Source organism: Mesorhizobium sp. WSM4976, assembly GCF_029625685.1.
Taxonomy (GTDB): domain Bacteria; phylum Pseudomonadota; class Alphaproteobacteria; order Rhizobiales; family Rhizobiaceae; genus Mesorhizobium.
This window is the reverse complement of the sequence record NZ_JARTVT010000013.1, coordinates 111583-166346: the sequence shown is the minus strand read 5'-3', so window position 1 is coordinate 166346 and position 54764 is coordinate 111583. Positions and strand designations below refer to the sequence as shown.

At 63.8% G+C, this 54764-nt stretch carries 58 protein-coding genes (1 of these 58 running past the window's edge); 22 read left to right on the top strand and 36 right to left on the bottom strand.

The window, feature by feature from the left end:
• From P9272_RS17855 to P9272_RS17790, 14 genes are all read right to left on the bottom strand, one after another.
• Positions 1–126 carry the start of an ABC transporter permease gene (locus P9272_RS17855; RefSeq protein WP_278161529.1) on the bottom strand. The gene continues 681 nt to the left of window position 1, outside the view, so 126 of the gene's 807 nt are visible here — the first part of the coding sequence; it begins with the start codon at positions 124–126; its stop codon lies off the left edge, out of view.
• Positions 123–848: an ATP-binding cassette domain-containing protein gene (locus P9272_RS17850; RefSeq protein WP_278161528.1), complete on the bottom strand. Its 726-nt coding sequence runs from the start codon at positions 846–848 to the stop codon at positions 123–125. The genes P9272_RS17855 and P9272_RS17850 overlap by 4 nt, the downstream gene beginning before the upstream one ends.
• Complete coding sequence (locus P9272_RS17845) at positions 845–1804, bottom strand: PQQ-dependent catabolism-associated beta-propeller protein (protein WP_278161527.1); 960 nt, start codon at positions 1802–1804, stop codon at positions 845–847. Before P9272_RS17845 ends, P9272_RS17850 begins: the two co-directional genes overlap by 4 nt.
• Positions 1792–2898, bottom strand: a complete 1107-nt coding sequence (locus P9272_RS17840; RefSeq protein WP_278161526.1) for an ABC transporter substrate-binding protein — start codon at positions 2896–2898, stop codon at positions 1792–1794. Before P9272_RS17840 ends, P9272_RS17845 begins: the two co-directional genes overlap by 13 nt.
• Before the next feature lie 347 nt (positions 2899–3245).
• The gene (locus P9272_RS17835; RefSeq protein WP_278161525.1) at positions 3246–4109 is read right to left on the bottom strand and encodes a DUF3618 domain-containing protein; all 864 of its coding nucleotides are present in this window, start codon (positions 4107–4109) and stop codon (positions 3246–3248) included.
• Positions 4106–4498: a phage holin family protein gene (locus tag P9272_RS17830; RefSeq protein ID WP_128261078.1), complete on the bottom strand. Its 393-nt coding sequence runs from the start codon at positions 4496–4498 to the stop codon at positions 4106–4108. Before P9272_RS17830 ends, P9272_RS17835 begins: the two co-directional genes overlap by 4 nt.
• The gene (locus P9272_RS17825) at positions 4495–5109 is read right to left on the bottom strand and encodes a hypothetical protein (RefSeq protein ID WP_278161524.1); all 615 of its coding nucleotides are present in this window, start codon (positions 5107–5109) and stop codon (positions 4495–4497) included. Before P9272_RS17825 ends, P9272_RS17830 begins: the two co-directional genes overlap by 4 nt.
• Before the next feature lie 161 nt (positions 5110–5270).
• Positions 5271–5600, bottom strand: a complete 330-nt coding sequence (locus P9272_RS17820) for a hypothetical protein (protein WP_128261076.1) — start codon at positions 5598–5600, stop codon at positions 5271–5273.
• A 2-nt stretch (positions 5601–5602) separates the two neighbouring features.
• Entirely contained in the window at positions 5603–5962 is a 360-nt protein-coding gene (locus P9272_RS17815) for a hypothetical protein (RefSeq protein WP_278161523.1), read from the bottom strand.
• Positions 5962–7182, bottom strand: coding sequence for a divalent metal cation transporter (locus P9272_RS17810; RefSeq protein WP_278161522.1), 1221 nt, complete (start codon positions 7180–7182; stop codon positions 5962–5964). The genes P9272_RS17815 and P9272_RS17810 overlap by 1 nt, the downstream gene beginning before the upstream one ends.
• Positions 7179–7613: a hypothetical protein gene (locus P9272_RS17805; RefSeq protein ID WP_278161521.1), complete on the bottom strand. Its 435-nt coding sequence runs from the start codon at positions 7611–7613 to the stop codon at positions 7179–7181. Before P9272_RS17805 ends, P9272_RS17810 begins: the two co-directional genes overlap by 4 nt.
• Before the next feature lie 299 nt (positions 7614–7912).
• Positions 7913–8893 carry an alpha/beta hydrolase gene (locus tag P9272_RS17800; RefSeq protein WP_278161520.1) on the bottom strand — a complete coding sequence of 327 codons (981 nt, stop codon included), beginning with the start codon at positions 8891–8893 and terminating at the stop codon, positions 7913–7915.
• Positions 8894–8950: 57 nt separating this feature from the next.
• Positions 8951–9196, bottom strand: a complete 246-nt coding sequence (locus P9272_RS17795) for a hypothetical protein (protein ID WP_278161519.1) — start codon at positions 9194–9196, stop codon at positions 8951–8953.
• A 429-nt stretch (positions 9197–9625) separates the two neighbouring features.
• On the bottom strand, positions 9626–9952 hold the full coding sequence (locus tag P9272_RS17790; RefSeq protein ID WP_278161518.1) for a hypothetical protein: 327 nt from the start codon (positions 9950–9952) through the stop codon (positions 9626–9628).
• A 234-nt stretch (positions 9953–10186) separates the two neighbouring features.
• Between P9272_RS17790 and P9272_RS17785 the strand changes: the two genes are divergently transcribed.
• The 7 genes from P9272_RS17785 to pqqE all read left to right on the top strand — a co-directional run bounded on the left by P9272_RS17785 (position 10187) and on the right by pqqE (position 14621).
• Positions 10187–10516 (top strand): low affinity iron permease family protein, encoded by a 330-nt coding sequence (locus P9272_RS17785; RefSeq protein ID WP_278161517.1) that lies wholly within the window; start codon positions 10187–10189, stop codon positions 10514–10516.
• Positions 10517–10731: 215 nt separating this feature from the next.
• The gene (locus P9272_RS17780; protein WP_128261068.1) at positions 10732–11250 is read left to right on the top strand and encodes a ferritin-like domain-containing protein; all 519 of its coding nucleotides are present in this window, start codon (positions 10732–10734) and stop codon (positions 11248–11250) included.
• A 64-nt stretch (positions 11251–11314) separates the two neighbouring features.
• Complete coding sequence (locus tag P9272_RS17775; RefSeq protein WP_108702850.1) at positions 11315–11410, top strand: pyrroloquinoline quinone precursor peptide PqqA; 96 nt, start codon at positions 11315–11317, stop codon at positions 11408–11410.
• 124 nt (positions 11411–11534) lie between these two features.
• Entirely contained in the window at positions 11535–12473 is a 939-nt protein-coding gene (gene pqqB, locus P9272_RS17770) for a pyrroloquinoline quinone biosynthesis protein PqqB (RefSeq protein ID WP_278161516.1), read from the top strand.
• Positions 12470–13228 (top strand): pyrroloquinoline-quinone synthase PqqC, encoded by a 759-nt coding sequence (gene pqqC / locus P9272_RS17765; RefSeq protein WP_278161515.1) that lies wholly within the window; start codon positions 12470–12472, stop codon positions 13226–13228. Before pqqB ends, pqqC begins: the two co-directional genes overlap by 4 nt.
• Positions 13225–13524 (top strand): pyrroloquinoline quinone biosynthesis peptide chaperone PqqD, encoded by a 300-nt coding sequence (gene pqqD, locus P9272_RS17760; protein ID WP_278161514.1) that lies wholly within the window; start codon positions 13225–13227, stop codon positions 13522–13524. The genes pqqC and pqqD overlap by 4 nt, the downstream gene beginning before the upstream one ends.
• Positions 13521–14621: a pyrroloquinoline quinone biosynthesis protein PqqE gene (pqqE, locus tag P9272_RS17755; RefSeq protein WP_278161513.1), complete on the top strand. Its 1101-nt coding sequence runs from the start codon at positions 13521–13523 to the stop codon at positions 14619–14621. The genes pqqD and pqqE overlap by 4 nt, the downstream gene beginning before the upstream one ends.
• Positions 14622–14933: 312 nt before the next feature.
• Here the strand turns inward: pqqE and P9272_RS17750 are convergent, their stop codons facing one another.
• From P9272_RS17750 to P9272_RS17710, 9 genes are all read right to left on the bottom strand, one after another.
• Positions 14934–15584, bottom strand: coding sequence for a sugar phosphate isomerase/epimerase (locus P9272_RS17750; protein ID WP_278161512.1), 651 nt, complete (start codon positions 15582–15584; stop codon positions 14934–14936).
• Positions 15585–15737: 153 nt separating this feature from the next.
• Positions 15738–16346, bottom strand: a complete 609-nt coding sequence (dhaL, locus tag P9272_RS17745) for a dihydroxyacetone kinase subunit DhaL (protein WP_278161511.1) — start codon at positions 16344–16346, stop codon at positions 15738–15740.
• A gap of 5 nt (positions 16347–16351) precedes the next feature.
• The gene (locus P9272_RS17740; protein WP_278161510.1) at positions 16352–17359 is read right to left on the bottom strand and encodes a dihydroxyacetone kinase subunit DhaK; all 1008 of its coding nucleotides are present in this window, start codon (positions 17357–17359) and stop codon (positions 16352–16354) included.
• A gap of 174 nt (positions 17360–17533) precedes the next feature.
• On the bottom strand, positions 17534–17989 hold the full coding sequence (locus P9272_RS17735; RefSeq protein WP_128261061.1) for an RpiB/LacA/LacB family sugar-phosphate isomerase: 456 nt from the start codon (positions 17987–17989) through the stop codon (positions 17534–17536).
• A gap of 10 nt (positions 17990–17999) precedes the next feature.
• The gene (locus P9272_RS17730; RefSeq protein ID WP_278161509.1) at positions 18000–18767 is read right to left on the bottom strand and encodes a triose-phosphate isomerase; all 768 of its coding nucleotides are present in this window, start codon (positions 18765–18767) and stop codon (positions 18000–18002) included.
• Between the two features lie 7 nt (positions 18768–18774).
• Positions 18775–19737 carry a sugar-binding transcriptional regulator gene (locus tag P9272_RS17725; protein ID WP_278161508.1) on the bottom strand — a complete coding sequence of 321 codons (963 nt, stop codon included), beginning with the start codon at positions 19735–19737 and terminating at the stop codon, positions 18775–18777.
• A gap of 40 nt (positions 19738–19777) precedes the next feature.
• Complete coding sequence (locus tag P9272_RS17720; RefSeq protein ID WP_278161507.1) at positions 19778–20710, bottom strand: TIM barrel protein; 933 nt, start codon at positions 20708–20710, stop codon at positions 19778–19780.
• On the bottom strand, positions 20710–22227 hold the full coding sequence (locus P9272_RS17715; RefSeq protein WP_278161506.1) for a glycerol-3-phosphate dehydrogenase: 1518 nt from the start codon (positions 22225–22227) through the stop codon (positions 20710–20712). Before P9272_RS17715 ends, P9272_RS17720 begins: the two co-directional genes overlap by 1 nt.
• Positions 22217–23821 (bottom strand): FGGY-family carbohydrate kinase, encoded by a 1605-nt coding sequence (locus tag P9272_RS17710; protein ID WP_278161505.1) that lies wholly within the window; start codon positions 23819–23821, stop codon positions 22217–22219. The genes P9272_RS17715 and P9272_RS17710 overlap by 11 nt, the downstream gene beginning before the upstream one ends.
• Before the next feature lie 796 nt (positions 23822–24617).
• On the opposite strand from P9272_RS17710, the gene P9272_RS17705 reads away from it, so the two are divergent.
• The 9 genes from P9272_RS17705 to P9272_RS17665 all read left to right on the top strand — a co-directional run bounded on the left by P9272_RS17705 (position 24618) and on the right by P9272_RS17665 (position 34241).
• Complete coding sequence (locus P9272_RS17705) at positions 24618–25274, top strand: DUF2291 domain-containing protein (protein ID WP_128260758.1); 657 nt, start codon at positions 24618–24620, stop codon at positions 25272–25274.
• The gene (locus tag P9272_RS17700) at positions 25271–26809 is read left to right on the top strand and encodes a sugar ABC transporter ATP-binding protein (protein ID WP_278161504.1); all 1539 of its coding nucleotides are present in this window, start codon (positions 25271–25273) and stop codon (positions 26807–26809) included. The genes P9272_RS17705 and P9272_RS17700 overlap by 4 nt, the downstream gene beginning before the upstream one ends.
• Positions 26810–26829: 20 nt before the next feature.
• Positions 26830–27882 (top strand): ABC transporter permease, encoded by a 1053-nt coding sequence (locus P9272_RS17695; RefSeq protein ID WP_278161503.1) that lies wholly within the window; start codon positions 26830–26832, stop codon positions 27880–27882.
• A 101-nt stretch (positions 27883–27983) separates the two neighbouring features.
• Positions 27984–28931, top strand: a complete 948-nt coding sequence (locus P9272_RS17690; protein WP_128260761.1) for a D-ribose ABC transporter substrate-binding protein — start codon at positions 27984–27986, stop codon at positions 28929–28931.
• A 142-nt stretch (positions 28932–29073) separates the two neighbouring features.
• Positions 29074–29940, top strand: coding sequence for a DeoR/GlpR family DNA-binding transcription regulator (locus tag P9272_RS17685; RefSeq protein ID WP_278161502.1), 867 nt, complete (start codon positions 29074–29076; stop codon positions 29938–29940).
• A gap of 83 nt (positions 29941–30023) precedes the next feature.
• Positions 30024–31550: an FGGY-family carbohydrate kinase gene (locus tag P9272_RS17680; protein WP_278161501.1), complete on the top strand. Its 1527-nt coding sequence runs from the start codon at positions 30024–30026 to the stop codon at positions 31548–31550.
• Positions 31547–32314, top strand: a complete 768-nt coding sequence (locus P9272_RS17675; protein ID WP_128260764.1) for a DeoR/GlpR family DNA-binding transcription regulator — start codon at positions 31547–31549, stop codon at positions 32312–32314. Before P9272_RS17680 ends, P9272_RS17675 begins: the two co-directional genes overlap by 4 nt.
• Positions 32311–33975 carry a glycerol-3-phosphate dehydrogenase/oxidase gene (locus P9272_RS17670; RefSeq protein WP_278161500.1) on the top strand — a complete coding sequence of 555 codons (1665 nt, stop codon included), beginning with the start codon at positions 32311–32313 and terminating at the stop codon, positions 33973–33975. Before P9272_RS17675 ends, P9272_RS17670 begins: the two co-directional genes overlap by 4 nt.
• A gap of 11 nt (positions 33976–33986) precedes the next feature.
• On the top strand, positions 33987–34241 hold the full coding sequence (locus P9272_RS17665; protein WP_278161499.1) for a recombinase family protein: 255 nt from the start codon (positions 33987–33989) through the stop codon (positions 34239–34241).
• 478 nt (positions 34242–34719) lie between these two features.
• Here P9272_RS17665 and guaA read toward each other — a convergent pair whose 3' ends face one another.
• The 5 genes from guaA to P9272_RS17640 form a co-directional block, all read right to left on the bottom strand.
• Positions 34720–36297: a glutamine-hydrolyzing GMP synthase gene (gene guaA, locus P9272_RS17660; RefSeq protein ID WP_278161498.1), complete on the bottom strand. Its 1578-nt coding sequence runs from the start codon at positions 36295–36297 to the stop codon at positions 34720–34722.
• Positions 36298–36367: 70 nt separating this feature from the next.
• Positions 36368–37009 carry a 5'-methylthioadenosine/S-adenosylhomocysteine nucleosidase gene (locus tag P9272_RS17655; RefSeq protein WP_278161497.1) on the bottom strand — a complete coding sequence of 214 codons (642 nt, stop codon included), beginning with the start codon at positions 37007–37009 and terminating at the stop codon, positions 36368–36370.
• A 144-nt stretch (positions 37010–37153) separates the two neighbouring features.
• Complete coding sequence (locus P9272_RS17650) at positions 37154–37615, bottom strand: PaaI family thioesterase (RefSeq protein ID WP_128256722.1); 462 nt, start codon at positions 37613–37615, stop codon at positions 37154–37156.
• Between the two features lie 86 nt (positions 37616–37701).
• Entirely contained in the window at positions 37702–38154 is a 453-nt protein-coding gene (locus tag P9272_RS17645; RefSeq protein WP_278161496.1) for a TspO/MBR family protein, read from the bottom strand.
• Between the two features lie 55 nt (positions 38155–38209).
• On the bottom strand, positions 38210–39499 hold the full coding sequence (locus tag P9272_RS17640) for an RsmB/NOP family class I SAM-dependent RNA methyltransferase (RefSeq protein ID WP_278161495.1): 1290 nt from the start codon (positions 39497–39499) through the stop codon (positions 38210–38212).
• A gap of 332 nt (positions 39500–39831) precedes the next feature.
• Here P9272_RS17640 and P9272_RS17635 point away from each other — a divergent pair, with 332 nt between their 5' ends.
• Positions 39832–40509 (top strand): MIP family channel protein, encoded by a 678-nt coding sequence (locus P9272_RS17635; protein WP_278161494.1) that lies wholly within the window; start codon positions 39832–39834, stop codon positions 40507–40509.
• Positions 40510–40635: 126 nt separating this feature from the next.
• Here the strand turns inward: P9272_RS17635 and katG are convergent, their stop codons facing one another.
• On the bottom strand, positions 40636–42843 hold the full coding sequence (gene katG / locus P9272_RS17630; protein ID WP_278161493.1) for a catalase/peroxidase HPI: 2208 nt from the start codon (positions 42841–42843) through the stop codon (positions 40636–40638).
• 173 nt (positions 42844–43016) lie between these two features.
• On the opposite strand from katG, the gene P9272_RS17625 reads away from it, so the two are divergent.
• Positions 43017–43925, top strand: coding sequence for a hydrogen peroxide-inducible genes activator (locus P9272_RS17625; RefSeq protein WP_278161492.1), 909 nt, complete (start codon positions 43017–43019; stop codon positions 43923–43925).
• Between the two features lie 143 nt (positions 43926–44068).
• Here the strand turns inward: P9272_RS17625 and P9272_RS17620 are convergent, their stop codons facing one another.
• Positions 44069–45403 (bottom strand): ferric reductase-like transmembrane domain-containing protein, encoded by a 1335-nt coding sequence (locus P9272_RS17620; RefSeq protein ID WP_278161491.1) that lies wholly within the window; start codon positions 45401–45403, stop codon positions 44069–44071.
• A gap of 54 nt (positions 45404–45457) precedes the next feature.
• Here P9272_RS17620 and P9272_RS17615 point away from each other — a divergent pair, with 54 nt between their 5' ends.
• Complete coding sequence (locus tag P9272_RS17615; protein ID WP_278161490.1) at positions 45458–45679, top strand: hypothetical protein; 222 nt, start codon at positions 45458–45460, stop codon at positions 45677–45679.
• Positions 45680–45774: 95 nt separating this feature from the next.
• Here P9272_RS17615 and P9272_RS17610 read toward each other — a convergent pair whose 3' ends face one another.
• The 5 genes from P9272_RS17610 to hisS all read right to left on the bottom strand — a co-directional run bounded on the left by P9272_RS17610 (position 45775) and on the right by hisS (position 51744).
• Entirely contained in the window at positions 45775–46398 is a 624-nt protein-coding gene (locus P9272_RS17610; RefSeq protein ID WP_278161489.1) for a poly-gamma-glutamate hydrolase family protein, read from the bottom strand.
• 10 nt (positions 46399–46408) lie between these two features.
• Positions 46409–48175 (bottom strand): AMP-binding protein, encoded by a 1767-nt coding sequence (locus P9272_RS17605; protein WP_278161488.1) that lies wholly within the window; start codon positions 48173–48175, stop codon positions 46409–46411.
• Between the two features lie 71 nt (positions 48176–48246).
• Positions 48247–48945 (bottom strand): ATP phosphoribosyltransferase, encoded by a 699-nt coding sequence (gene hisG / locus P9272_RS17600; protein ID WP_128256731.1) that lies wholly within the window; start codon positions 48943–48945, stop codon positions 48247–48249.
• Positions 48942–50060, bottom strand: coding sequence for an ATP phosphoribosyltransferase regulatory subunit (locus tag P9272_RS17595; RefSeq protein ID WP_278161487.1), 1119 nt, complete (start codon positions 50058–50060; stop codon positions 48942–48944). The genes hisG and P9272_RS17595 overlap by 4 nt, the downstream gene beginning before the upstream one ends.
• Before the next feature lie 178 nt (positions 50061–50238).
• On the bottom strand, positions 50239–51744 hold the full coding sequence (gene hisS, locus P9272_RS17590; RefSeq protein WP_278161486.1) for a histidine--tRNA ligase: 1506 nt from the start codon (positions 51742–51744) through the stop codon (positions 50239–50241).
• 466 nt (positions 51745–52210) lie between these two features.
• On the opposite strand from hisS, the gene P9272_RS17585 reads away from it, so the two are divergent.
• Together P9272_RS17585 and P9272_RS17580 are read left to right on the top strand one after the other, a co-directional pair.
• Complete coding sequence (locus P9272_RS17585; RefSeq protein WP_278161485.1) at positions 52211–52447, top strand: hypothetical protein; 237 nt, start codon at positions 52211–52213, stop codon at positions 52445–52447.
• A gap of 26 nt (positions 52448–52473) precedes the next feature.
• Entirely contained in the window at positions 52474–52857 is a 384-nt protein-coding gene (locus P9272_RS17580; RefSeq protein WP_278161484.1) for a hypothetical protein, read from the top strand.
• Between the two features lie 43 nt (positions 52858–52900).
• Here P9272_RS17580 and P9272_RS17575 read toward each other — a convergent pair whose 3' ends face one another.
• Entirely contained in the window at positions 52901–53536 is a 636-nt protein-coding gene (locus P9272_RS17575) for a DNA-3-methyladenine glycosylase I (protein ID WP_278161483.1), read from the bottom strand.
• A gap of 212 nt (positions 53537–53748) precedes the next feature.
• Between P9272_RS17575 and P9272_RS17570 the strand changes: the two genes are divergently transcribed.
• Positions 53749–54489, top strand: a complete 741-nt coding sequence (locus tag P9272_RS17570) for a L,D-transpeptidase (RefSeq protein ID WP_278161482.1) — start codon at positions 53749–53751, stop codon at positions 54487–54489.
• The last annotated feature ends 275 nt before the right edge of the window (positions 54490–54764 follow it).

The window sequence follows — 54764 nt, the reverse complement described above, 5'->3', positions numbered from 1 at the left end:
GAAAATCGCCAGCCAGACAAGCGGCCTCACCATTGCGGAGAAAAGGCGCGCGCGCTGCCGCAGCGAGCGCAGCATTTCCCGCCGCAAGATGCCGTCGAGCGCCCTCAATGCGTGATGCACCTTCATGGCGAACCCGTCAGCAAGGCGAATGCCTCAGCGATGCTTCCTACGCCGAGCTCGTGCGCGATGTGATCCGCCAGGCCTGCCCAGCATATCCTACCGCGATCCAGCACCACGACATCATCGTCGGCCGCTACTTCTTCGAGGAAATGGGTCGCCCATAGGACGGCGATGCCACGCTCCCTGCAAAGGTCCCTTACATGCTGCTCGAGCGCACGCCGTCCCGGCACGTCGAGCCCGGTTGTCGGCTCGTCGAGCAGCAGCAGCCGCGGGCCGTGCATCAGCGCCCGCGCAATCTCCACGCGCCGGCGCTGGCCGCCCGATAGCGCTCGGGTCCGATCGTCGACCCGGTTCAGCACTTCGAGGCGGCTCAATTCCTCCCTTGAGCGCGCCTTGCTCAGTTCCGTGGGAAGTCCGTGCAGCGCGGCGTGGTAGCGCAGGTTCTCGCCCGCCGTCAGATCGAGATCGAGCGTCGGCTGCTGGAAGACGACGCCCATTTGCGCGAGCGCGGCGGACGGGTTCGACTGCATCGCCACATCGAAGACATGCACCGCACCGGTCCATGCGTGATAAAGGCCGGTGATCAGCGAGAACAACGTTGTCTTACCGGCGCCGTTGCGGCCAAGCAGGATGCACATTCTCCCTTCAGCCACAGTGAACGAGACATTCTGGAGAACCTGCCGGGTTCCGAAACTGTGGCTAAGATTCTCGATCGCCAGGGCGTTCATGGGCCGATCACGACGCCCCATGGACCGCGCCCCACCGGCAGCGACTTCACGACCTCCTGGTTTTCCAGGTCGATGAAGGAGATGTCGCCGGAGTTGCCGTTGGCGCTGATCAGTTGCTTCTGGTCGTCAGAGAGCGCGACATGCCAGGGGCGCTGGCCGACGAGATAGAGTCGCCTGACCGTGAATGTCTTGGTGTCGATCTCGGCAATCCTGTTGGCCGGGCCGAGCGCGACATAGGCAGTCGCGCCGTCGCGTGACATCTCGATGCCGACCGCCTGTACGCCCTCACGCCGGATCCCCGGCACCTCGAAATCGATCTTGCCCGTCTGAGCGCGTGTCGCGGTGTCGAAGACCGTGACGGTGCCTCGGATTTCGGACGACACCCATAATTGCTTGCCGTTCACCGAGAACGCCGCGGCGCGCGGGCGCGTGTCAACGAGCAGATTGTCGATAAGCTCAAGCGTGCCGGCGTCGATGAGATGGACCATGCTCGTCGTCTCCGACGTGCAGGCAACGGTGCGGCCATCGGCGCTGACCGCCATGCCCTCCGGCTCGACGCCGACATCGACTGTGCCAACGATTTTGGCGCCAGCTATATCCACCACAGAGACAAGGTTATCGTTCTCATTGGCGACAAAGAGCCGCTTCCCGTCGGGGTGCACGACAAAGAATTCCGGATCGGCGCCCGAAGGCAGTTGACCGACGACCTGTCGCTTGGCGAGATCGACCACGTCGATGCGGTTGTCGTCACCTTCGGCAACGAACAGCGTCTTCTTGTCGACCGAGAGCGCCATTCCGCGCGGGCGCCGGCCGACCTCGATCGCCGACTGCAGAGTCATGGTTGCCCGGTCGACGACGGCGACGGTGTTGTCCTGCTCGTTGGAGACGTAAATCGTCTCGGCCACCGCGGGAGGGACAAATATCAACACCAGCACGAGCGCGATCAGAGTTTGCATGTGCTCTCCTCCAGGTCGATGCCTAGAGTGTCGAGCGGCGTGCGCTGATGCAGAAAACCCGGTTGCGGCGAACTGGAAACGAGCAGCCGGGGGCCCGCGATCAGAATGGGCTGGCGCATCTGCCCGTCCCAGGGGCGGAAACTTAGCCCTTGACCCTTGAAGCCGGCGAGCAGGAAATCATCGCTGCGCAAGTACTTTGCTATCGCGGCCGGATCGAGGCTGTGCAGCCGTGTTGCCGCCTCGCCGACGCTCTTGACCGCCAGCCAGGCGGCGTAGTCACTGGGCAGCATCCAGCGTCCGGCCTGCTTGCGAAAGCGGTCCTGGAGTTGCGTGGCACCCCATTCTTCGTCGACCGCGCTCCAGCCGGTCGCGACCAGCCCTTGCGTCCCAGTTACCGTCCTCGGCAAGGCGGTACGTCCCGAGAGATAGGCGCCGAATTCGTCGGCTTCATCGGCAACGACCAGAACATCGTAGTCGCCGACCTGCGTTGCGGCAGGGATCTCGGTCTGGAGCGTGACATGTCCGGTGTCTGCGCGGCCGTTGGCGGGCCGGAAGGTCCAAGGCTTATCGACGGTGATCCGCGCCCCGAAACGCGTCGCTGCCCGCCGAAAGGCCGACGCCATAGCCTGGTCGCCGGGATGCGGACCAGTCAGCAGGAACCAATGCTGCCAGCCTTTCCAGACCAGGTATTGCGCCAGGGCGTCGGCCAGCATGGCGCGGCTGGGAATCGTGTGCAGAACGTTTCTTCGGCAGCCCTCCTGACGCAGGCTGTCATCAGGGTCGCGGCTGTTGAACAGCGTCATGCGCTCCGCACCAGGCGCTGCGCTCGCCTGCAGCAATTGCGCAGCGTCTAGATCGGCAACGACGAAGCTGATGCCGGCGGTTGCGAACTGCCTCACCGCTTCAGCCGGGGTCTCGCCGGGTGCCAGGATGACTTGTTGCAGCCGGAAATTCTGACCGAGGAAGCGCCCGGTTGTGTCATCGTCGGCTATGCCGAGCCGGGCGCCTTGCAGGCCGTCGTCGATGACGACCTCATCCAATGGCCCGAGAGGTGGGGGCGGCTTGCGCTGTTCTCCGAGATAGCCGATGACCATTGTCTGTTGCCCGGCAAGCCCATGGACGGCGCCGGCGAGGAGCATGACAAACGCTAGCGCCAGCCTGATCCGGCTCGGGCCGGGCAGGACATGTTGGATTCTTGAAGTCGGCACGGGCGCTCCACGGATCGAGCGACCCTAATGTTTTTGAACGAGAAATGTTCCCGGTTGACTGACCTAAGGTCCGGCAATCGGGGCAGGCTCCAGCCGTTGAATGGCAGAGGAGAACCGACCGGACCTCTAGCTGGGGCATTCTCGATTGTCCTGCCCGCAGGTTACCTCCCAAGTAAGCTATTACGCCACCGAAGCTTGGGAGCGCGCATCGTCCTTGCACGTTTGGAAACCGGCTACCTTTTCCGTGAGGATGTATCGGAATTGGAAAGCCTCTGCCGCACGGACGCGTCGGTCTGGTTGGCCACGGCGCTGACGACTCCGCTCACCTTGTCCGCCAGCGTCCCCTCGCTTGACGCCTGCCGCCCGGCTTCGTCGCTCGCCGTCTGGTAGGCCTCGGCCGCGACTTGCTTTGCGGCGTCGAGGCCTTCTTTCAAAGTCTCTTGGGCACTTTCACGAAGTTTCTCGCGATAGCCACCCAATCGCTCATCCTCGACGTCCGTGTGGGGCAGCATGGCGCCGATAGCAGCTCCGATGGCGAGGCCGACGGCGGCCGCGGCGAGAGGCTGGTCCTGAAGCAGATTGTGCGCGGACCGGCCGGCGCTCGTCGCCATGTCGGCCGTAGCTGCCGCCGAGCTTGCGAGCGTGTCCGCCGCGCTGCTCGCCATGCCCGACACTGTGCCGGCTGCTTCGCTTGCCATTCCCGAAACAGTTGCGGCCGCTCCGCTGGCGGCTTCGGCAACAGAGTCGGCCGCATCCGAGGCCGTCGAACTCATTCCCGCGCCGAAAGCTCCATGATCAAGCCCGGGACCGCGCCGCGTCGCACCATCGGCACCAGCCGACGCGGGCGAAGCGCCGCTGCCCAACATCAGCCAGGCCAGACCCGCGCCGATCACGGTCAGGGGCAACGGATTGTCCCGCATCTGGACCTTCAGGTTGTAGAGCATGTCGGAGCCCGTGCCATTCCTGAAAAGCCCAGTGAACTCATCGAAGAGCTGGCCGGGGGTCATCTTATCGCGAATGGAGTCGGCGGTCGCCACCACCCTTGCGCGCGTGGCTTCCGCCTCGCGTTCGAGCTCGGCTGCGGATTTCTCGGTCATCTCGCTTGTTCCTTGATCGCGTTCACGTCACGCTTGAGCTGTTCTTGTGTACGGTCCGGCGCCAGTTCGGAGGGCGCCATGCTTGCCATGCCCGTCCGCAACAGGATGACGCCCAACACGGCAACCACCACGCCGACAAGCAAGGCGGACCACCCGGCGCCAAGACCAAGCCGGGCCAAGGCGATGACGAGCGCCTGCAACAAAACCAAAAGCGCCGCGAGCAGGCATATCGCGCCGCCCAGCACCTCTACAGCGCCTGCTCCGGCCTTGGTTGCGTTCTCCGAGATTTCCGCCCTTAGGAGCCTGGCCTCCGTTTGCACGAGCCTGCTCACCTGTTGCGCCAGATCGGCGACCAATGTGCCGAGACTTGGATTATTCTGAGTATTCATTTCTTCAGCTCCGCTGCCTTCCCCGGTATGCCGCCGTCGGAACCCCAGTTGGCTGGAGATTGATCCCGGCCGGCGCCCGTTCCCGTGCCAGTTTGGCTGGGATATTGAGACGTGGCCGCGTCCTGCGTCGGGCGGCGTGTGCCGGGCGGCGAAGCCTTCATGAAGCGGCCAAGCGCCAGTCCCGCCAGAACCGAGCCGGCAAGAAGCGCTTCAGGATTCTGGCGGCCAAAGGACTGAACATCTTCGAGCACCTGTCCGAACGGCTTCTCCTTCAACGAGGAGGACAGCCGTTCCAGCCCGCTCGCGGCTTCCTGCATGAATTTCGAGGCCGCGCTCTGGTCGCTGCCGGCAAGGTGATCGCTCGCGGCGCGCAGCGCGCCGCCGAAAGCGGACAGGCTCGACCCAATGTCGCGCTGCGTCTGCTCGGCTTTTTTCGCGACGGCCTGCTGGGCTTCGCCTGCGTACGCTCCGGCTCTGTGGACAACCTCATCGCGCGCATCGTGGAGCGCTTCGCCGGCGCTTTGCGTTTCTTCCTGGATCCTGTTGGAAACTTCGTCCTTTGCCCTGGCAAAGTCGGCGGGCTCGCGGCCCCGATCGTTCTCGCGCTGCATGGTGCCTCCTAGTGAAAACCGAGAAAGGAAAGCACCGCGAGGACAACGACGATCAGACCTATGAGATAGATGACACTGTTCATGGCGCAGCCTCCTCCATGCAAGTCCAACTTCGCGCCGACTGCAATGTTCCACCGCATGAGCAGCTTTTTAGCGAATTGTCATTTGTCCTCGGGCTGCGCCTTGAAAGCCGCAAGTTCCTCGTCGGGGCAGAGGAGGCTGGGGCGCGCCGGATTGGAAATATCGAGCTTGTCCCAGGGAATGCGATAAAGGCCTTCACGCCGCCGCAACGCGAAGAAGTCGAGCAGCGCAGCTCCGATGGTCGAAGCGGACAACCGCTCGAACGCGGCGAATATCCCGACATGGAATTCGGTGACGACAAGATCGCTGCCGTCCCGCTCGGCGATGATCTCCTCGATATAGCCGATGCTCCTGCCCTGCTCGGAGAAGACGCGCCTGCCGGCAAGGTGATCGAGGTGCACAGTCGCCATCCTCAGGCTCCGGGGATTCGGCCGATAACATGTTCGCTCAGCCAGTCCTGCCAGGCGAAGATCCTGGTGCGGCGGACGTTGATGTCGAATTCTATGTCGACCCCGATGTCGCGCACTTTGTTCCAGGCGATCCGGTGGGGCCGTGCCTGCTGTTTGCCGCTCAGCCTTGCCGCGAGCTTCGCGGTCCATCTTGCGGGCGCCGAGCCAAGCCGTCGCGCCAGCGCGATCGAGCCGAGTTCAATGGCAATGACCCTGGGCGGCTTGCCCGGCCTCAGCTCGGCGACAAGGCTATCCACCTTGCCGATCTTGACCTGCTCGCGATCGACGACCTGCTTGTCCAGTATATCGCGCAGCAACTGCATCATGTGCCTCCGAATATCTGAAGCGGAATAGTCACCACTGCCAACACGAAGCCGACCGCGATGACGAAGATCACAGCCGCGTTGGAAACCAAGCCGTTGCGGTTCTCGCCGACATAGCGGTCGTCATTCAGCAGGAAAAGGAAGGGCACGACCGTCAGCGGCAGGCTCGCCGCGGTCAGCGCCATCGAGAAGATGGTGAGCTTCAACGGGTCGAGACCGAGCGCTATCGGAACGGCGGCAAGGAAAAGCGTCAGGGTGTAAACCAGGCTGAAACCGGGATCGTCGCGCGGCTTGAGATCCTCGCCCCAGTTCCAGCCGAACCCTTGTGCGACGAGATAGGCCTGCTGCAAGGCCACTTCGAGCGTGGCGCCGAAGCAGGCGATGGCCAGCGAAGCAACGAAAAGGATAAAGCCCCAGAAGCCGAATATCGGGATCAGCATCAATGGCAGCTGGTTGTAGTCGTCCACTTCGGTAACGCCATGAGCGCCAAGCACGAGCGCGGCCACTATCAGAACGCCCACGGAAATGGTCCCACCGAAACTCATGCCGAGACCGGCGATCGCCCGATTGGTGCCGAGATAGCTCTTGTCCCACTGATCCTCGTTCGCGCCCGAGGAATAGAACATGAAAAGGAAAGGCGAGATCGAGGCGCCGAGAATGCTGACGGCCATGAACCAGTATTTTGCAGTGTCGTGGTGCGGCAGACTGGGCACGGCGCCGACAGCCACCTCTTTCCATTCAGGCCGAAGCATTACGGCCGCGACGACGAAGCAGAGGGTGATGAGGCCAAGCGTCGATACCCCTTTCTCGATGAGGCCGAACGTGCCTTTCCACAACAGCAGCCACGCCAGAAAGGCGACCGGCAAGGCCCACCACTGGAAGCTGATCCCCGTGGCAAGCTCCGCGGCAATGGCAACACCGCCGATCTCGGCGGAAAGCACCAGGAAGTTGACCAGCAGGGTCGCAAGCAGCGGCCAGATGAACGCGTTGAAGCCGAACCGTTCACGGATGCCGTCAGTGATGGTGTGATGACTGACCGCAGCGAAGCGGCCAGCCATCTCGACCAGGAAGATAATGCAGATGGTGCCGAGCACGACCGCCCAGATGAGTTGGAAACCGAACAGCGCGCCGGCCTGTGCCGCCGTCGCCATCGACCCGACCTCCAGGAAGCCGCCGACGCTGGTGACGACGCCGAGCGAGATCTCCAGCAGCTTCTTCATCGGTCAGGCGAGAAATATTGTCGATAGGCGGCGGCGAGATCGTCCTGCGCGGCGCGAAGCTCCTTTTGCGCCTCGCCGGCCTGTGCATGCTGTTCGGCGTCGACCGCGCCCTCGGCTCGCTTTGCCGCGTTCGACAATCGGCTGACAGCCGCTGCCAGCGTATCTCGCTTTGTGGGTTCCCCCGTAGCTGCGGATCCAACTTGCCGGCTGGCGTCGGCGAGTGTGTCGGCAAAGGATTGCAGGGCAGAGGATGCATAGCGGGATGGCGCGGCGCCGGAGAGCCAGGCATCGCTCACCAGAAGCGCCGCCTGGGCCGTCGAGGCTGCAAGCTTCGACTGCTCGTCCACGGTTTCAGACGAGGAGCAGGAGGCGAGCGCCAGCGCCAGCAGGGGCAGGAAGGCCCGGCTCGGCGGGGCAACGGTGGGCAACATCTTCCCCTCTTTGCAATCGCTTGAAATCACGAGGGATAAAGCCGCAGGCACGGGAAAGTTCCTCCGTGTTCGGGATTTGCGGCATCGCGGCTGGCCCGTTTCCATGCCCTGCCCAGCTTTGCAAATCTTGCCGCTGGCATAGACATGCAACGCCGCCGATCTCCTCCTGCAGGGCTCGCGAAGATAGGGCTCGGCTGAACGGAAACTGCAATTTCTTGTCGATAGAATACATGGCTGGTTCTCCGTTGGGAGCCAGCCGAACCTCGGCCATAACATTGTTCCGTGGACCAAGGACTCAATCAGACCGAGCCGCTTGGCTCCGCCCTGTTACCAACGCCGGCAAGCGCCGCGACCTTGTCGATCATGGCTAGGACCGCCTCAGGCCTGCTTTGATGCACCATATGTCCGGCGTCCGGCACGATATCGACCAGCGCTTGGCTTATCTCGGATTGCAGGCGCAGTGCCTCGGCCTTGGCATCGAACAGCTGATCGCCGGCGCCGGCAACTATCCCGACAGGGACATGGATGTCGGCATATCGGCGATTTGGGAACAGTGCCGACGCCAGCATCAGGAAGGATTCAGCGGAGATGGAGCGCAACTGCGAGGGGCGGCTCGCCAACTCTCTTGTCGCTGTCGCGAAGGGCATTGCGACCGTTGCCGGATGAAAAATCTTCTTCATCGCCCATCGCCAGTTCAACCTGACCAGCGACGGCAGCACGGCGTGGCGCAGCACCGTCCCGAGCAGCGGAACCGCCGGCAGCGCGGAGATGGCAAGAGCCAGCCTCGGCGACGGGTAATGATAGCCGGCAACGACAACGACACCGGCAACCGACCGGGGATGCCGGCGCGCCATTTCGAGCGCCACGGTTGCTCCCCAGGAATGGCCGACAACCATGTAGCGCTCGATGCCGAGTTTCATGGCCGCGGCATCGATGAGGTCGGCCTGGGCAGCTGCGGTCCAAGGTCTCCCTGCCGGGCGCGGGCTCATGCCGAAGCCGGGCCTGTCGAAGGCAAGTACACGATATCTGGCGGCGGCCTTGTCGAAGATGCCGCTTGTCGTGAAGTCTTCCGCCGAGGCGCCATTGCCGTGCAAGAGCAGAACCGCTTGCCCGGTGCCCGCCTCCAGGAAATGCAGCTTCATTCCCCGGAGATGGATGAAACGCCCGAGCGGACGTGCGGCCAACGCCCGTCGCGCAAGCAGACCATTGTATAGGGAAAAGGCAATTGTTGCCGTCGCAAGCAACAGAAGCAGGTTCTTCTTCCTGGACTTTGTCGTCATGGCTGGGCGGGGTGGCGAAAGCAGGCGGCTTTGGCAGGGGTGGCGCCCTGTTCGCTATCAGGCCGACCCTTTCTGAGGCAGCTCGGTCTCTTCCTCGACTTCGTCACGCAGGCTCTGCTCGGCCCCCACTTTATTAGCGCCAGCCGACGGCTTTTGCCGGGCGAGCTCGCGATCGACAACCTTGCGTGAGCCTTCAACCGGATCTTCTTGCGGGGAATCCCTGTCCGTCCCTTTTTGCTGGCCGGTCCGGTCACTGCTAGGAGTCGATTGCGCAGAATCGTCGTTTTGGCGGGACTTCGTCATTGAGCACCTACTCCGCTTTGGTCGGATATCTGCTGGCTTCCGGGCAGGTTGGAAGCAGGGCCAAACCCCTGTGACCGCCCTTTGTTCCGTGCGGGGCGGGACCGGCCTTGCCACCGCTCCGCAAGCGGGTGGGACCAACGGCTGCGTGCAACAAATGTGGTTGAGGCTGGATCGATGCACTTCTACGACTGCGGCAAGCGTCCGGTTGCCTGCTGCGTCCGCCTCGCGACGGAGGAACCATGACCTGCAACTCTCCACTCAGCCTTTTGGAATTCGAAGCGCTCACCCAGGCAGCTTCGAAACTGTCAAACGACACGGCGGAACGCTGGAGAGTTTGGTGGTCTCTTTGTTCGAAGCGTTGCGCGAAGGAGAGACCTGTCCCAAGGCGGTTCTGGACGCAGTGCTCGCGACGCTGACCAAGGAGAACCGCTAGCCAGCCGGCTTCCCCTCGCCCTCGACAATATCCTGTTCGGGATCGACAGCTTCCAAGGCCTCAACCACAGGCGCCAATGAATTCTCTTCATCGGGACCGGATTTCGGTCCATTGTTATCCTCGCCGATTTTGTCGAGAGCGCGTTGGATGGCGTCTTCAATGTTGCCGACCTCCTGCTCTCGCACCTCGCGACCGTAGCCCGCGGCATCGGCATCCTGCTCGAATTGCTGCGCCAGCATCGGAACGCTGATCTCGGTTTCGGCCGGCAAGTTGCCGACATTCTCCTCCAGCCAGCTGCGCAGGAATTCCTTCGTTGCGTTCATGGAGCACCTCCTCGACGCGAGATAACCGGTCGATGGCGCCGAAGTTCCCGTAAGTCCGAATCGGCAGGGAAAGAGCGGATCGCTTCACGGTGGGGAGCTCGAACACTCTGGCGAGACACTCGATGGCTTCCACGGCGAGAGCGCTTGACACGAAGGGGGTCGATCCCGCCTCGAGCTAAGTTGCAGCCCAACATATACAGCGGGAACCCGGATTGCTCTGAGCCGTTCGCAGGCATGGCAACATTGCAGCTTCGAGAAGCGCTGACCAAGGTCGGCACACTGACGTCCCGACCGGCGGCCTTTCTGATCTTGGGCGGTTACACTGTCTCTTGGTTTCTGTTCGAGCGGGAAACACTTGACTGGCACGGCGCCGCGACGCTGATCACCTGGGCAATGACGCTACTGATACAACGGGCCGAACATCGCGACACCCAAGCCCTGCAGGCGAAACTCGATGAGCTGATCAAGGCGAACGACAAGGCTCGCAATGAGATCGTCGAGATGGACGACAAAGAACCGGAGGAAATCGAGCGAATACGCGATGCGGGGCAAGAGGGAAGTTGACGTCTCGCGTAGGACCTGGGCCGGACTGCCTTCGGAGCTGAAGTCGTTGTGAGCAGGGCGCCAGCGATGATGACACTCTTGGAACGACGAGCCTGTTTGCGTCGACCACTCCGACCGGCTGTTCCAACATCGCGATCTTGTCGGAACTTAGGGTCGCCGGGCGGATTAGGAAGAGTGCCGCAGGCGCATCACAACAACCGCACGGAGGATCTAAAATGCCGAAGAAAGCCTCGTCCGCGACCTCGAACGGCTTGGAAAGCCTGTTCCTGGATGGACTGAAAGACATCTACTACGCGGAAAAGAAGATCCTGAAGGCTTTGCCGAAGCTGGCGAAAGCAGCACAGTCCGACAAGATAAGCGCCGCTTTCGAAAAGCATCTCAAGGAAACTGAGGACCAGGTGGACCGCCTGGAGCAAGTCTTCGACATGCTCGGAAAGCCGGCCAGGGGCAAGACCTGCCCTGCCATTGACGGCATCATCGAGGAGGGCTCGGAAATCCTCGAGGAATACAAGGACGAGCCGGCGCTTGACGCAGGGCTGGTGGGTGCTGCCCAAGCGGTCGAGCACTATGAGATCGCGCGCTACGGCACGCTGATCGCATGGGCTGAACAGCTCGGTCTCAAGGACGCTCTTCCGCTGCTCCGACAGACGTTGAAGGAAGAGTCGGCAACGGACGAGGCGCTCAACGCTCTTGGTGAGAGCGACGCCAACCAACGTGCTTTGCAGGCGGCCTAGCAACGTCCAACACTTTGCATTGGCGGCGCCGTCGGCCCGTATGGGCTGCAGAAAGGAGAACTCGATGAAGAAGACCTGGAAAAAACCGACCATGTGTCAGGTGGCTGCGGGCTTCGAAATTTCGCGATATCTGCCTGCTGAAATTCGGCCGAAAAAATAGCCCGTGAATGTATGCCCCGAGCAGGCGGGCATGCAATTCTTTGCGATATCGGAAGACACGGAAGCAACCGACCGCTGCCGCAAAAGCGGGTGCCGGTCAATTGCTCGACTGGGCATGCATTGACATGCGCGTGAAGATCATCGGATCGGCGGCCGGAGGCGGCTTTCCGCAATGGAACTGCAATTACCGCCAGAGCCGCGCGGCTCGGCTAGGGACGCCCGGCGTACATCCGCGAACCCAATCGTCCATCGCCGCGACGGCTGACGGGACAGGCTGGGCTCTCTTCAACGCATCGCCCGACATCCGCCAGCAGATTGCGCAAGCTCCCGAGTTGCAGCCCGGGACCGACGCACCGCTACGCTCGAGCCCAATTCGCGCGGTGGTTCTGACCAATGCCGACGTGGACCATATCGCGGGCCTGCTAAGCTTGCGTGAGCGACAGCCTTTCGCGATCTATGCGACGGCGCAGGTGCTGGCAACGCTGGAGGCAAATTCGATCTTCAATGTCCTCGATCCGGCGATCGTGCCGCGGCGTCTGCTGGCGCCGACGGAAGAGATAGCCATCTGCGGCGCGGACGGCCATCCGACCGGCGTGGTCGTCGAAAGCTTTCCGGTGCCTGGCAAGGTCGCGCTCTATCTCGAGCAAAGAGGGGATCAAGACGCCGATTTCAGCTCCGACACGGGCGACACGATCGGCGTCCGCATCAGCGGGACCGACAGTCGCGGCGCCGTTGTCTACGTTCCGGGCTGCGCGAATATCGACGGCGCGCTGCGCGCCCGCCTGGCCGATGCCGCCTGCCTTCTGTTCGACGGCACAGTCTACACTGACGACGAGATGATCACGGCCGGCGTCGGCCAGAAAACCGGCGCGCGCATGGGCCACATCGCAATGTCCGGGGAAGCAGGTTCGATTGCCGGCCTGGCCGATGTGAAGATCGCTCGCCGTATCTTCATCCATATCAACAACACCAATCCCGTTCTGGACGAGAATTCCCCCGAACACGCGGCTGTGAAGGCGGCTGGCTGGGAAGTCGCGATCGACGGCATGGAGATGGAATTTTGAGCGATTTCCACCACCGGGCCCGAGGCGGACTGTCGAAGAGCGAGTTCGAGGCCGTGCTGCGGCAGGTCGGTGACGAGCGCTACCACAGCCGCCATCCTTTCCATCACAGAATGATCGGGGGCGGCCTGTCAAAGGCCGAGATGCAGGCCTGGGCGCTGAACCGCTATTGCTACCAGGCTGTCATTCCGCGCAAGGACGCCATGATCCTCGCACATGCCGAGGATCCAGCGTTCCGAGCCGTCTGGCGCAAGCGCATCGAGGACCATGACGGCGAGGACGGCTGGAGCGGCGGCATCGCGCGCTGGCTGCATCTGGCGACCTCACTCGGGCTCGATGCCGAAACCGTCAAAAGCGAAAGGCTGGCGCTGCCGGCGACCCGCTTCGCCGTTGGCGCCTACCTTTCGTTTTGCACCAACCGGACCTTGCTGGAGGCGGTCGCATCGTCGCTGACCGAGATGTTCTCGCCGACCATCATCGGCGAGCGGGTACCGGCGATGCTGGCCAGATATGATTACATCACCGAGGACACGCTGGCCTATTTCAGCCGGCGGCCCGAACAGGCATCGCGCGACGCCGACTTCGCCCTTGCCTATGTGCTCGCCCACGCCGACACGCCCGAATGCCAGCAGCAGGCGATCGATGCGCTGGTGTTCAAATGCGATATTCTCTGGGCCATGCTCGATGCGCTCCAGCATGCTTATGGCGCCTCGGGGAGCATACCGCCCGGCGCCTTCCGTCCGGAGTGGTCCTTATGATGACGGCGCTGCGCGAAAGAGCCATCGTCTCGTCGCGGTCGGCGCCGTCGCGGCCCAGGCATGTGCGCATCCAATACGATCCAGTGCGGCAGGCCTTCGCCGTGCTTTCGCCGGAGAAGGTCTTCTGGCCGAACGAGGTCAGCCTCGACATCCTGCGCCGCTGCGACGGGCAGTCCACCGTCGAGCGCATCATCGCCGACCTTGCGGCCGACTATGACGCGGATCCGCAGGCCGTCGCGGCCGACGTCATCGCCTTCCTGCAGGAATGGTCGGACAAGTTTTTGGTGAAGCTATGAGTGCCCCCCTCCTGCCCCCGATCGGCATGCTGGCGGAACTGACGCATCGCTGCCCGCTGCAGTGCCCCTATTGCTCCAACCCGCTCGAACTGCTGAAGGCCAACCGCGAGCTCGACACGCAGACCTGGCTCGATCTCTTCTCACAGGCCGCCGATCTCGGCGTCCTGCAGGTGCATCTGTCCGGCGGCGAGCCGACGCTACGCCGCGACCTCGAGCAGTTGATCGCAGGGTGTTCGGCGCGTGGCGTCTATACCAACCTCATCACCGCCGGCGTCGGCATTGCCGAGGGCCGCATCGAGGCCCTTGCCGAAGCCGGTCTCGACCACCTGCAACTGAGCTTCCAGGGCGCTCGTCCGGCGACCACCGACCGCATCGGCAACCACCAGGGCAGTCACGAGAAGAAGCTGGAGACGGCGCACCGCGCCCGCGCGGCCGGGCTGCCGCTCACCATCAATGCGCCGATCCATCGGCACAACGTCGAGGAAGTGCCGGAATTCATCGACCTCGCCCTCTCCCTGGGTGCGGAGCGGCTCGAGATCGCCAACGTCCAATATGCCGGCTGGGCGCTCGCGAACCGCGATCGGCTGATGCCCGACCGTGCCGCGGTCGACAGGCAGGCGGACATCGTTGCGGCTGCCCAGGAACAGCTAGTCGGCATCATGAATATCGATTTCGTGACGCCGGATTATTTCGCCATCTACCCCAAGCCATGCATGGGAGGCTGGGCGCGCGACGCCTTCATGGTGGCTCCCGACGGCACCGTGTTGCCGTGCCATGCCGCCCAGACAATTCCCTCGCTCCGCTTCGAGCGCTTCGGAGAACGCAGCCTCGCCGAAATCTGGACCGACTCGCCTGCATTCATTTCCTTCCGCGGCACCGAATGGATGCAGGAGCCGTGCCGAAGCTGCGAGCGCCGCGAGGTCGATTGGGGCGGCTGCAGGTGTCAGGCATTGGCGATTGTCGGCGATGCCTCGGCAACGGATCCAGCCTGCATCAAGTCGACAGCACACGCTTTTATGGGCACCTTGGTCGACGAAACGAGACGCGGCAATACCGCCGGCAACGATGCTTTCATGTATCGCAGGATAGGATCCTGAATGAGTTGGGCGACCTGGTCTTTCTCGTGACGCCTGACTTGCTGGCTTGCCTCGGGTGATCGTGATTTACCAGCGGGGCCGGTTTGGCGCCGGGACCTGGCTGGTAGCTTCTAACCCGCAAAAAATGCGATAGCCAGCCATAGTCACGGCTAGATTGCGTCGTTTGAACCGCTGTCTAGCGTAGTTCCTAGCATGGTTACGAAATGCAACGAGCGCTGCAAAGTGTCACGAATTTCATTGATATCGACAGGCGTGTTTCGCCGTTGCCGGTCGCGGCGCTGAGGGCGCTCCAATCGCAAGGGGATTTCGATGCTAACCGGAAGCGCCGAAGGAAGGATGGGCCCAGTCCTTTTGGTAGTCGACGGAACCTCTGCCGAGGGCACAGAACTTCCATCCTGCGTCGCGGCTGACAACATCGTTTAAGTGGGCATGACCAACTGCGTGGATAGCCGCCGTGATATCTTCCGCCGGCTGTGTTGCCTCCTGACTGTAAGTGAAAACATTTCCGGCGTCATGGTTCAGGCAGATGTGCCGCGATCCGATCTCGCGTATGAAGCTTGCCCCGGATCGAGCACTGTCGAACAGATCGCCGTTGCCATGCCCCGGGTTCTCGAGAGCCAGAGCGATATCGGCCTGCTCCAGTCTCGGCAGAACGGCATCGATCGTCCTCCGGATCCCCTCCCGATTCTTCATCGGGCCGGAATTGGTAATCAGGAAGGATGCGCCAATGCCGGCAGCAAAAGTGACGCGCCGGGATAACACATCGACTGCGTCCGGCCCCGACGGGTCGAGATGAGCCGATACGGCCTTGATCCCAAGCCCGGGAGTTTCTGCTCTCGCTCGCAGCTTCGAGGCGTTGGCGCTGGTGAACATGCCCTCATCGATATCGACATAGCCGCGAATGAAGGCTGGCTCGACATGCATTGCGCCAGCCCGCCCGATTTCTTCGATGGCCAGTTCCATCGAATAGCCATCGAAGAGCGCGGTCGATACCGATACGGTCCTGGGGCAGCGTTCAAGCAGAGGATCGTCGCAGGCTTCGAGGCTGCCAATTATGGGACCACGATCCGTCTCAAGCCTTATCAGTCTCCAAAGTGCTGCTCTGCACCAGATCGGTTAGCCAGTTTTCATAACGTTGCAGATTTCCTCAACCAGCATTGCCGCCGAAATCGACCCGGGATCCGGGTGGCCCAAAGAACGCTCGCCGAGACGCGCGGCGCGGCCGACGGTTGCGATCATATCGCGCGTTGCTTCCGCGCCTTGTCGGGCGGCGGCGGCTATGGCATCCGCATTCTGGCCCTCGATTGCCGCGTCCGCGGCCGGAGCCCAGGCGTCAAGCATGGTCTTCTGGCCGCGTTCTGCCTTGCCACGCTGGACGATGCCTTCGCGCATCGCGACAATTATGGTTCGCAACTCCGCTATCGGCATTGATGCGTGCGGACCCGCCGCCTTGCCGGCGCGAAGAAGGGCTGTCGCGTAGAGCGGTCCGGAGGAGGCGCCGACCGCGTTGAGAAAACCCTTGGCAGCGGCGGTGAATACATCCTGCAGCGTGCCCTCGGCCGCTTGCGCCGCATCGGCAGCAGCCTTCATGCCTTGTTCCATGGCGATACCGTGATCGGCGTCGCCGATCACCCCGTCGAGCGCGCAGAGCCTGTCGCGCTCGGCGGCCATCCGCGCGGAGAAAGCGTCGAAAAGGGCTTTCAAATCCCCGGTCGTGAACTCCATCTCGCTCAGCTCCGGAACATGGCGCAGTCACAGGGGTGGTCTATCATACGCTGCAGTTCATCATCGAGGTGCATAACGGTGATCGAGGCGCCGGCCATGTCGAGCGACGTGCAGTAGGGGCCGACAAGCGTCTTGTGGACGACCAGCCCGGCAGCCTTCACGCGCTCCGCGATTCGGGCGTTCAGGATGTAGAGTTCCATCAGCGGCGTCGCGCCAAGCGAGTTGACCAGCACCGCGACACGATCACCGGCCGGCGCCTTCATTTCAGCGAGGATCGCATCCATGATTTCATCGGCGACATCGTTGGCCGGACGCAACGGCCCGCGCCGCACGCCGGGCTCGCCATGGATGCCCATGCCGATCTCCATCTCGCCGACGGGAAGATCGAAGCTCGGCTTGCGCGTCTGCGGCAGCGAACAGGACGACAGCGCCACTCCCATAGTGAACGTGCGGTCGTTGGCGTGACGAGCGACGCGTTCCACTTCGGCCAGCGGCATCATCATGTCGGCGGCCGCGCCCGCGGCCTTGAAGATGAAGACGTTGCCGGCCACGCCCCGGCGCTTTTGCCGTTGGTCGGATGGCGCCGACGCGATATCGTCGGTGGTCAGCACCGTGCGTGCCTGGATGCCTTCCATCTCTAGCAAATCGGTCGCCATGTCGAAGTTCATCACGTCGCCGGCATAGTTGCCGTACATGAACAGGACGCCGGCACCGCCGCTCGCGGCCATCGCCGCGTCGACCGCCGGCTGAGGAGGGGGCGAGGCGAAGACGTTGCCGATCGCCGCGGCATCGGCCAGGCCCTTGCCGACATAGCCCAGGAAGGTCGGCTCATGGCCGGAACCGCCGCCGATGACCAACGCCACCTTGCCCGTCCGCGGTCCGCGTTTGGCGACGACCGCGCGCGACGCGCCGTCCGGCCGCCAGAGATGTTCGGGATGCGCGGCCAGGATGCCGGTCAGCATTTCGTCGACCGCCGCATTGCCGTCATTGATCAGCTTCTGCGTCAGGCTCATTCGCACCTCCCTGCTCGTCCTCGGCCGCGAGACTAGAGCAATTCCAGGAAAAGTGTGAAACGGTTTTCCTCCGGACTTGCGTGAAAACAAAGAGATAGAGCGTTTCGCGGCGGCGTGGAATCGTTCCTTTCCGCGTACCGGATCCCGATGCGACCGCGAATCGGAAAGTATCGGTCAGCGAGCGTTGTACTTTGCGTCGACCTGGTCGATGGCGGCGACGTTGCCGGCCGAGCGCCCTTGCGGGTCGAACGTCTCCTTGAGGAACGCATCGGCGATCGACTTAGCCAGTTCAGGCCCGATCACGCGCGCGCCCATGGTGATGATCTGGGCGTTGTTCGACAGCGCCGCGCGCTCGGCCGAGTAGGTGTCGTGGGTGAGCGCGGCGCGGATGCCCGGCACCTTGTTGGCCGAGATGCAGACGCCAATCCCCGTGCCGCAGATCAGGATGGCGCGGTCATATTTGCCGGCCAGCACATCGCTCGCGACCCGGTCGGACAGATTGGCGTAGAACGGATCGGGGCCGGTCTCGGTGCGCGATACTTCCGACACCTCGTGTTTGTCCTTCAAATAGTCGGCCAGAACCTTGGCCAAGCCTTCGCCGGCGCTGTCGCCGGCAACCGCGAGCTTCATGATCGTCTCCTCATAGTTTGGCGACGCATCTGGACAGGATATCGAGATAGCCCTCGACAGCCCATGCGGCGCGTCCGATGAACAGCCCGTCGATATGCGGGCATGCGATGAGTTCGGCGCAATTGTCCCGGTTGACCGAACCGCCATAGAGGCAGGGGACCCGGCGCCCGAGCACGTGCTCGGCAGCAGCGATGATCTCCGCCTGGCGGGCCTCGGCATAGTCCGAAGTCGCCGGAATGCCGTTGACCCCGATTGCCCAGACCGGCTCGTAGGCGAACAGGATCGGCGCGCTCTTCTGCGCGGCGCCGAGTTTGGAAAGCGCGCCGCGCACCTGCCTGTCGAGAACGTCGCGGGCGAGGCCGGCCTCGCGCTCGGCAAACGTCTCGCCGATGCAGATCAAGGGGGTCAGGCCGTGACGTATGGCGGCCTCCGTCTTGAGGCCCACGGTTTCGTCCGTCTCGCCGAAATGCTCACGGCGTTCGGAATGGCCGAGTTCGACGATATCCAAATCACAATCCTTCAGCATCACCGGCGAAATCTCGCCGGTCCATGCGCCTTCGTCCGCCCAATGCATGTTTTGGGCTCCGACCTTGACAGACGTACCTTGAAGCATCGCCTTGACCTCGCGCGCGGCGGTGAAGGGCGGGATGACGAAGCGCCGGACACGCGGATCGCCTTGCGGGTCCGCTAGCAGGCCGCTGGCGAAGGCGCGCGCCTGCGCCAGCGTCTTGTTCATTTTCCAACTCGTGCCGATCCACACTTGAGGCGGGTGCTTCATGCTGAGGTCATCCGATTTCGCTCACGAGAGCCCTGGCCGTCGACTCGTCGGTGATGAGACCCTTCAACCGCGCGCTTTTGAGCACCGCGCGGACCGCTTCGACCTTTGTCGGACCGCCGGCGATCGCGATGATGCGGCTATCCGCCGGTCCGTCCAGATCGACGGCGAGCGTGCGGGCGGTCAGGGTCGTTTCCAGCACCCGGCCGCGTGCATCGAAAAAGTGGCCGAGCATTTCGCCGACACCGCCAACGGCAGTGATCTCGCCAATCTCGCGCGGCTCGATCATGCCGGTCGCCACAAGCTGGGCGCCCGCATCGGCCGTGCCGATGCCGACGAACTTCAACGTCGACTGGTTCGACATCTCGAAGATTTCCCGCACGCCGCGCTGTGCCAGGAGCACTTCACGATCTTCGGCGGAATTGGCAAAAAAGGGCACCGGCATGACGTAGGCTTGTGCGCCGGTCTTTTCGGCCAGTCGATGCATGACGTCGTGGGGATTGGCGGCATAGTTGCGCGTCAGGCCGCCGAGCAGCGAGACGAAGCGGACGCCGGCCGCCTCAAAGCGCGGCAACTGATGCACCGCGGCGGCAAGCGTGCGGCCATGGCCGATGCCGATGACCCTGTCCTCGCCGCGCTCCATCTCGCGACGCAGGAAACTGGCGCCCGCCAGTCCGAGCGCCCGCAACGGAAGACTATCCTCGCCCAAATCCGGCGCAACCTCGCAGAAGTCCAATCCGAAGCGATCGCAGAGCTGGTTCTCCAGCAATGCGCATTCGACGACGTCGCCGTCGATCGAGACCTTGACTGCGCCATCGGCCACAGCCCGGGCGATCAGGCGATGCGCCTTGACCGACGGCAGGCCAAGTCGCTTCGCTACCTCGGCCTGAGTAAGCCCCCCGGCGTAGTGCAACCAGGCGGCACGAATCGCGAGCGATCCTTCAGGATCCAGTTGACCTGAGCGTTTTGGCATTTGCGGTCCTTGATCGCGCGTTTGGGCCATTCTCAGCCAGTCAGATGTTTAGGCTTTGCACGCCCGTGTCGATATGGGGAGCCCAGAAGGCTATGCTCTCGGCAATCTGCGGGATGACCTGCCGATCGTCCGGCTCCCGCTCCTTGAAGCTCAACTCCAGGCAGATCTCGTTGTCGACGGCGCCACCTTCGGCGAACGCCTTCAGCAGCGGTTCAGGATGAATGCGGCCCCTGGCGTTGAACTCGGCGGTGAAGGGGCGGTGCCCGCCCTTGTCCATCAGACTTTGCTTGATGTGGATCACCGGCGACAATTTGGGCACCGCGCGAGCCCACGCATAAGGATCGTAGTCATCCGGATTGGCGCTGGTCACGTCGCCATGATCGATGTCGGCCATCATCCACATCGGCACGGCCATTTCGGCCTTGGTCAGCCTATCCTGCAGCTTGAGGCATTCGGCGATCGTGTGGCCGAACTCGCGTCCGATGCTCATCGGCTCCCAGAAAACGTAACGCAACCCGGCTGCCTTGGCGTGTTCGGCCACCTCCGACCAGCAGTCGACGGCGATCCGGATCAGTTCTTCACGCCGAGCCGGATCGTCATAATCCTTGAATGTGAAGATGGCGAATTGGGTGCCGACGGAGACGCCGCCGAGGTCGGCGGTGATGTCGGCGAAGGTCTTGAACCAGTCGACATAGTAGCGGCGCACCTCGCTGTCGGGGTGGCCGAAATGATTCAGGCGGCCATAGGGGCCGGTCATGCCGCTTGTGACGCGCACGCCGGTGCGCCGCAGGGCCGCCCTCATCTGCCGGGTCAGGCGCCGGATCACCGGCGCCGGCCAGCTCGGGTTGATGAACTCATGCGTCAGTTGCAGGTCGCGCAGCCTGAGGTCGCGCGCGACCGTCTCGACCAGGTCGTCGGGATCGGCGAAACGGTTGACCAGCGGGTTGGTGTTCAGAGAAAGAGTCAGCGCCATCACGCAGCCTCGGCAAGGCGCTCGGCATCGAACCACATGGCGAAGGCGTCCCGTTCTGCTGCGGTGAGATGCAAATGGTGCTTGGTGCGCCGAAGCAGGATGTCATCAGGCGAGCGCGCCCATTCCCTGGCGACGAGATAGCGTACCTCCGCCTCGTAAAGCAGGCCGCCGTGATGGCGGCCAAGGCCATCGAGGCCAGCCGCGTCCTTGACGAGGTCCCTGGTGCGCGCGCCGTAGAGCCGTCCGTAGTGATGCACGAGATCGCGCGGCATCCAAGGATAGGCTTCGCGCAAGCCGTTGGCGAAGGTCTCGTAGTCGGCATTGGGGATTTCGCCGCCGGGCAGCGGCGCCGTCTCGGTCCAGTCCTCGCCCATCCGTGGGAAAACATGCCTCAGCCGGTGCATGCCGCGCTCGGCCAATTCGCGGAAAGTAGTGATCTTGCCGCCGAAGATGTTGAGCAGCGGCGCGCCGCCGGTCTCGTCGAGGTCGAAGACATAGTCGCGCGTCACCGCGGATGGGTTGCCCTTGCCGTCGTCGAACAGCGGCCGCACGCCGGAGAAGGAGTGCAGCACATCCTGGCGCCGCAGCTTCTCCTTGAAGTAGCGGTTCACCGCCGCAAGCAGGTAGTCGATCTCGGCTTCCTCGGCCCTGACGTCCTCGGCGCGGCCGTCATAGGCAATGTCGGTGGTTCCGATCAGCGCCAAGTCCCCTTCATAGGGGTTGATGAAGATGACGCGTTTGTCGTGGTTCTGCACCAGATAGGCATTCGCGCCCTGCCAGAATTTCGGCACGATAATGTGGCTGCCTTTGACCAGCCGCACCTTGCGGGACGAGTTCGATCCCGCGACGCGGCCTATGACATCCGAAACCCACGGGCCGGCGGCGTTGACGAGGCAGCGTGCACGAAAGACACGCGTTTCCCCGGTCATCGCGTTTTTCGTCGTCACCGTCCAGGCGCCATTCTCGCGACGGGCGGAGATCGCAGGCGAGCGGGTGAGCACCTCGGCCCCGCTTTCGGCGGCGCCGAGCGCGTTGAGCACCACCAGCCGCGCATCGTCCACCCAGCAGTCGGAATATTCGAAGCCGCGCGTATATTGGTCGAGCAACGGCGTTCCTTCCGGATCGCGCTCGAGGTCGAGCGTGCGCGTGCCCGGCAGCCTCTTTCGACCGCCCAGATGGTCGTAGAGGAACAAGCCGAGCCGTACCAGCCAGGCCGGCCGGTCCTGCGGGCTGTGGGGCAGCACGAAGCGCAACGGCCAGATGATATGGGGCGCTGCCTTGAGCAGAACCTCCCGCTCGATCAGGGCCTCGCGTACCAGCCGGAACTCGTAATATTCGAGATAACGCAGGCCGCCATGCACCAGCTTACCGGAGCGCGAGGACGTGCCCTCAGCAAGGTCGTCCTTTTCACACAACACGACCGACAGGCCACGGCCAGCCGCGTCCCGGGCGATGCCGGCGCCGTTGATGCCGCCGCCGATGACGAAGAGGTCGACCGTTTTCGGCTCAAGCCCCATCGCGTGCTCCTTCAGACGTCTCGACGGAAGCGCCCGCAGTGGCGCGGCGCTGGGCAGCCAAGGCCTCCCAGGCCGGCCCGAGGGCCCGGCGTGCCGCGCCGAATGCCGGAAAAAGGCCGTCATAGACGCCGATCAGCGCCGGATCTGGCGCCTCGGCGGGCCCGAGCAGCGGCGTGACCCAGTCGGCGATACAGGCGCCCATGTCAGAATAGGCGCCGATGGCGACCGCCGCCATCATCGCGCAGCCGGCAGCACCCGCCTCCTCGCGCGAAGAGACCCGCACAGGCGCGTGAACCGCCGCCGACAGGATGCCGCGCAATCCCTGCGAGCGGGCCGCGCCGCCCGACAGCCGCAGCTCCGACGGCAGGTCGCCCATCGCCGCGTAGCAGTCGCGCATGGCGAGGCCCAGTCCCTCGATGACGGCACGGACGAGGCTCGGGTAGCGATGGTTTACCGACAGGCCGACGAAGCCGGCCCGGGCGTTGGCGTTGACGAACGGCCCGCGCTCACCGGCTTCCGAAATATAGGGGTGATAGACAATCTGGCCGGGCTGGCTGTCGCCGAGCCAGCGATCGATGCGGGCGACCAGGTCGCGGTGAACGGCCTCGTGCTCGAATTCCTTCAGCACATCCGCGGCGAGACCGAGGACCCAGTCGATGTTGAGCGTGGTCGCCATGTTGGTCTGGACCTGCGTCACCAGATCCGGGATCGGCAGGGTGATGACGTAGCCCGAGCCCTCCTTGTTGAGGTGCACGGCGCCCGTCGGCACGGCCCGCATGTGGACGCCGGTCGATCCGACGATCGAGCAGGCGACGTCCCCCTCGCCGCCACAGACCCCGGCACCAAGGGCGGTCATGACCATGTCGACATAGCCGAGACTGACGGGCGTGCCCGCTTTCAGACCCGTCTCGGCCGCCGCCTCGGTGGTAAGCGGATGGGTCACCATCGTGCCGTCGATGATCTCGGGCAAGAGCTTGCGCCGACCGGAGAGGCCGAGCGCCTCGATGACGGTGTCGTCGTAGTGGCGGGTGCGGAAATTGCCGAAAGTGAAGCTTGATTCCGACGGGTCGGTGGCGCGAACGCCGGTCAGGTTGAGGTAGAGCCAGTCCTTGCAGTGCAACGCCACTTCGGCACGATCGAGAAGCTCAGGCGCGTGGCGGTCCATATGAGCCATCTGACTGCCTTGCTGGCAGGTGTTGAGCCCGGTTCCCGTCGCCTCGAAACGGGCGCGGCTGAGCGGGCCGGCGGCCAGGCGCTGGACGGTTGGCGCCGCGCGGGCATCGAGCCACAGCCATGCGTCGGCGACCGGCGTGTCTTGCCGACCCACGAGCCAGGTGCCGTCGCCCTGGGCCGTCACCGCGAGCGCCGCGGCACGCGCCGCCAGGTTTTCAACCCTGTCGCCAAGCCCTCGAAGCGCCGCGACGCAGTCGCGCCAGGTCTGGGAGAGCGACTGTGTCGCCGAACCGTCGGCGGCGGACGCGTACCGGTTCGGAACCGAGGCAGATGCAATCTGGCGGCCGTTCAGCTCGAAGGCGACCGCCTTGATGACCGACGTGCCGGAATCGATACCTATTATGACGTCAGCGTCGGCCACGGATCTCTCCGCTTCCGATGCGACCATACCTGGATCGACAACAGGGCAATGTCCGTCTCCTCCTGATCTTTTCCCGCCTGCAGCCCGACCCGCGAAAGGGCGGCGGCGAAAGATACGCCGTTGCCCACTCCTCCCTAACGACGCCTGGCGCAGTCCATTCTAAGTTATCATGGAAATAACACAATGCATGATTTTTTTTGCAGACACCGAAAATTTTTTCAGTTACGCTGATATCAGTCAGGAGGAACTCGACATCCGACCCTGTCGTCCTTCAATAGACAGGCGGGAAGCGGACAAACAGGCGACCGGATGCTTAAGGCTTGTCTTCACCCTGCGCCGCAGCACAGGGTGGCGAGCATAATTTCTAATGAAATTAGCATCTTACTGGCTGATCAATTCGTTCCTGCAGCAGAGCCGTGCCATATCTGGGAGATGAAGAATCCCAATGATCGGCCATAGCGGCAATCGAGAATATTAAGCTATTCCGGAGATGCCGTTCTGAAAATCGCATATCCGAGAATCCCTGCAACAGGCCAGAATCAGCCCTCAAGCGGAATTCCAATCTACCATGCTTGACGCATTAGATAACATTAACATAACATAAGTTTGACAGGACGGCATGGATGCGGTGGGAGGAAGACGCTGCATCGACGACCAAGGGTGGAGAAAATCAATGCAAGCAAAGCGACCCTTGTATGCCGTGTCACCATGCGGCGGCAGGCGTGCATCCTGGATCCGTGGCGCTTCCGCGTCGCCCCCTGCCCGCCTAGCTTTGTCGCCGGCAAGGCTCTGAACGATGAACGTTATGCCTGCCCAGACACCGAAGGCCCCCGCCGCGCCGCGCCGCGGTCTGACGATTGCGATCGGTATCGGCGTCGTGGTTCTTGCCGCGATTGCGCTCGACACGAAGGTGGTCCGGATCGGATCGTCCGCCGACGTCAGCCAGGAGGCGTTTTCGCCCGACCGTTTCGGCGAAAAGGAATTCCCGCGCATACAGGCCTTCGTCGTCGAGCATGCCGTCAACGCCGCGACCTTCGGGCCGGCGGTCATGGCCGACAAGAATGCGGCCGCCAAGCAATACGGGACAGCCTCATCGACCGGTGCGATCATCCCGATCAGGCTGACGGCGGTAGCGGGCGAAGCGAAATCGGGCGTCTACGAGCTCAAGGCCGACGGTGTGCCGGCCGACATCCATGTTCGGGTGCAGACCGGCCCGGCCATCAACGGCACCGATCTGCGTGATGCGACGGGCGACATCGTCTTCGGCAAATTCAAGAACCAGATCGAATACCAGGACGCCGGCTCGGGCATCAACCGGGCCATGAAAAAGGCGACACTCGACGGTATCGACACCGCCAGCCTGTCGGGCAAGACGTTGGAGATCTTTGGCGTTTTCCGGCTCATCAATCCGAAGAACTGGCTGATCACGCCGGTGAAGGTCACCGTCAAATGAGCGGCGCTGCGACCTCCAGGCCGGCCGGCGAAGTGGTTTTGGCGGCGCGCGACATCGCCAAGTCCTATAACGGCGTGAAGGCGCTGAAGGGTGTTAATTTCGACATCCACCGCGGCCAGGTGACGACGCTGTTCGGCGAGAACGGCGCCGGCAAGTCGACGCTGATGAAGATCCTCTCCGGCGTGGTGCAGCCGACCTCTGGCGAGATCGTTCTCGACGGCCGGCCCATCGTGTTTTCCTCCTCTACCGACGCGCGAAACCACGGCATCTCGATCATTCATCAGGAACTCAGCCTCGCGCCCAATCTATCGGTTCGCGACAACATCTTCATGGGGCGCGAGATCACCAGCCTGACCGGCGTCGACTACGCGGAGGAGGAACGCCAGGTCCGCAGGCTGCTGGAGGAGCTCGAAGAGGACATCGACCCGCTCACCCCTGTCGAGGAACTGCGCCTCGGACAGCAGCAGATCGTCGAGATCGCACGGGCGCTTTCGGTGGACAGCCGGATCCTCATCATGGACGAGCCGACATCGGCGCTTTCGGCCACCGAGGTCGAGGTGCTTTTCAGCGTGATCCGCGATCTTACCGCCAAAGGAGTGTCGATCGTCTACATTTCGCACCATCTCGAGGAGGCCCTGCAGATCACCGATCACGCCGTGGTGCTGCGTGACGGCAATATGACCGCATACGCGCCGCGCGCTGATATCGATCTTGAATGGATCGTGCGCAACATGGTCGGCGAGAACTATGATCTGGGCAGTCCGCCGACCGGCCATGGTTTCGGTCCCGTCATGCTCTCGGTCCGTGACCTGACCGTGCCGGATCCGGTCGGCGGCGGCTACAACGTCGTGGACCGGATGTCCCTTGATGTCAGAGCCGGCGAGATCGTCTGCATCTATGGCCTAATGGGAGCCGGCAGGACTGAATTGCTCGAGACCGTCGCCGGCAAGCTGAGCGCGTCGTCCGGCGAGATCGTGCTCGAAGGCAAAGAGATTTCCCACCTTCCCATCGGCGAGCGCATCGCCCGCGGCCTTGCGCTGGTGCCGGAGGATCGCCAGCGCTTTGGTCTCGTCCAAACGATGTCGGTCGGGCAGAACCTGTCGCTTGCCTCGATCATGGAATTCACGCGCGGGATCTTCACCTCCGTCAGGCTCGAGCGGGCATTGATCCAGAAGTCGATCCGGGACGTGACCGTGAAGACCGACGGACCTGACGTGCCGATCGGGTCGTTGTCCGGTGGCAACCAGCAGAAGGTGGTCATTGGCAAGATGCTGGCCACCGATCCCAAGGTCATTCTGCTGGATGAACCAAGCCGCGGCATCGACATCGGCGCCAAGGCCGAGGTGTTCCGGATTCTGGCTCATCACGCGGCGGCTGGGCAGGCCGTCGTCTTCACGACATCGGAAGTCAACGAATGCCTGTCGATCGCCCACCGCATCATCATCATGCGGCGCGGCCGGATCTCGGCCGAGTTCACTTCGGACATCACCAAGGAAAAGATCATGGCCGCCTCGGGCGAGGCCGTGGCGGCCTGAGCGGAACACGGAAACGAAAAATGACGCAAACGAGCGCCAACCGCATGTCTTCCCAGGTCTCGCCTGTCAAGGGAACAAGCAACCCGATCAAGCTTTTGCTGAAGGGCCGCGCTTTCTTCGCGCTGATCGCCATCGTCGTCGTCTTCTCGTTCCTGTCGCCGAACTACCTCACCGTCTCCAATCTGCTGATCATGTCCTCGCACGTGGCCATCTACGGCATACTCGCGATCGGCATGCTGCTGGTCATACTGAGCGGCGGCATCGACCTCTCGGTCGGCTCGATCTTGGCTCTGTGCGGCGTCGTCGCGGGCGCGCTTATGCAGGGCGTGGAGTTGAAACCGCTCGGCGTCATCCTGTTTCCGCCGGTGTGGGCCGTGGTCGTGCTGACCTGCGCGCTCGGCGCCGTGCTCGGCGCGCTCAACGGCATCCTCATCGCCTGGTTCAAAGTGCCCGCTTTCGTCACCACGCTGGGCGTCATGTACATGGCGCGCGGCATCGCGCTCTTGATGACCAACGGCCTCACCTACAACAATCTCGCCGGTCGGCCGGAGCTTGGCAACACTGGCTTCGACTGGCTGGGCTTCAACCGGCTCTTCGGCGTGCCGATCAGCGTCTTGGTGCTCGCCGCCCTCGCCGTGCTGACCGGGCTGATGCTCAGCCGCTCCTCCTTCGGCCGCTGGCTCTACGCCGCGGGCGGCAACGAGAACGCAGCCGACCTGTCGGGCGTGCCGGTCAAGCGGGTCAAGATCACGGTGTACACCCTTTCCGGTATCCTGTCGGCCATTGCCGGCCTGGTGCTCTCTTCGCAGTTGACGTCGGCAGGACCAACGGCCGGGACCACCTACGAGCTGACTGCGATCGCGGCCGTGGTCATTGGTGGCGCCGCGTTGACCGGCGGCCGCGGCACCGTGCGCGGCACCATGCTGGGCGCCTTCGTCATCGGCTTTCTTTCGGACGGCCTCGTCATCATCGGCGTGTCCTCCTACTGGCAGACCGTCTTCACCGGCGCCGTCATCGTGCTCGCCGTGCTCATGAACACCATCCAATACGGGGCCCGCGGCATCCGACGGTGACGCCGTGCCTCGCCAAAAGCTTCTCCGGACGCAAGGAGATCGACCGGAAAGAAGGCCGAGAAAATCGGCAAATCGCAATCCATAACAAGGGAGTGAGATAAATGATCGATAAAGCCAGAAGGATACTGTTGGTCGCCGCCGCGACGCTGCCATTGATGGCAGGCCATGCCTGGGCGGCGGGCTTGATCAGCATCATCGTGACGGACCCGGCCAACCCTTATTGGCTCACCGAAGGCCAGGTCGCCAAGGCCACGGCCGAGAGCCTCGGCTACACCGCCAATGTCAGCGCCCACAAGGGCGACACCAACACCGAGAGCACAATGATCGACACCGCCATCACCAACAAGTCGGTGGCGATCATCCTCGACCCGGCCAATGCCGACGGTTCGATCGGCGCGGTCAAGAAGGCGATCGCCGCCAACATCCCGGTCTTCCTGGTCAACGCCGAGATCAACCAGGACGGTCTCGCCAAGGCGCAGCTCGTCTCCAACAACGCCCAGGGCGCCGCGATCGGTGCGCAGCAATGGGTCGAGGCGATCGGCGACAAGGGCAACTATGTCGAGCTGTTCGGTAATCCGGCAGACAACAACGCGGCTACTCGCTCGAACGGCTACGAGACCGTGCTTACCCAATATCCGGATCTCAAGAAGGTCGGCAAGGAAGTGGCCAACTGGGACCGCACCCAGGGCTATCAGAAAATGCAGTCGCTGCTGCAGGCCCACCCCGACATCGTGGGCGTCATTTCCGGCAACGATGAGATGGCCCTCGGCGCCATCGCGGCGCTGAAGGAAGCCGGCAAGCTCTCCCAGGTCAAGGTCGGCGGCTTCGACGGTTCGCCGGACGCGGTCGCCGCCGTCAAGGCGGGCGAGATGCAGTACACGGTGCTGCAGCCGGTAGCAGTCTTCTCGGCCGAGGCGGTCAAGCAGGCCGACAAGTTCATCAAGACCGGCTCGACAGGTGCTGCCTCCGAGAAGCAGCTCTTCGATTGCGCGCTGATCACCAAGGACAATGTCGACAAGTACACGGGGCCGTTCACGCTCTCCCAGTGAACCGCCGGACTGGGGCGCGCGGGTTGCGCGCCCCTTTTCCTGCCGCGCAAAGGCATTGGATGCGCAAAACACTGCCCGCCCCTAAGGTGCCTGCTTGCTATCGGCGCCAGATATGCGAATGGCATCGGCAGGAGAGGCTTGGATGACAGATCGCGAGATTCGGCCCGAGCAGGCGCTGAGGACCCTTGCCGGGGATCAGGTGCCCGCCGACAGCCGCCACGCGCGCCAGCTGGCGCGCCGCCGGATGATTGCCGAGGCCGTCATGGCCGAGGGCACGATGCGCATCGAGGACCTCACCGAGCGTTTCGGCATCAGCCTGATGACCGCGCATCGCGACCTCGACGAACTGGTCGACAAGGGATTGCTGCGCAAGACGCGCGGCATCGTCTCAGCCGCCCCGACCAGCCTCATCGAATCGAGCGACATCTACCGCTCCTCGCGCCAGGGAGCCGAGAAGCGCGCGATCGCCCAGGCGGCGGCGGCCTTTCTGGAGCCCGGCCAAGCCGTCTTCTTCGACGATTCCACCACTGTCTTGCAGCTCGTGCCGCACCTTGCCGCGCGCGTGCCGCTGACGGCGATCACCAATTCCATCACCCTGATGAACGAACTCAAGGAGGAGCGCGACCTGACGCTGCTCGGGCTTGGAGGGCAGTTCTACAACTGGTGCAATGCCTTCATGGGGCCGGTCACGGTCACTGAGATCCGGCGGCTGAGGGCCGATCGCCTCTTCATGTCGATGTCGGCCATCACCGACGGCATGGTGTTCCACCAGTCGCCGGAAATGGTCGAGACCAAGCGCGCCATGTTCGACAGCGCCGCCATGCGCATCCTGCTTGCCGATCACACCAAGTTCGAGCGCCGGGCGCTGCACGCCATGTGCGCGCTGAACGAGTTCGACGTCATCGTTGTCGACGATGGAACGCCGCCCCGCCAAGTCGAGGAGATGAAGGCAGGCGGCATGACTGTCGTCGTCGCCGCCGTGCGACAAGAAAATGTTATAGCCGGCTGATTATAACACCGGTTGATGTGAACTTAACATGATGCTATGCGAAAACCTCAGGAGATGCACGCGATGTGCATGGCGAGGAACGCATGCCCTGTCTGCTGGGGATCGATAGCGGCCTGACCGTCACCAAGGCGGTGGTTTTCGACGAGGCGGGCACACCACTGGCCGTGGCCCGCCGCCGGCTGCCGCAGATAATCTCCGGGCCGCGTCATGTCGAGCGCGACATGAACGAGTTGTGGCGCACCGCCGCCGAGGCGATCGCCGAAGCGGTTTCGGGCTGCGGCAGACCGCCCACGGACATCGCCGCCGTCGCTGCCACTGCCCATGGCGATGGACTCTATATTCTCGACCGCGAGCGGCAACCGCTCGGACACGGCGTCCTGTCGCTCGACAGCCGGGCCGGAGAAATTGCCGACCGCTGGCAAACCGACGGGACGGCCGGCAAGGCGCTGTCGCGGACCGGCCAGACCCCGCACGCCTCGGCGCCGTCTTCACTGCTGGCCTGGATGCGCGAGCGGGAGCCGCAGCGATTTGCCCGCATCGGCCACGTGCTCGCCTGCAAGGACTGGCTGCGCTTCTGCCTAACGGGCAGCTTGGGTACCGATCTTACCGAAGCAAGCACCTCCTTCACAGCGGTGGACAGCCAAGCTTACGCGCCGGACATCCTCTCGATCTTCGGCCTCGAGGCGCTCGCCGATGCGCTGCCGCCGGTCGCGCGGCCGGACGAGCATATCGGCGCCATCACCGCGCAAGCGGCCCGGCTTACCGGACTTGTCGCCGGCACCCCGGTCGTGGCCGGCTTGCACGACGTGACCGCATCGGCGCTGGGCATCGGCGGCTATGGCGAAGCTGTGGTCGCCATCGTTGCCGGCACTTATTCGATCAATGAGACGGTTGCCACCGCGCCGCGCATCGACGCCCGCTGGTTCTGCCGCAACGGCTTGAGGCGCGGCGAATGGAACAACATGTCGATCTCGCCGGCATCGGCAGCGAACTACGACTGGTTCCTCGACACGCTGTGCGGTTCCGAGCGGGCGGCGGCGGAAACCGACGGACGCTCGATCCACGCCATCGTCGGCCCTGAAATCGAAGCGGCATTGGCGCGGCCCTCGACGCTGCTCTTCCATCCCTATCTGTTCGGCTCGCCGCATGGCCAGGCCGCCAGCGCCGGCTTCCTTGGGCTGCGCGGCTGGCATGACCGCGGCGACATGCTGCGCGCGGTCATCGAAGGCATAGCGTTCAACCATCGGGTCCACGTCGATGCGCTGCGCGAAGGTTTTGCGACGCGCGAGGCCCGGCTGACCGGCGGCATTTCCCGCAACCCGACCTTTGTGCAGATCTTCGCCGACGTGCTCGCCATGCCGCTCACGGTGACCGAGACGGAGGAAGCCGCCGCATGGGGCGCCGCGCTCTGCGCCGGCGCTGGCGTCGGCCTGTTCGCCTCGCCGCGGCATGATCCGCGCGACCTCGCAGCACTTGGCCGCACCTATCGGCCCGACCCCGAGCGCAGCGCCGCCATGGACAAGCGCTACCGGCTGCACTGCGACATCGCCGACCACCTCGCCGAGGCTTGGCCATCAATCGAAGCGCTGGCGGAAGGGGGAGAGCGATGAACGCGGACGATCGCCGGCAGGATATTGCCGACTATGTCATTCAGCATGGCGAGGCGCGCATCGATGAGCTCGTGGCGGCGTTCGGCGTCTCGCGCATGACCATCCATCGCCACGTCGATGAGCTGGCGCGCCAGGGAGTGCTGCGCAAGCTGCACGGCGCGGTCACCGCGCAGCCGTCCGGGGTCTATGAAAGCCTCTTCCGTTTCCGCGAGACGCATGCGGCGGCCGCCAAGCGGGCGCTTGCCCAAGCGGCTCTGGCCGAGATCGAGCCCGGGCAGGTGGTGCTGCTCGACGATTCGACCAGCGCCAACGCGCTCGGTCCGCTCCTGCCCCAGATCGCGCCACTGACCGTCGTCACCAACAGCCTGTCGCTGGCGGAGCAACTGGTGGGCAAGGACGAGTTGAAGTTGATCCTGCTCGGCGGCGAATACCATCCGACCTACAATGCCTTCATCGGTCACATCTGCGAGAATGCCCTGCACAGGATCAGGGTCAATCTGCTCATCTGCTCGGCCTCGGCGATCGACAAAACCGCGACGCTGATCCAGGACCCGCAGGTGGTGCGCGTGAAGCAGGCCATGGCGGCAGCGGCCTCGCGCAGCGTGCTGCTCATCGATTCCTCCAAGTTCGGCAAGGTCGCGCTGCACCTGTTTGCGGATCTCACCGACTTCGATCTGGTGCTCAGTGACGATGGCCTTCCCGACGACATTGCCCGCAGCCTGAAGGCGGCCGGGGTCAATCTCAAGATCGTGCCGGTGCAATGACCGGGACGATCCTCGATGTCGATGTCCTCATCATCGGCGCCGGCATCAACGGCGCCGGCCTGTTTCGCGACTTGTGCGAACAGGGCTTGCGAGTCGCGGTCGTCGACAAGGCGGATTTCGGTTCCGGCACAAGCGCCGCGCCGTCGCGGCTGATCCATGGCGGCATCAAATATCTCGAAACGGGTGAGCTAGGCCTCGTCGCGCAATCGACACTGGAGCGCAACCTGCTGCTGCGCAATGCTCCGCATGCCGTGCGGCCGCTGCCGACCGTCATCCCGATCTTTTCCTGGCTGACGGGCATCGGAGCCGCGCTGCGCACCCTTTTCGGCAGCACGACCGCTCCGCGCGGCCGCGGCGCTCTGCTGATCAAGATCGGCCTTGCCATGTATGACTTCTACGGCGCCCGCCGCCGCGTCATGCCCCGGCACAGCATGTGGTCGAAAGCGCGGGCGCTGAGCGAGATACCGCCCTTGACACCAGGCATCGTGGCCGTCGGCACCTACTATGATGCCACCGTCCGTCACCCCGAGCGGCTGGTGCTTGAACTTCTTCAGGATGGCGTCAGGGCGAGCCCTGAATCGGAGGCGCTCAATTATGCGCAATTGCTGGGCAGCGACGGCAGCGTCGTGCGCTTCGCCCTGCCGGACGGCGGCGAACTAGGCTTCCGGCCGCGCATCGTCGTCAACGCGGCGGGGCCGTGGATCGACCAAGTCAACACCGCACTCGGCGCGCCGTCACAGCTGATCGGCGGCACCAAGGGCTCGCATATCGTGCTCGACCATCCCGACCTGCTGCGGGCGCTGAACGGCCGCATGATCTATTTCGAAGCCAATGACGGCCGCATATGCCTGGTGTTCGACTATCTCGGCCGGGTGCTGGTCGGCTCGACCGACATCCACGCCGCCGACCCCGAAACCGTGCGCTGCGAGGATGACGAGATCGACTATTTCCTGGCGAGCCTGCGCGAACTCCTGCCTGGTCTTTCCTTCGGGCGCGAGCAGATCGTCTATGCCTATTCCGGCATCCGCCCGCTGCCGGCATCGGACGGAAGGGCGCCGGGCTTGATCAGCCGCGACCACTCGGCACCCGTCATGGAGATCGAGGGCAACCGGAACTGGCCGATCGTCTCGTTGGTGGGGGGCAAATGGACGACCTTCCGAGGCTTCGCCGAAGAGGTGGCGGACATGCTTTTGTGCAGGCTCGGCCAGCCCAGGCGGGTGAGCACGCAAAGCCTCGCCATCGGCGGCGGCCGCGATTTTCCGGCCGATGCGGCCGCGCGTGCCCGCTGGATCTCCGGGGTCACGGCTGAAACAGGAGCATCGCCGGCCCGCGCCGAAGCATTGCTCGACCGCTATGGGACGACCGCCCGTCTCATCCTGGCGCACGAAGCCGAACGACAGGCCAAGCCGCTTGCCGGCCCGTTCGAATATACGCTGGCAGAAATTGATTGGCTGGCGCGCAACGAACGCGTCGTCCACCTGACGGACATCGTCATGCGGCGCACTGCCCTGGCGATCACAGGCCGGCTCAGCCGCAGCAACCTTGAACAAATTGCCGACGCCGCAGCGGCCGCGCTGACGTGGGATGCCGGCCGGCGCGAGAAGGAGCTGGAAGCGACTTCAAAGGAGCTTACGGAGCGGCACCGGTTTTGCTTTGAATAGCCGCGGCCCAATTGGGCAGAAAGATCGAATTTCAGTCGCTTACCGAACAGATCGATACTGTGACGGCCGGTGGTCGGCTGGTGTTCCACATGATGGCGGCGCTCGCCGAATTTGAGCGCCATCTGATCAGGGAGCGCACGGTCCCCGGCATGGAGGTTGCCAGGCAGAATGGCAGCCGTATCGGACGCCCGAAAATCTTGTCCGACATGCAGAGACGTGAAATCGTTCGGGCAATCGTGGTCGACGGAAAGAAATTGGCCAAGTAGCCGACTACTATAACGTGCACTGTTGCACCGTTCGACGGATCGTCGCGAGCGCCGCCGCGTCCGTACAGGCGAATGGGTGAAACTCGATGTCGGCTCGACGACGTCGATGGTCATCCGCTGTGCCGGCGAGGGGCGGATTCCCGCGGTTCACCGGAATGCGCTGATCGAAAGAACCATACAGCCATGCAGCACGACAGCCCGTCTCACTTCAGCGCCCGCTGACCGTGGTCGGCAAGACTCTGATCTCCATTGTGATGCCGACCGGCCCCCGGCCGGCACTTAGGAGAGTCGTTCAGCCGCACGTATATCGATCTTCCTGGCATGTTTCGGGCGTCGCCAACCTGCCAACAGTTGCCTAGGCGTCGGCCGAACGGCGCACGCCGATAGCCGGCGAAAGCTGTCGGCTAAAACTATTTTTGATTTCAGCGACTTAGATCGAACTGTATCGCAATTTCGGCGATGTTCGGATGGGTTTGAATCATTCCCACTCGATGGTTCCTGGCGGCTTCGACGTAACGTCGTATACGACGCGGTTGATGCCCTTCACCTCATTAATGATGCGGGTGGCGGCGGCGCCGAGGAAGTTCATGTCGTAGTGATAGAAGTCGGCCGTCATGCCGTCGACGGAGGTGACGGCGCGCAGCGCGCAGACGAATTCATAGGTGCGGCCGTCGCCCATGACGCCGACCGTCTGGACCGGCAGCAGCACCGCGAAGGCCTGCCAGATGGCGTCGTAGAGGCCGGCCTTGCGGATTTCGTCGAGATAGATGGCGTCAGCCTCGCGCAGGATCTCCAGCTTCTCGCGGGTGATGCCGCCAGGGCAGCGTATGGCGAGGCCGGGACCGGGGAACGGATGGCGGCCGATGAAGCTTTCGGGCAGGCCGAGCTCCTTGCCCAGCGCCCTCACCTCGTCCTTGAAGAGTTCGCGCAGCGGCTCGACCAGCTTCATGTTCATGCGCTCGGGCAGGCCGCCGACATTGTGGTGCGACTTGATCGTCACCGACGGTCCGCCGGAGAAGGAGACGCTCTCGATAACGTCGGGATAGAGTGTGCCCTGGGCCAGGAAATCGGCGCCGCCGAGCTTCTTGGCCTCTTCCTCGAACACCTCGATGAACAGCCGGCCGATGGTCTTGCGCTTCTTTTCCGGATCGGCCTCGCCCTCCAGCGCCGAGATGAAGCGGTCGGAGGCGTCGACCAGGATCAGCGGCAGGTTGTAGTGCTGGCGGAACATCTCCACCACGCTTTGCGCCTCGTCCTTGCGCATCAGGCCGTGGTCGACCAGGATGCAGGTCAGCTGGTCGCCGACCGCTTCGTGGATTAGAAGCGCGGCGACCGACGAGTCGACGCCGCCCGAGAGCGCGCAGATCACCTTGCCCTTGCCGACCTGTTTGCGGATCGTTTCGACCGCGTGCTCGCGATAGGCGCGCATCGTCCAGTCGCCCTCGATGCCGGCGATGTTGTGGACGAAGTTCCTGAGTAGCCTGGCGCCGTCCGGCGTATGCACCACTTCGGGATGGAACATGATGCCATACATCTTGCGCTCAATATCGCCGAAGATGGCGAAGGGCGAGCTTTCGGACTTGCCGAGCACCTCGAAACCCGGCGGAAGTTCGATCACGCGGTCGCCATGGCTCATCCACACCTGGTGGCGCTGGCCGGGCGCCCACAGGCCTTCGAACAGCGGGCTTTCCTTCTCGATCTCGACGAAGGCGCGCCCGAACTCGCGATGATTGGAACTCTCGGCGACGCCGCCCATCTGCACGCAAAGCGCCATCTGGCCGTAGCAGATGCCGAGCACCGGCACGCCGGCGTCGAAGACGACCTGCGGCGCGCGCGGGCTGCCGATATCTGTGGTCGAGGCCGGACCGCCGGACAGGATCACCGCCTTCGGATTGATGCGCCTGAACGCCGCTTCGGCCGATTGGAACGGCACGATCTCGGAAAAGACGCCGGCCTCGCGGATGCGGCGTGCGATGAGCTGCGTGAACTGGCTGCCGAAATCGATGATCAGGACAGTGTTGGGCAGAACGGTGTCGGGATGATTGGCTGTCGTCATGGCGAGCCTTTAGAGAAAGAAACGAGTCGGCGCAATGGGTTGCGCGCTGCGGCTTTCCGTCCTTTTGGGCCTATACCAGCCGGATCGCGCCGGATTCGATCGCCTGTTCCAGCAAGCCGACGGCCGCGGCCAGCCTCTCATCGATCACGTGCAGATATTCCGTCCAATCGTTGACGTGCCTGAGGTCGGCGGCGCCGTCGGAAATGCCTCGAAGGCCGATCAGCGGCACGCCGAACAGCTGGCACGCGCGCAGGCAGGCGAAGGTCTCCATGTCGACCATGTCGGCATCGACGGCGTCATAGGCGGCACCGGAGATGATCGCGCCGCCAGTCGAGAGCGCGGCGCTCTTGATGCCAGGAATGACGAAAGGCAGCGGCACCGTCACCGGGAGGTCGAGGAAAGGCGTCGCCCCTTTCTCGAAACCGAGCGGCGAAGCGTCCATGTCGCGATAGCTTACCGACACGGCCTGGTAGATTTCGGCCTGCTCCAGCTTGCGGCTGCCGGCCGAGCCCAGCGAGACGATCAGGTCCGGCAGCGCTCCCTCGGCCTTCAACGCCGCGAGTTCGGCACTTAGCCGCACAGCAGCCTCGACCGGGCCAACGCCGGTCATCAGCGGCGTGAACAGGTTCTTGAGATGCGGACCGTATTCAGCTTCGGCCGCCATGACGAAGAGAACGGACTTGTCCGACAGACGTGACACGTTAACGGTCATGGCGGCTCTACATGTTTGTTACCACTACGAAAAGGAAGCGGCAACGTGTGCCCTCGCCGCCTGCCGGCCCTTCGCTATGGCTCTGGGCGTTCGTCGCTCGAAAAGTCCATTTGGGGGCTTTTCGTCCGCTGCGCGGACCGCTCCTCACCCCTCGATACCGTCGCGACCGACCACCGTCATCATCGTGCCGGTCATGGTGGCGATCAGCTTGGCCTCGCCGTCGGCAGCGAAGGCGTAGGCCTGCCCGTCGGCGACGATGATGGTGCGTCCGGGCTTTGTCACGGAACCGCGGAACAGGAAGCGCTCCCCCCTGCCCGGCGCGAGCAGGTTGACCTTGAACTCGATAGTCAGCACGCCGGAATTCTCCGGCATAAGCGAGAATGCGGCATAGCCGCAGGCGGAGTCCAGTGCTGTGGATATGACGCCGGCATGCAGGAAACCATGCTGCTGGGTGAGCGAGGCGGAATACGGCATCTCGATTTCGATGATACCGGGCGTCACCAGGGTCAGCTCGGCGCCGATGGTGGCCATGGCTTTCTGCCGAGCGAAGGACGTCCTGACGCGTTCCTCGAAGTCGGGAGCGGGTACGATCTTGGCTGCTGCCATGGCGCTTCGCCTCATATTTGCTGGCGAAGCTTATTGCAGAGGCGGAAGGCTCGCGCAATGTCAATTGCTGCACTGCAGCAAAGCAATCAATTCAACCAGAGGAGCGACGCGTTGAGCAAAGTGGCGAAAGCCACCCATGCCGCATAGGGTACGAACAGCCAGGCGGAAAGCCTGTCGCGGTCCCGAACGCGGGCGATGAAGAGCAAAATGGTGGCGAGCAGCAACAGGATGACGACCACCGCAAGCCCCATCATCCTGGCACCGAAGAATGTCGGCGACCAAAGAAAATTCAGCACCAGCTGCGCTGCCCAGGCCCTCATGGCGCCACCGCCCGGTTGCAGCCGCCAAGTCCGCCAGCCAGCAATGGCAATCAGGATGTAGAGCAGCGACCAGACGGGGCCGAACACCCAGTTCGGCGGATTGAACGTCGGCTTGACCAGCGCTGCGTACCAGGCACCAGGAAGCGTCGCGTAGCCGATCAGCAGGCCGCCGCCAAGGACGATCAGCAAGAAGACAAGAAGCGACCGATATTTCTGCAAGCACGCCCCCGGATAGACCGGGATAGAATTGGGGCGGCGCAATCTTGCGTCAAGGTCAAGCAGCCCTGCGCAAGGCGTGGAAAAAAAACCCGTCAGTGCCACTCAGCGCCGGCGACAGCGAGATACCACCGTTGTCGGCAATGCGCGCGGCTCCTCCATGGCCGGGGAAGCGGCTGTCCCAGAGCTGGCGATGATCGACGGGCGCAAAGCGTTCATGGCGTTCGCGGAACGCCGCGACCTGCTCGCCGTTCTCGGCGTCGAACACCGAGCAGGTGACGTAGACCAGCAAGCCTCCCGGCTTGACGAAGGTCTGGGCTGTGTCGAGGATCGCCTGCTGCTCTGCCTTGCGGGCATCGAGCTGCCGCTCGGTCAATCGCCATTTGGCGTCCGGGCGGCGACGCCAGGTGCCGCTGCCGGTGCAGGGCGCGTCGATGAGGACGAGGTCCATATGACCTGAAAGGGGCGCAAGCTCCGCCGGCTTGCTGACGACCTGGACGTTGCGGTTGTGCGAGCGGCGGATGCGCTCGAAAATCGGCGCCAGCCGCACCTTCTCCGCGTCATGGGCAAAGAGCTGGCCGCGATTGTCCATCTCGGCCGACAGCGCCAGCGTCTTGCCGCCGGCCCCGGCGCAATAGTCGAGCACCTGCATGCCGGGCTCGGCGCCCGCAAGTGCGGCGGCAAGCTGCGAGCCCTCGTCCTGCACTTCGAACCAGCCTTTCTGGAAGGCGGGCTCGGCCTGGACGTTCGGGTGCCTGCCGTCGCCATCGATGGGCGGGATGCGGATGCCGTTCGGCGCGATCGCCGCGGGCGCCGCGCCGGTGCCCCGCAGCTCGGCCAGCACCTTGGCGCGATCGGCCTGGAGCGTATTGACCCTGAGATCCAGCGGAGGGCGCTGCGCCAGGGCGGCGCCTTCCTCGACCCATGCGTCGCCATAGGCTTGTTCGAGCAGCGGCGCGCACCAGTCCGGGACATCCGCCCGCACGACCTCCGGCGCATCGGCAAGCCTGCGCTCGGCCGCGACCTTCAACTCGGCGGCGCTGAGCAGCGGCGGTGCGAACTTGTCGCCCTCCAGCACATCGTTGAGCGATTGCGCCGTCTGCCCCCATTCCAAGAGAAGCGCGCCGAAGCCGATGGCGCGCGGCGTGTCCTCGTCGAACAGCCAGCCGGCAGAGCGTTTGCGACGCAGCGCGTCATAGACGATGTTGCCGATCGCCGCGCGATCGCCGCCGCCGGCGAAGCGATGCGACAGGCCCCAGTCGCGCAGAGCGTCGGCCACCGGCCGGTGGCGCCGGCCGATATCTTCAAGAACCTCTATGGCCGCCGCCAGCCTTCCGCCCAATCGCATCCCGGTTTCCGTAGCTCCTGCAAATCGGTTCCAGCCGCTCTTAAAGCCTTTCAGGCCAGGATTGAAACAATTCTATTCGGCTTGCTGGTGAAACGGGGTTTCAGCGCCACGCAGTTTCCCCAAACAGTTTTTCGATCGCAAGCGGCGCCGCAGGAAAAATAAGAACAATCAACCGGAATATCAAATATCTCTAATGTATTTATCCGACATACACAAGCAAGCCTGCCGGCTTAACCAGTCGGCTTTCCAAGTTTTACCGGCAGGAATACTCTTTCGCCAGCGATTCGCGGCGTGACAAGCGCGGTTCAAGCGGATCCTACGAGGAGAGGGCAATGAAGACTTATCTGGCAGAAGTTCTCGGCACGTTTTTGTTGGTGTTCATCGGCACGGCCTCCGTGGTCACGGGCGGTTTCGGCGGCGCGCTGCCGCTCGGACAGGAAGGCATCGGCCTGGCGTTCGGCGTCGGCCTGATCGCCGCGGCCTATGCGATCGGCCCGATCTCGGGGGCGCATCTCAATCCGGCGGTGACGCTCGGCGTGTTCCTGGCGGGGCGGATGCCGGCCAAGGACGTCGTTCCCTACTGGATCGCGCAGATCATCGGCGCCATAATCGCCTCGCTAGCGCTGTGGATCATCGTTTCCGGTCAGGCCGGCGGCCACTCGGGCGGCTTCGGCGCCAATGGCTGGGACGAGGCGAAATGGGGCATGAGCTCGGCCTTCCTGTGGGAGCTGATCGGCACCTTCACCTTCGTCACAGTGATCCTCGGCGTCACCAACGCCAAGCACACCACCGCCTTCGCCGGGCTGGTCATCGGCCTGACGCTGGCAGGCATCCATTTCGCCATGATCCCGGTGACCGGCACCTCGGTCAATCCGGCGCGCTCGATCGGGCCGGCGCTGTTTTCGGGGGGTGCCGCGCTCAGCCAGCTCTGGCTGTTCATCATCGCGCCGCTGATCGGCGGAGCGATCGCCGGCGTCGTCGCCAAGGCCGGCATCTTCGAAAAAGACTGATCCGTCTTTTTCGTTTAAAGCAATTCCGGACGGAAAGCCGCAGAACACTTTTCCTGGAATTGCTTCGGTCGAACAAAACCAAAAGGCGCGGGCATGACCCGCGCCTTTTTCATGGGAGGTACGATCTTACTTCGCGATGTCGAAGCGGTCGGCGTTCATCACCTTCGTCCAGGCGTTGACGAAGTCCTTGACGAATTTCGCCTTGGCGTCGCTTGAACCATAAACCTCGGAGAGCGCGCGCAGCTGCGCATGCGAGCCGAAGATCAGGTCGGCGCGGGTGCCGGTCCATTTCACCTCTCTGGTCTTGCGGTCCCGCGCTTCGTAAACCTCATCCGAACCGGGCTGTGAGCCCGCCGCCGGCTCCCAAACAGTGGCCATCGATAGCAGGTTGACGAAGAAGTCGTTGGTGAGCTGACCCGGCCTGTCGGTGAAGACGCCGTGCTTCGATCCGCCGGCATTGGCGCCGAGCACGCGCAGGCCGCCGACGAGCACCGTCATCTCCGGCGCCGTCAGCGTCAGCAACTGGGCGCGGTCGACCAGCATCGCCTCAACCGACATCGGCAGTCTGCCCCGTGCATAGTTGCGGAAGCCGTCGACGGTCGGCTCGAGCGGGGCGAAGGAGTGGACATCCGTCTGCTCCTGCGAAGAATCCATGCGGCCGGGCGTGAAGGGCACCTTCACCTCGTTGCCGCCATCCTTCGCCGCCTTCTCGACCGCGGCGGCGCCGCCAAGCACGATGAGGTCGGCAAGCGAGACCTTCTTCTCGCCGGTCTGGGCTGCGTTGAACTCCTTTTGGATGGCTTCCAGCTTGCCGAGCACCTTGGCGAGCTGAACCGGCTCGTTGACTTCCCAGTCCTTCTGCGGCGCCAGACGAATGCGGGCGCCATTGGCGCCGCCGCGCTTGTCGGAGCCGCGGAAGGTCGAGGCCGAGGCCCAAGCGGTCGAGACCAGCTCGGAAACCGAGACGCCGGAGGCCAGGATCTTTGCCTTTAGCGATGCGATGTCGGCTTCACTCACCAGTTCGTGGTCGATGGCCGGGATCGGATCCTGCCAGATCAGCTCTTCCTTCGGCACGAGCGGGCCGAGATAGCGCACGACTGGACCCATGTCGCGGTGGGTGAGCTTGAACCAGGCGCGGGCGAAGGCATCGGCGAACTGTTCCGGATGCTCATGGAAGCGGCGCGAGATCTTCTCATAGGCCGGATCGAAACGCAGCGCGAGGTCAGTGGTTAGCATGGCCGGCGCGTGGCGCTTCGAGGGATTGTGCGCGTCCGGGACCGTGCCCGCGCCGGCGCCGCCCCTCGGCGTCCACTGGTGGGCGCCGGCCGGGCTCTTCGTCAGCTCCCATTCATAGTTGAAGAGGTTGTCGAAGAAATTGTTGCTCCATTTGGTCGGCGTCGTCGTCCAGGTGACCTCGAGACCCGAGGTGATCGCGTCGCCGGCGATGCCGGAGGCATATTTGCTCGACCAGCCGAGGCCCTGCGCCTCGATGCCGGCGCCTTCCGGTTCCGCGCCTACCAGCGAGGCGTCACCCGCGCCATGGGTCTTGCCGAAAGTGTGGCCGCCGGCGATCAGCGCGACGGTCTCCTCATCGTTCATCGCCATGCGGCCGAAGGTCTCGCGAATGTCGCGCGCAGCAGCGACCGGGTCCGGCTTGCCGTTCGGGCCTTCCGGGTTGACGTAGATGAGGCCCATCTGCACGGCGCCGAGATGGCCGCGAAGCTCACGATCGCCCGAATAGCGCTCGTCGCCGAGCCACTTTGCTTCGGAGCCCCAGTCCACGTCCTGCTCCGGCTCCCACACATCAGCGCGGCCGCCAGCGAAGCCGAAGGTCTTGAAGCCCATCGATTCCAGCGCGACGTTGCCGGTGAGGATCAGAAGGTCGGCCCAGGAGATCTTGCGGCCGTATTTCTGCTTGACCGGCCATAGCAGCCGGCGCGCCTTGTCGAGATTGGCGTTGTCCGGCCAGCTGTTCAGCGGCGCGAAGCGCTGCTGACCGGAACCGGCGCCGCCGCGGCCGTCGCCGACGCGATAGGTGCCGGCGCTGTGCCAGGCCATGCGGATGAAGAGCGGCCCATAATGGCCGAAGTCGGCCGGCCACCAGTCCTGCGAATCCGTCATGACCTTGTTCAGGTCTGCGATCACCGCGTCGAGGTCGAGGGTCGCGAACTCCTTGGCGTAGTCGAAGTCTTCACCCATCGGGTCCGACAGGTTCGACTGCTGGTGGAGAACGGAAAGGTCGAGCTGGTTCGGCCACCAGTCGCGGTTGGTCCGTGCGGATCCATGCGCCACCGGGCATTTGCCAGCGCTGTTGTCGTCGGTTTTCGCATCCATCTTGGGTCTCCCGATTCTGCCGAGGTTTTGCCGTGGTTGAATTTTGCCGAGGTTGATTTCCCGGGATTTCCGGGGGCAGCCGCTGGCCGCACCAACCTGGAATGATTCCAGACTAGGCCGACCGGCCGATAAAGACAAATTGCCTTTCCTGTTTCATTTGATAGGATTTTCTTATGATTGGCCTCACCGTCCGGCAGATGCAATATTTCGACGCGCTGGCGCAGACGCTGCATTTCGGCCGCGCGGCGAAACTTGCCGGCGTCAGCCAGCCGGCGCTTTCCGCACAGATCGCCGAGATGGAAGAGCGGCTCAACTGCCTGTTGTTCGAGCGCGGCGGCAAGACGGTGCGCATGACCGACGAAGCGCTTGCCCTGCGGCCGCGTATCGAACGCATTCTGGCCGACATACGTGACGTCGAGACGACTGCCCGGCGCGGTCGTCCGACCATGGAAGGGCGCTTCCGGCTGGGCATCATCCCGACGGTAGCACCCTATCTCCTGCCGCACGTGCTGCCGGAGTTGAAGAAGCACTACCCTTCCCTCCAGCTCGAATTGCGCGAGGCGGTAACCGCGTCCCTGATCGAGGACGCGACGTCAGGCCGGCTCGACGCCTTCATCGCGGCCTTGCCGCTCGATCAGCCGACGATCGTCACCGAAGGCCTTTTTCCCGACCGCTTCTTCCTCGCCGTTCCCGCCGGCGATCCAGCCTTCGCCTCGCCGCCGGTGCCGCCCGAAAGCCCGGCGCTGGAGCGCCTGATGCTGCTCGAGGAAGGCCACTGCCTGCGCGAACAGGCTCTGGCCGTCTGCGGCAATGTGCGACCCGTGGCGATGGCAAGCTATGGCGCGACGAGTCTAACGACGCTCTTGCAGATGGTGGCGCATGGGCTCGGCGTGACGCTAGTGCCGGAAATGGCGGCAAGTGCCGCTGGTGTCATGCCGGATCTGAGGATCGTGCCGTTCCAGGAGCCAATGCCGCAACGCATGATCTGCATGGCTTGGCGGAGGAACAAGGTGCGCCAGGACGAGTGCGTGGAACTTGCGAGGATCATACGAGCGTTGGACCACGCGGTGCTGGCGGCATGAGTCAGGCTGGAACACGCCGCGGAACCCCCATGTGCCCGCGATTCGGGAAACAAGCAGCGTCACGCAATCAGGCCGGCGCACCGATATTGGCGGGACCGACTGCCCAGTGGGTCCGTGATGGTCTTTGCCGTACGTGGCTACCTCTATCTCATCGCGAACAGTTCCTGGTGAAAACGCTCATCCACGGGCAATCCTTGCGCCGCGAAATCCTTGCGCAGCACTTCACCGAAACCTGCCGGACCGCAGAACCAGATGCTGGCCATGCGCCATTCCGGCACTTCGGCACGGATGCGGTCACCGGTCAGGCGCCCATCGCGAGCGTCTACAAAGACATGCAGGCGGATATTCGCGGCCTCGGCGTCCGCCTTCAGCTTGGCAATCGCTTTCTCATCATAGTCCGCTGTCGTATGAAACAGGTCGACCGCCGGCAATAATTGCTCCCGCTTTGCCTGCCGCTCCAGCGCAATATGCTTCATGCCGGCAATAAAGGGTGTGATGCCGATGCCGCCGCCGATCCAGATTTGCCGGGGCTGACCGTTCTCGAAGTCGAAACAGCCATATGGCCCCTCGATCCTCACATGTTGTCCGACGCTCAGGTTCTGGCGCAGCCGGCTGGTGTGATCTCCCAATTCCTTGGTGACAAACGTGATCTTGCGATCTCCGTCGTTCCAGCCGGAGGCGATTGTGTAGGGGTGCGCACCTTCAGAGCTGTCCGATGTCGCGAAGGCGAACTGCCCCGGCTTGTGACCCGGCCACCCCTGCGGCACCTCGATCTCGGTCTCGAGGACTCGCACGCCGGGATAATAATGAAGCGAGATGATCGTGCCCTGCACTTCCCGCCCTGCGCCAACGCGGCGGAGCAGCACGATCGCCGCCCCATAAGTACCCGCCGCCAGGAGCACCGCCAGAACCACGCCGATCGGCGAAGTCCAATAGTTGAACTGGGTCAGCACGACAGCGTGAAAGACCAGCACGAGATAAGCGACGGCGAGAAGGCGATGCGTCTTATAGAAAAGCCGGTAGGGAAAATACCTGACCAACGCCAATGCGATCAGCAGCACAGCAGCATAGAAGGCCCATTCGCCCACCCCTTCCGCCGAACCGCGCAAGCTCATGAAGAACACCTCGACCGGGTTTTCCACCGCAGGACGCTCGAGCAAGTCCCATCCCACCCCCCATTTCGGTGCTTGGCTCCAAAGCCAATGAGCCACGGAGACGACCAGGGCCGTGATGCCGAGCCACTTGTGCAACCGGTACATCTTGTCCAACCCGCCGAACCAGCGTTCCGGCCAGCGCGGCCGCAGCGCCAGGATCATCGCGACGCTCATCACGCCTATGGCTACGACACCGCTGCACTGGACCATCGCATCGCGCAGGGCCATGAAGCCTTCCGGCTGCAGTGCCGAAGGCTCGGCCGCCAGCCACAGGATGCTCAGCAGGGCGAGCAGCCCCCAGAATGCGATCTTGATGTGACGCATGGTCTTCCCTGCAAGGTCAGGCCTTGTGTCCAGCGCAGCGCAGCGCGGGCGTCATTGACATCGATCAAGCGCCGCCAAGATTTGGGCCGCGGCGCTCCGCGATTTGAGGCGAGCAGAACGGAGGCGGCCACCCTGGCGCCAGATCGCACCGCGGGCAGGCGCCTCGGCATGGTCGAGCACCACGAAATGGTGACGATCATGATCGCGCTGGACAGCACACCAACGAGCATCCTGGCGTTCAGCGCGCCTTCGTCAACCGAAAGGCCGCTGGCCTGACCGCGACAGTCATCGCCAGCGCGGCCAGCGGCATCGTATGGGACGTCGCCGACCGGGCATACCAATCATTCAAGCCCCTAGTCTAGGCGCATCGTTCAAAACATGATTGGGGACCGGGCACCGTTTCTGGCGTCGAATGAGTCGATGGCCTTGCGAACCGCCCCGCAGAATCTTTCCAGAAGGTCCAGCTCGTTCCCCAGCCGGCGGCGCAGCGAGAAGGGCACTTCCAGCTGCGCGCCTTTCCCCGTCAATCCGCGATTGACGATGTTCGAATCCTGGATGCCCGGAAAGGGGTGATTGTCCTTTTGCGTCTGGAAGTCGGCCTCATGCAGACACCAGGCTATTTCCGAAACCAACGCGGCGTCCTTGCCGCCCAGATAAACCGTCGAGAGATCGTCGCGATCCTGGCGACCGTGGACGGCGACGACGGTGGACTTCGTCCGCAACAGGTCCAGCGCGGTTGCCTCGTCGAAGTTCCTGGACGTTATGTGCAGCTCCCGGTTGCTTTCCGGCATCAACCCTTCAAAGCAATACATATCGAGATCGCAGCCTGCTATCGTCTCGGTGATCAGGGAGGTGCGGGGCTCTATCTTGCCGCCATGCGGGGCCATGACGATCGCACCGCCGGTTCGCGCTCCGCGCCGGACGACGATGCGATAATCTATGTTCTCGATCTTGACGGCTTTCAGCGCCGCGAAATTGGGAAACTCGTTGTCCATAAATGCCGTTTCACGCCGTCTTCTGCGCCACCAACCCTAACTCCTGCACCATCGCCTCGCGCATCAGGAATTTCTGCGGCTTGCCGGTCACCGTCATCGGCAGTTCGGTGCGGAAGCGGATGTGGCGCGGCACCTTGTAGTGCGCGATCTGGCCGGCGCAGAAGGCCTTGATTTCCTCGACGGTCGCGATTTGGCCGGGCTTCAGCACGATCCAGGCGCAGAGTTCCTCGCCATATTTGTCGTCCGGGATACCGAAGACCTGCACTTCCTTGATTTTCGGATGGCGATAGAGGAACTCCTCGACCTCGCGCGGATAGACATTCTCGCCGCCGCGGATGACCATGTCCTTCACCCGGCCGACGATGTTGCAATAGCCTTCGGCGTCGATGGTGGCGAGGTCGCCGGTGTGCATCCAGCCATCGCTGTCGATCGCCTCGCGGGTTTTTTCGGCGTCGTCCCAATAACCCTTCATCACCGAATAGCCGCGCGTGCAGAGCTCGCCAGGTTCCCCGACCGCGACTGTTGTACCATCGGCGCCGATCGCCTTCACCTCGACATGCGGGTGGACGCGGCCGACCGTGGAGACACGCTTTTCCAGCGGGTCGTTCACGCTGCTTTGGAACGAAACCGGGCTGGTCTCGGTCATGCCATAGGCGATGGTCACCTCAGACATGTGCATGAGCGAAACCACCTTCTTCATCACCTCGATCGGGCATGGCGAGCCGGCCATGATACCGGTGCGCAGGCTGGAGAGGTCGAAGCCAGCAAAATCCGCATGGTCGAGCATGGCGACGAACATGGTCGGCACGCCATAGATGCCCGTGCAGCGCTCCTGCGCGACCGCCTTCAGGGTCGCGCCGGCATCGAAGCCCTCGCCCGGGAAAACCATGGTCGCGCCCTTCGATACGCAGCCCATCGTACCCATCGACATGCCGAAGCAATGGTAGAGCGGCACCGGGATGCAGAGCCGGTCATCGACGGTGAGTTTTATGGCCGAGGTGACGAAATTGCCGTTGTTGACGATGTTAGCGTGGGTCAGCGTCGCGCCCTTCGGCGCCCCGGTCGTTCCGGAGGTGAACTGGATGTTGATGGCATCTGCGGGCTTCAGGCTCTCCGAGATGCGGTCGAGACTGTCGTGCTCGTCGCGGCCGGCCATGGCCAAGACATCTCCGAAGTTGAACATGCCAGGCGAGTTGTCGTCGCCCATGCGAATGACGGTCTTCAGCGCCGGCAGCTTTTTTGCTTTGAGCTTGCCGGGCTCCGCCCTAGCGATCTCCGGGGCGAGCGTTTCGATCATGCCGAGATAGTCGGACGTCTTGAACTGGGCAGCCGTGACCAGCGCCTTGCAGCCGACCTTGTTAATCGCATATTCCAGCTCGGTCAGCCGATAGGCGGGGTTGATGTTGACCAGGATAAGGCCGATGCGCGCGGTGGCGTACTGCGTCACCAGCCATTCCCAGCGGTTCGGCGACCAGATGCCGACGCGGTCGCCCTTTTCCAGGCCGAGAGCCAGGAAACCGGCGGCCAGGGCGTCGACCGCATCCGAGAGCTCGCTCCAGGTGAAGCGCTTGTCCTGACCAACGAAGACGGCGGCGTCGAGCGTGGCGTATTTGCTCACCGTATCGGAGAACAGCTCCGGAATGGTCTTGTCGAGCAAAGGCACCGAGCGATCGCCCGAGACATGCGCCCTGCCGCCGGCCGGAGCAACGAAGGCGTGGCCGGCGCCGCGCGCACGCAGACTGCTGGCGTTCATGAGCTCGTCGAGTTTGATCGCCATCGCCGTTTCCTCCCGGGACGATTGAGCCTATCAGCCCGCAGGGATGGTGGAAACCCGCCGAAGGTAGGGGATCAGGCGACCAGCGCGGCCATCTTCGCGGCAATGTCGCGCAACCGCGCTTCGTCCTCCGCCCCACGAACCTTCTTCGAAGCGACCAGACAGGCCTGCGACTTGAGGATCACCCCGTCGCCTAGCACCTTCAGGTGGTTGGCGCGCAAGGTAGACCCGGTGGTGGTGATGTCGACAATGACGTCCGCCAGGCCGGCTGCCGGGGCGCCTTCGGTGGCGCCGAGGCTTTCGACGATGCGGTAGACTTGGATGCCGTGCTTGAGCGAAAAGAACTGCTGCGTCAGCCGCCAGTATTTGGTGGCGATCCGCAGCCGCCTGCCGTGGCGCTGGCGGAAATCGGCGGCGACATCGTCAAGATCGGCCATATTGTCGACATCGAGCCAGATATCCGGAACCGCGACGACGACATCGGCATGACCGAAGCCGAGGCGGGCGACGATCTCGGCGCGCGCCTCCCAATCGGCCAGGTTCTCGCGCAGCAGATCCTCGCCGGTGATGCCGAGATCAATAGCGCCCTGCCCGATCTCGCCGGCAATTTCTGACGCAGACAGGAAGGCCACTTCGACATTGTCGAGGCCATCGATGCGGGCGCGGTATTTGCGGTCGTCCTCCGGCAAGGTGACGGCCAGGCCGGCCTTGGCCAGCACTTCGAGAGACTGTTCCTTGAGACGGCCCTTCGACGGGATCGCCAGCGTGATCATTGCGCCGCCTCCCGCAAAGCTTCGATCCTGTCGAGCCAGACCGAGAAGCCGACGCCAGGGATCGGCTTCTTGGCGCCAAGCAGTGTGAGCAGCCGGTCGTAGCGGCCCCCGCCGACAAGCGGGCGATCGCCTCCGTGGACAGCGATCTCGAAGACGAGGCCGGTATAATAGTCGAGCGGACGGCCGAAGGCGGCGTCGTAACGGATCTGCGCCGAGGACAGGCCATGCGCCTCGATCGCCTTGGCGCGGGCAGCGAAATTTTCCAGCGCCGGTCCCAGCGACAGGCCGGCATCGGCGGCGAATTTTTCCAGCGCCGCGGTCGCATCGCTGAGCGCGACGTCGATATCGAGGAAACCCTTCAGGGCTGAGAAGGCGTCATCGGAGAGCCGCACGGAGCGCAACTGTGCTTTCTCGATCAGCCTGCGCGCAATGTCGGCCGGCGAGCGCCCGCCGGAAGCCGACAGCCCTGCCTCCTCCATGCCTTCAGCAATGTGCGCGGCGAGGCCTTCCGCATCACCGTCGAGCACCAGCAAGGCGACGGGACCGGACAGCTGGCTGTTGCGCGGCGGGTTGGCGAGATCGGCAAGGGCTGCTTCTAGCATCGGCGCCGAGCCAAAGGCGCGGGCAAGGCGCATGCGCCAGCCGCGCGGCAGGCCAAGCGCCGCCAGCACGGCCTCGAACAAAGTCTGGTCGCCAAGCGTGATGGCGAGGCGCTGTCCAGGCAGCACCAGCGACAGCAGCGCATGCGCGTCGGCCAGCGAGCGGGCATCGGCGGCGGCGATATCACTGTCACCGAGATCCTCGATGCCGGCCTGGAAGAACTCGTTGCCGCCGTCGCGGCGCTGGCGAAACACCTCGCCGAGATAAGAGTAGCGGCGCGGCGTGCCGGCCTGGCTGGCGATATGGTCGAGGCAGACCGGAATGGTGAATTCGGGCCTGAGGCACAGCGTCTTGCCGCTCTCGCTCTCGGTCAGGAAGATGCGCCGACGCAGATCTTCGCCGGCCATGTCGAGGAACGGATCGGCGGGCTGCAGCACGGCGACCTCGACGGCGCGCGTGTCGCGGGTGGCGAAGAGTTTCGCGATGTCGGCGGCGATGGCGGGGCGGGAGGTCATGGATAAGTTGGGCGCGAGGCCCCCCTCTCTGTCCTGCCGGCCATCTCCCCCTCAAGGGGGCAGATCGGCAGTTCGGGCGCCGCGCCTCCTCCTGCAACGGCGAAAATTGGCGAAAGCATGCGCGACATCCAATCTCCCCCCTTGAGGGGGAGATGGCCGGCAGGCCAGAGAGGGGGGCTCAAACGCCACCCTTCGCGCGGTCAGCGGCGTGCGCCGCCAGGATCTTCTTCACCTCGCCAACCAGATCGCCTTCGGCCACCGTCACCTGCGCCGGCCGCGCGGCGCGCCATTCGGCGTTCTCGGTGATTTCCGCCGAAAGGCGCGCGCCCTCGATCAGGTCCTTGATCTGCACCTCGCCCTTGGCGCGCTCGTCGCCGCCCTGGATGATGGCGACCGGGCTGCCGCGGCGGTCGGCATATTTGAGCTGCGCCTTCATGCCGGCGCCGCCGAGATACATTTCGGAGCGGATGCCGGCGGCGCGCAGGTCGGCGACCATCTTCTGGTAGCGGCCGAGGCTTTCGGTGTCCTTGTCCATAACCAGCACCACGACCGGGGCGATGACATCGGAGGTGTCGAGCTTGCCGAGGTTCTTCAGCGCCGTCATCAGCCGAGAGACGCCGATCGAAAAACCGGTCGCCGGCACCAGTTCGCCGCGGAAACGCGAGACCAGCCCGTCATAGCGCCCGCCGCCGCCGACCGAGCCGAAACGCACGATCTGGCCTTCATCATTGGGGATCTCGGCCAGCAACTCCGCCTCGAAGACCGGGCCGGTGTAGTATTCCAGGCCGCGCACGACGGAGCGATCCATCAGGACCCGGTCTTCGCCATAGCCTGCCGCCCTTACCAAAGCCTCGATCGTTGCCAGTTCGCCGACACCTTCTTGATATACGGCGTTGGTGCCGACGCCGGCATCCTGACCGGCCTGTACATTTCTTGCCGTTGCGAGCAAAACCGCTTCGGCCTGCGCATCATTCAATCCGGCGCCCTTCGCGAAGTCGCCCTCGCCTTCCTTGCCGCCGTCCCAGCGTCCGGGACCAAGCAGGAGCCTGACGCCTTCCGGCCCGAGCTTATCGAGCTTGTCGATGGCGCGCAGCACCGTCAGCCGGCGGCCAGCATTGTCGTCGCCGCCGAGGCCGATGGCCTCCAGCACGCCGTCGAGCACCTTGCGGTTGTTGACGCGGATGACATAGTCGCCGCGCTTGATGCCGAGCGCTTCCATGACGTCGGCCATCATCATCGCCATTTCGGCGTCGGCGGCAACGCCCGGCGTGCCAATCGTGTCGGCGTCGAACTGCATGAACTGCCGGAAGCGGCCGGGTCCGGGCTTTTCGTTGCGGAACACCCAGCCGGAGCGATAGCTGCGGTAAGGCTTCGGCAGCTTGTCAAAGTTTTCCGCGACGAAACGCGCCGTTGGCGCGGTGAGGTCATAGCGCAGCGACAGCCACTGATCGTCGTCGTCCTGGAAGGAGAAGACGCCTTCGTTCGGCCGGTCCTGGTCAGGCAGGAATTTGCCCAGAGCATCGGTGTATTCGATCAGCGGCTGGTCGACCGGCTCGAAGCCGTAGAGCTCATAGACCGAGCGGATGGTCGCCATCATCTTCTCGACGGCGCGGATGTCCTCGGCGCTGCGGTCGGCAAAACCGCGCGGCAGCCGCGCTTTCGTCTTTTCGGATTTGTCGGCCATGGGATGAGTACTCGGTGTTTCGTGGCACGCCATGGGTAGGAAATTTCCTACTTCCAGGGCGCGCGTGTCCTAACCGATGCCGATTGGTGCGGCAAGGGTTTGCAGCCTAACTCGCGATCGCCGCGCCGCCCTTATCCGCCTGCCGGCACCTTCTCCCCGTGTAGCGACGGGGAGAAGGAGGAAGTTTCGGCGCAGGCGCTACAGCTCCAACGTTGGCGACTGGCGAAACCCGCGGCGGCAGCGTCCTTCTCCCCGTGACTATATGGGGAGAAGCGGCCGGCAGGGCCTTGAGGGGCAGCGCCGAACGAGCGAAGATTAGCGTCGGTCTTGGTTTCGGTAAATTTGACGTTCCAGCCCTCCTCTCGAAACAAACCACACAAAAAACGAAACAATTCCGCCATCGGCGCGGCATGCTGCCGACACAATCGACGACCATAAAGCGCACCGAAACAAGTGGTTCGGGGCCATGGCGACGGCTAACGATATTATCGACAGCGGCAGATCGACCAGGCTGCGGCCTGCCGGCGGCGTTGCGCCCAAGCCGACACAGCAGCCGGCCGGACCGTTCGACGTTCCGCCGCAGAGCAGCAAGTCTACCGTGGGCGATGCGCTGGTGACAGGCCTGCTGGTTATCTATCCGACTTTCGCGGCTGTGGCTGCGATCATCGCTGGGCTGTTCCTGACCAGCGCCGGCAACCTCTGACTTTAACCAATGGTCATGGGATCATCATGCATCTGCAATGTGCGTGCGCGCTTGCCGGCGCGCTGATGCTTGGCGCCACCGGCGTGGCCAACGCCTGCCAGCCGGGCGATGCGCGCCTTGCCGGCCATTACTACCTGAACGGCGTCATGGAGGTCTGTTCCGAACTGCTGTTGAATAAGGACGGCAGTTTCGAGTTCGCGCTCGCCTATGGCGCCAATGATCAATACGGCAAGGGATGCTGGGTGCGGAAGGGCTCGACCGTCGAGGTCATCCCGGCCGGCCGCAGTTCCGCCTCGACGCATCATACGCCCGACGACCGCGGCTTCAGCGGACTGGTGCTGACGGTGTCTGGCACCAGCCTGGTCTGGAACATCAACGGAAGCGGCCACGAGGGCAGGTTCGAGAAGTAGCGCCTCTGCCCTTTTCCGTATGGGAAAGAAGAAAAAAAGCGCGCTATTTTGGCAGCGTCAGCTTCTTGCGTTCCTTCTCCACCTGCGCCCTGCAATAGCAGCCCTCGAGATGGTCGTTGACCAGGCCCATGGCCTGCATGAAGGCGTAGACCGTCGTGGGGCCGACAAAGCTCCAGCCGCGCTTCTTCAATTCCTTCGATATCCTGACCGACACGGCCGTCGTCGGATTGGCGCGCAGATGCGCCAGGTCGACGATCTCGGGCCTCTCGTCGGGACCTGGCTCGAACTTCCAGAACCATGCGGCAAGCGAGCCGAACTCGTAGACCATCTCGCGGGCGCGTTTGGCGTTGTTGATGGTCGAGACGATCTTGCCGCGATGGCGGATGATCCCCGCATTGCCGAGCAGGCGCTCGACATCCGCGGCGGTGAATTCCGCCACCTTGTCGAAGTCGAAGCCAGCGAAGGCTTCGCGGAAATTCTCGCGCTTGCGCAGTATGGTCAGCCACGACAGGCCCGACTGGAACCCTTCCAGGCAGATCTTCTCGAACAGCCGCCGGTCATCCGTCACCGGGCGGCCCCATTCATGATCGTGGTAATGAAGATAGTCCGGCAGATTGCCGTGCCAGAAGCAGCGTGCCTTTCCGTCGGGGCCTTCGAGAATACCGGCATTTTCGGTCATCGCGTTCAAATCCAATCGTTAATGCGCTTCAGCGCAGCTTTTACCGCGGCTTTACCAGATTCCTGAACCGGCCGGTAACCACACCAAAAGCTTTACTGACAGTTCCGCATTTTACGCATTCCGATTCATGTTTTGCTTGCCGCTGCGCGCCAAGGATCGCGAAACCGAAGGGCCCTCTCCGCCCCGGATGAGTTCGATCAAGGTGCGTTCCGATGAAGACAGCGTTTTGTTCCCTGCTCGGCGCGGCGGTAATCCTTGCCGCCAGCGCCACGACCACCCTTGCCAACGACCGCTACGCCGACATGCCGCCGGTGATGGTGAGCCCCGACCTTTCGGCGCCCTGGGTGCTGCAGCTTGGCCGTGCACCGGGCATCGTGCGCCCGACCCGCCAGGCGACGCAGCCGCCGCTGCAGCGCCTGTTCCAGGCGCAGCCCGACCGGCAGCGCACGGCGGCCGTGCAGCAGTCGGCCAGGCGCATGGTGATGCGGCCGCAGATCAACCCGATCTATCTGCCGCAGGAAGTGGCCTATGACGGCCCAGCGAAACCGGGCACCATCGTCATCGATACCCACCAGAACTTCCTCTATCTGGTCGAGAGGAACGGCAAGGCGCGGCGCTACGGCGTCGGCACCGGCAAGCCCGGCTTCGAATGGTCGGGCACGCACAAAATCACCGACAAGAAGGTGTGGCCGGACTGGCGCCCGCCGGCGGAGATGATCAAGCGCGAGGCGGCTAAGGGCCGTTACCTGCCGACCTATCTGGCCGGCGGCATCGAGAACCCGCTGGGCGCGCGCGCGCTCTATCTCGGCACCACCGAATACCGCATCCACGGCACCAACCAGCCCTGGACGATCGGCGGCGCGGTGTCTTCCGGCTGCATCCGCATGCGCAATGAGGACGTCGTCGACCTTTATGAACGCGTCAATGTCGGGACCACGGTCGAGGTGATATAGTTTCGCGAACCAGCCGGTTAGGCGGCGCAGCACTTTTAGTCCAGCTGTTGCCGCCAAGTCATAGTTCGATCCCGTGGGATGTGCTTAAATCGGTGTCGAAGTTTACGGGGGACGGGCCGTGTGGGGATACGGCCGGTCACGAAAGGGGGGGGGGGGGGGGCGCGCCGGCCCGGGGGGGGGGGGGGGTTTGGTTTGGGGGGGGGGGGGGGGGAGCCCCCCCAACACGCGGCGTAGGGTTTGGGGGGGGTTTTACCGCGCCCCCCAGCGATTTGGCG

Bases quoted from the DNA above. Each gene is read 5' to 3' on its own strand.
- P9272_RS17625 (WP_278161492.1), top strand. From the start codon at position 43,017: ATGATTGGCCTCACCGTCCGGCAGATGCAATATTTCGACGCGCTGGCG.
- P9272_RS17835 (WP_278161525.1), bottom strand. From the start codon at position 4,109: ATGACCGAGAAATCCGCAGCCGAGCTCGAACGCGAGGCGGAAGCCACG.
- katG (WP_278161493.1), bottom strand. From the start codon at position 42,843: ATGGATGCGAAAACCGACGACAACAGCGCTGGCAAATGCCCGGTGGCG.
- P9272_RS17715 (WP_278161506.1), bottom strand. From the start codon at position 22,227: ATGGGGCTTGAGCCGAAAACGGTCGACCTCTTCGTCATCGGCGGCGGC.
- P9272_RS17595 (WP_278161487.1), bottom strand. From the start codon at position 50,060: ATGACCTCCCGCCCCGCCATCGCCGCCGACATCGCGAAACTCTTCGCC.
- P9272_RS17785 (WP_278161517.1), top strand. From the start codon at position 10,187: ATGGCAACATTGCAGCTTCGAGAAGCGCTGACCAAGGTCGGCACACTG.
- P9272_RS17810 (WP_278161522.1), bottom strand. From the start codon at position 7,182: ATGAAGAAGCTGCTGGAGATCTCGCTCGGCGTCGTCACCAGCGTCGGC.
- P9272_RS17730 (WP_278161509.1), bottom strand. From the start codon at position 18,767: ATGAAGCACCCGCCTCAAGTGTGGATCGGCACGAGTTGGAAAATGAAC.
- pqqB (WP_278161516.1), top strand. From the start codon at position 11,535: ATGCGCGTGAAGATCATCGGATCGGCGGCCGGAGGCGGCTTTCCGCAA.
- P9272_RS17695 (WP_278161503.1), top strand. From the start codon at position 26,830: ATGACGCAAACGAGCGCCAACCGCATGTCTTCCCAGGTCTCGCCTGTC.
- pqqD (WP_278161514.1), top strand. From the start codon at position 13,225: ATGATGACGGCGCTGCGCGAAAGAGCCATCGTCTCGTCGCGGTCGGCG.
- P9272_RS17805 (WP_278161521.1), bottom strand. From the start codon at position 7,613: ATGTTGCCCACCGTTGCCCCGCCGAGCCGGGCCTTCCTGCCCCTGCTG.
- P9272_RS17720 (WP_278161507.1), bottom strand. From the start codon at position 20,710: ATGGCGCTGACTCTTTCTCTGAACACCAACCCGCTGGTCAACCGTTTC.
- P9272_RS17575 (WP_278161483.1), bottom strand. From the start codon at position 53,536: ATGACCGAAAATGCCGGTATTCTCGAAGGCCCCGACGGAAAGGCACGC.
- P9272_RS17605 (WP_278161488.1), bottom strand. From the start codon at position 48,175: ATGGCGATCAAACTCGACGAGCTCATGAACGCCAGCAGTCTGCGTGCG.
- dhaL (WP_278161511.1), bottom strand. From the start codon at position 16,346: ATGGAGTTCACGACCGGGGATTTGAAAGCCCTTTTCGACGCTTTCTCC.
- P9272_RS17655 (WP_278161497.1), bottom strand. From the start codon at position 37,009: ATGACCGTTAACGTGTCACGTCTGTCGGACAAGTCCGTTCTCTTCGTC.
- P9272_RS17675 (WP_128260764.1), top strand. From the start codon at position 31,547: ATGAACGCGGACGATCGCCGGCAGGATATTGCCGACTATGTCATTCAG.
- P9272_RS17725 (WP_278161508.1), bottom strand. From the start codon at position 19,737: ATGCCAAAACGCTCAGGTCAACTGGATCCTGAAGGATCGCTCGCGATT.
- hisS (WP_278161486.1), bottom strand. From the start codon at position 51,744: ATGGCCGACAAATCCGAAAAGACGAAAGCGCGGCTGCCGCGCGGTTTT.
- P9272_RS17850 (WP_278161528.1), bottom strand. From the start codon at position 848: ATGAACGCCCTGGCGATCGAGAATCTTAGCCACAGTTTCGGAACCCGG.
- P9272_RS17620 (WP_278161491.1), bottom strand. From the start codon at position 45,403: ATGCGTCACATCAAGATCGCATTCTGGGGGCTGCTCGCCCTGCTGAGC.
- P9272_RS17585 (WP_278161485.1), top strand. From the start codon at position 52,211: ATGGCGACGGCTAACGATATTATCGACAGCGGCAGATCGACCAGGCTG.
- P9272_RS17650 (WP_128256722.1), bottom strand. From the start codon at position 37,615: ATGGCAGCAGCCAAGATCGTACCCGCTCCCGACTTCGAGGAACGCGTC.
- P9272_RS17840 (WP_278161526.1), bottom strand. From the start codon at position 2,898: ATGGTCATCGGCTATCTCGGAGAACAGCGCAAGCCGCCCCCACCTCTC.
- P9272_RS17775 (WP_108702850.1), top strand. From the start codon at position 11,315: ATGAAGAAGACCTGGAAAAAACCGACCATGTGTCAGGTGGCTGCGGGC.
- P9272_RS17690 (WP_128260761.1), top strand. From the start codon at position 27,984: ATGATCGATAAAGCCAGAAGGATACTGTTGGTCGCCGCCGCGACGCTG.
- P9272_RS17680 (WP_278161501.1), top strand. From the start codon at position 30,024: ATGCCCTGTCTGCTGGGGATCGATAGCGGCCTGACCGTCACCAAGGCG.
- P9272_RS17670 (WP_278161500.1), top strand. From the start codon at position 32,311: ATGACCGGGACGATCCTCGATGTCGATGTCCTCATCATCGGCGCCGGC.
- P9272_RS17830 (WP_128261078.1), bottom strand. From the start codon at position 4,498: ATGAATACTCAGAATAATCCAAGTCTCGGCACATTGGTCGCCGATCTG.
- P9272_RS17825 (WP_278161524.1), bottom strand. From the start codon at position 5,109: ATGCAGCGCGAGAACGATCGGGGCCGCGAGCCCGCCGACTTTGCCAGG.
- P9272_RS17800 (WP_278161520.1), bottom strand. From the start codon at position 8,893: ATGACGACAAAGTCCAGGAAGAAGAACCTGCTTCTGTTGCTTGCGACG.
- P9272_RS17580 (WP_278161484.1), top strand. From the start codon at position 52,474: ATGCATCTGCAATGTGCGTGCGCGCTTGCCGGCGCGCTGATGCTTGGC.
- P9272_RS17570 (WP_278161482.1), top strand. From the start codon at position 53,749: ATGAAGACAGCGTTTTGTTCCCTGCTCGGCGCGGCGGTAATCCTTGCC.
- P9272_RS17635 (WP_278161494.1), top strand. From the start codon at position 39,832: ATGAAGACTTATCTGGCAGAAGTTCTCGGCACGTTTTTGTTGGTGTTC.
- P9272_RS17750 (WP_278161512.1), bottom strand. From the start codon at position 15,584: ATGGAACTGGCCATCGAAGAAATCGGGCGGGCTGGCGCAATGCATGTC.
- P9272_RS17845 (WP_278161527.1), bottom strand. From the start codon at position 1,804: ATGCAAACTCTGATCGCGCTCGTGCTGGTGTTGATATTTGTCCCTCCC.
- P9272_RS17700 (WP_278161504.1), top strand. From the start codon at position 25,271: ATGAGCGGCGCTGCGACCTCCAGGCCGGCCGGCGAAGTGGTTTTGGCG.
- P9272_RS17780 (WP_128261068.1), top strand. From the start codon at position 10,732: ATGCCGAAGAAAGCCTCGTCCGCGACCTCGAACGGCTTGGAAAGCCTG.
- P9272_RS17815 (WP_278161523.1), bottom strand. From the start codon at position 5,962: ATGCAGTTGCTGCGCGATATACTGGACAAGCAGGTCGTCGATCGCGAG.
- P9272_RS17610 (WP_278161489.1), bottom strand. From the start codon at position 46,398: ATGGACAACGAGTTTCCCAATTTCGCGGCGCTGAAAGCCGTCAAGATC.
- P9272_RS17685 (WP_278161502.1), top strand. From the start codon at position 29,074: ATGACAGATCGCGAGATTCGGCCCGAGCAGGCGCTGAGGACCCTTGCC.
- P9272_RS17820 (WP_128261076.1), bottom strand. From the start codon at position 5,600: ATGGCGACTGTGCACCTCGATCACCTTGCCGGCAGGCGCGTCTTCTCC.
- guaA (WP_278161498.1), bottom strand. From the start codon at position 36,297: ATGACGACAGCCAATCATCCCGACACCGTTCTGCCCAACACTGTCCTG.
- hisG (WP_128256731.1), bottom strand. From the start codon at position 48,945: ATGATCACGCTGGCGATCCCGTCGAAGGGCCGTCTCAAGGAACAGTCT.
- P9272_RS17790 (WP_278161518.1), bottom strand. From the start codon at position 9,952: ATGAACGCAACGAAGGAATTCCTGCGCAGCTGGCTGGAGGAGAATGTC.
- P9272_RS17705 (WP_128260758.1), top strand. From the start codon at position 24,618: ATGAACGTTATGCCTGCCCAGACACCGAAGGCCCCCGCCGCGCCGCGC.
- P9272_RS17795 (WP_278161519.1), bottom strand. From the start codon at position 9,196: ATGACGAAGTCCCGCCAAAACGACGATTCTGCGCAATCGACTCCTAGC.
- pqqE (WP_278161513.1), top strand. From the start codon at position 13,521: ATGAGTGCCCCCCTCCTGCCCCCGATCGGCATGCTGGCGGAACTGACG.
- P9272_RS17735 (WP_128261061.1), bottom strand. From the start codon at position 17,989: ATGAAGCTCGCGGTTGCCGGCGACAGCGCCGGCGAAGGCTTGGCCAAG.
- P9272_RS17740 (WP_278161510.1), bottom strand. From the start codon at position 17,359: ATGAGCCTGACGCAGAAGCTGATCAATGACGGCAATGCGGCGGTCGAC.
- P9272_RS17640 (WP_278161495.1), bottom strand. From the start codon at position 39,499: ATGCGATTGGGCGGAAGGCTGGCGGCGGCCATAGAGGTTCTTGAAGAT.